Raw genomic sequence first — 57671 nt, 5'->3', positions numbered from 1 at the left:
GCCGCCGCTCTTCACGCGCATCAGGACGCTGTTCTTGTTGTCGGTCCGCGCCATGTTGATGGCGTCGCGGACTTCGCCGGCGGTGGCCACGCTCTTGCCGCCGACTTCGAGAATCACGTCGCCTTCCTTGAAACCGCGCTCGGCCGCGGCGCTCTTCGGATCGACCTCGGTGACCACGACGCCTTCCTTGCCGGCGCCGGCCACCGAATTGGCGGGGGCAACGGTCATGCCGAGCTTGGGCACGTCGGTGCCCTTGCTCGCACCCTTGCCGCTATCATTGTCGTTGTCGGCCTTGGCCTCGACCGTATTCGGCAGCTGGCCGAGCGTCATGTTCACGACCTTGTCCTGGCCCTTGTGCAGCACGTTGAGCTTCACGGTCGCGCCGGGCGCCATGCCACCGATGGTCCGGGCAAGCTCGCGGGCGTCCTTGACGGACTCGCCGTTGACCGCGGTGATCACGTCACCGGACTCGATGCCGGCCTTCGCGGCCGGACCGTTGGCCTGAGGCTCCGCCACCAGCGCGCCTTCGGCCTTCTTCATGCCGAGGCTGTCGGCGATGTCGGAGGTGACAGGCTGAATCTGCACACCGATCCAGCCGCGGCTGACCGAGCCGTTGTCCTTGAGCTGGGCGACCACGCTCTTGACGGTGCTCGCCGGAATCGAGAACGCGATGCCGACGCTGCCGCCGGAGGGCGAGTAGATCGCGGTGTTGACGCCCATCACCTCGCCGTTGGTGTCGAAAGCGGGACCGCCGGAATTGCCCTTGTTCACGGGCGCGTCGATCTGGATGAAATCGTCATACGGACCGTTGCCGATGTCGCGGCCGCTGGCCGAGACGATGCCGGCGGTCACGGTGCCGCCGAGACCGAAGGGATTGCCGACCGCGAGCACCCAGTCGCCGATGCGCGGCTTGGCGTCGGCGAGCTTGGCGAACGGGAAGTTCGAGCTGCCCTCGACCTTGATCAAAGCGAGGTCGGTGCGCTGGTCGGTGCCGATCACCTTGGCGGTGTAGGTCTTGCCGTCATCGGTGGTGACCTCGACCTTGTCGGCGCCGTCGACCACGTGGTTGTTGGTCACGGCAAAGCCGTCGGCCGAAATGAAGAAGCCGGAGCCCTGGCCCTGCACGACGCGGCCACGGCCGCCCTTCAGGCCCGGGAAACCATCCGGACCGCCGAAGCGGCGGAAGAAGCGCTCCATCGGCGAGCCCGGCTGGAACGGCGCGGAGGAATCATCGCCGTCGTCGTTGCTCGCGGTCTTCTCCTTGATGTTGACCTTCACCGAGATCACCGACGGCTTCACACGCTCGACGATGTCGGCGAAACCGACCGGGCGTTCGACCTTGCGGACCTCGTTGTTGACCTGCGCATGCGCCGGGCTCGAGAACAGGTCGGCCGGCGAGGTCGAGGGGCTGAAGCCATAGACGGCCGCGCCGAGACCGGCGACGACCGAGGCCATCAGCGCGAACTTGCGCGCGGAAAACACCGACCGGCGCGGCTGCCGGTAGGACGGAAGGTTCGAGAGGTCGGGACGGTCGGTCATGCGGAGATCTCCAGGGCCTTGAAATCCATTTGGTGCCCGATGGCGGCACCTTACGGTCCTGAAGATGGGGGCTCCCGCCTTACCGTGCGCTGGCGGCGGGGTTAAACTTTTGTAATGAAGGGCTAGCTGCGATGCGGCAGTTCAGCGCACACCGAAAATTGTGGCTTCACAGGAACTTAACCGAGTTCCCGTGATGGCGTCGCAAGCGCGTTTTTGGCGCGCTCAGCTTGCCCTGACGCTGACGATGAACTCGTCGACTTCGCGCTTCAGGGTCGCGGCCTGCTGCGACAGGTCGACCGCGGAATCCCGCGCCTCGGCGGCCATGCGGCCGGTCTGCGCGGAGGTCGAGGTGATCTGGACGATATGGTTGGAGACGTCGAGGGTTCCGTGCGCGGCGCTCTGGGCGCTGCGCGTGATCTCCTGCGTCGCGTTGCGCTGCTGGGCAGTGTCGACCTCGATGCCGGACATGATGGACGAGATCTCCGACAGCGTCTTGGAAATGCCGTCGATCGCGCCGCGCGTCTCCGCGGTGATGCCCTGAATGCTGGCGACATGAGAGGTGATCTCCTCCGTCGCCTTGCTGGTCTGATGCGCCAGATTCTTCACCTCGGAGGCGACCACCGCAAACCCCTTGCCGGCCTCCCCAGCCCGCGCCGCCTCGATGGTGGCGTTCAACGCCAGCAGATTGGTCTGCGATGCGATCGCCTGCACGAGTTGCACGACCTCGCCGATCTTGTCGGCGGCATCGGACAGCGTGTGGATGGTGTCGCGGCTCTTCTCCGCCTGGGACGCCGCGCCCTCGGCGCGCTGCGTCGCGTCGGTGACGCGACGGCTGATCGTGCCGATCGAGTTCGTCATCTCCTCGGCAGAACCGGCGACCGTCTGCACGCTGGCGCTGGCCTGGCTCGCCGCGCTCGCAACCGCATTGGCCTTGGTGCTGGTGTCGTTGGCGGTCCGCGACAGCGTCTCGGCGTTGCTCTTCAGATGCACCGCCGATGAGGCCACGCTGTCGACGACGCTGGCGACGAGGTCGTTGAAGCGCTTGATCCGGTCGTCCAGGAATTTCGATCGCTCGGCCTGGTGCTGGGCTTCGCGCAGCTGCTGCTCGGTGAGGTGGCGTCGCTCGAGCCCGCTGGTCTTGAAGACCTCCAGCGCACCGGCGAGCAGGCCGATCTCATTGGTGCGGCCGAGCCCCGGAACCGATGTCTGGAATTTCTGGTCCGCGACCTCGCGCATGGCATGCACCATCGCGGCCAGCGGACTGAGGATGCCGTTGCGCACGGCGAACCAGGTGGTGAGGCAGATCGCGACGGCGACGACGGCGATCACGCCGCAGGCCATCAGGAAATAGGAGAACGCGGTCTGCGCCTGCTGGTAGATCTGCATGGCATGGTCGCGCGCGGGGCCGCTCAGCGCGGCGAAGTCCGCCGACAGGCTGGTGATCTCGTTGTTGAGATAGAGCACCGCGATGAAGCCGGTGCCGCCGCCGATGCCCAGCAGAAACAATAATGCAGCGACGACGGCGCCGACCAGGAAGCGGATCGTCAGATTGCTGTTCGCGAACATCGGGGGACTCAAAGGCTGGAATCGAATCTTGCGACAAGCTTCCAGACAAAGGTCAACAGAGCATGAAACAAGCTGCGCCAACCGGCCTAAGTATCACTACGTAGGCTAGGACGACTTCGCATCATCGGACATCAACGCGGCGAGCCGCGCCTGTTCGTCCGCAGTGAGCGGCGGAGCAGGTACATCTGCACCACTCCGCGAGCGACGGCGGATTTGCAGCCACAGCGCCAGGCCACCGCCGATCAGAAGCAACGGCCCGAGCAGCCACAGCAGCAGGGTCTGGCGCTCGAAGCGTGGCTTCAGCAGCACGAACTCGCCGTAGCGCGCGACCAGGAAGTCGAGCACCTGCGAGTTGCTGTCGCCGGCGCCGATGCGCTCGCGCACCAGGAGCCGCAGGTCGCGCGCCAGCGGCGCATCGGAATCGTCGATCGACTGGTTCTGGCAGACCATGCAGCGCAGCTCGCGCGACAGCTCCCGCGCGCGGGCTTCCTTGGCGGGATCCGGCATGATCTCGTCGGGCTGCACGGCGTGGGCCGCAGGCAAGGCCAGCAGCATCAGCAGGACGAACGCGGCCATCATCCGGCGCATCGGATCACTCCGCCGGCTGGAGGCGCTGCTTGGCCCGCGCCGGCTTCGGCGCGCCGACCCGCAGCCGCCGGTCGGACAGCGACAGCACGCCGCCGAATGCCATCAGCACCGGCCCCCACCAGATCAGGAGCACCAGCGGCTTGTGATAGATGCGCACGGCGATGGCGCCCTCGGCATTGGCCTCGCCGAGCGAAATGTAGAGCTGGCTCGCGCCGCGCGTCAGCAGTGCGGCCTCGGTGGTCGAGGAGCCGCGGGTGGTGAAGCTGCGCTTGGAGGGCGTCATGACGCTGAGTGGCTTGCCATCGAGGCTGACGTTGAACTCGGCGATCATCTCGCGGTAGTTCGGGCCCTGACGCTGCAGCACCCCGTCGAGCTTCACGTCGAAGCCGGCGATGTGGGCGACGTCGTTCTGCTTCATGGTCGCGATGTATTCGCTGTTCCAGGTGGTCTCGCAGACGATCCCGATCAGCGCGACGCCGAGGCCGGCATGCGCGAACGTCGTGCCCCAGGCCGAGCGCGGCAGGCCGCGCGCCCGGTGCAGCACCGTTGCAAACGGCAGCCGGACGAGCCCGGTCCGCTCGACGATGTCGGTGACGGCACCGCCGATGACGAAGATGCCGAGCCCGATCGCGAGCGGCGCCAACGTGCTGCCGCCGCTGGCCCAGCCCCAGGCGATGGCGACGGCGACGAGCCCGGCGACGCCCGCCGCGAGCAGGCGCTGCGTGACGCCGAGCAGATCGCCGCGCTTCCACGCCAGCATCGGCCCGAACGGCACGGCAAGCAGCAACAGCGTAAACAGCGGCGCGAAGGTGAGGTTGTAGAAGGGCGCGCCGACCGACATCTTGAAGTCGGCGAGCATTTCCATCGCGAGCGGATAGAGCGTGCCGAACAGCACGACCGCGCAGGCCACGGTGAGCAGGAGATTGTTCAGCACCAGCGCGCCCTCGCGCGAGATCGGCGCGAACAGGCCGCCCTGCTTCAACGACGTGGCGCGGCCCGCGAACAGGGACAGGCTGCCGCCGATGAACAGGCAGAGGATCAGCAGGATGAACACGCCGCGGGTAGGATCGGTGGCGAAGGCGTGCACGGAGGTGATGACGCCCGAGCGCACCAGGAAGGTGCCGAGCAGCGACAGCGAGAAGGTCAGGATCGAGAGCAGGATGGTCCAGACCTTCAGCGCGTTGCGCTTCTCCATCACCAGGGCGGAATGGAGCAGCGCGGTGCCGGAGAGCCACGGCATCAGCGAGGCGTTCTCGACCGGATCCCAGAACCACCAGCCGCCCCAACCGAGCTCGTAATAGGCCCAGTACGAACCCATGGCGATGCCGAGCGTCAGGAAGATCCAGGCGACCAGCGTCCACGGCCGCACCCAGCGCGCCCAGGCTGCGTCGATCCGGCCCTCCATCAGCGCCGCGATCGCGAAGGAGAACGAGATCGAAAAGCCGACATAGCCGAGATAGAGCATCGGCGGATGCACGGCGAGGCCGATGTCCTGGAGCACCGGATTGAGATCGCGCCCCTCGATCGGCGGGGCGGCGATACGCAGGAACGGGTTCGACGTCACGAGGATGAACAGATAGAAGGCGCTGGCGACCCATGCCTGCACGGCAAGCACGTGCGCGCGCAGCGACAGCGGCAGATTATTGCCGAACGCCGCAACGAGCCCGCCGAACAACGCGAGGATCGACACCCACAACAGCATCGAGCCTTCATGGTTTCCCCACACGCCGGTGATCTTGTAGAGCAGCGGCTTCATCGAGTGGGAGTTCTCGTAGACGTTGGCGACGGAAAAGTCCGAGTTCACGTGCAGCATCACGAGAGCTACGAACGAGGCACCGACGAACAGGAGCTGCGCTAGCGCCGTGGATCGCGCCACATTCATGAGCGCGACATCGTTGAGGCGCGCGCCAATCAGGGGCACGATTGACTGGATCAGTGCGAGCCCAAGCGCCAGCACCAACGCGTAATGTCCGGATTCTGCGATCACCGCATTGCTCCCTGCGGATTGCCCTGTGCGGTCGTCGCCGCGGGCTTGCCCGCATCGGACGTCTTGCCGCTATCAGAGGGCTTGCCGCCGTAATCGTCCTTCCAGTGCCCCTGCTTCTTCAGGGCATCGGCAACGTCCTTGGGCATGTAGGTCTCGTCGTGCTTGGCCAGCACGGTATCAGCCTTGAACACGCCATGGGCGTCAAGCGCGCCCTCGGCGACGACGCCCTGCCCTTCGCGGAACAGGTCGGGCAGGATGCCCTTGTAGGCCACCGGCAGCTTGGCGTTGCCATCGGCAACCTCAAAGGTCACCGCGAGATTGTCGCCGCGCTGGAGCGAACCGGGCTGTACCAGCCCGCCGAGGCGAAACCGCTTGCCGGGCTCGACGTGCTTCTCGGCGACCATGGTCGGCGTCGAGAAGAACACGATGGAGTCGCGAAGTGCGTTGAGCACCAGCGCGGCCGCGAGCGCGAGCACGGCGAGCGAGCCGCCGATGATGGTCATACGTCGCTGCTTGCGCGTCATGGCGTATCCGTTCTCCGCGTCTCTTGTCCCGACATCGTCATCCGCCGAGCCCGAGAGTCCTGAGGCCTTCATCAAGTTGGCGCAGCCGCTCGGCGTCGCTGGCAACCGCCTGCCGGGCATCGGCCGATGCCCCCATGGCCTTGTCCCGCTCGCCCATCACGAGATAGGCGCGCACCAGCCGCAGCCATCCATCGACGTCGTCGCCGTTCTGCTTCAACCGGGTGGCCAGACGATCGACCATGCCGCGCACCATCGCGTTGCGATCGCCTTCGGCCATATCCTTGGACGCAGCAATCGTCTCGTCGGACAGCGCCGGCATCGTCCCGCCACCGACCCGCACCAGCGAGGACTGCACCAGGGCACGCCACGGCGCATCCGCGGGCGCTTTCGCAAGCAACGCGCGCCAGATCGTGGCTGCATCGTCCTTGCGGCCGTCCTGCTCGGCGGCAAGGCCGAGGAAGTAGTTCGCCTTGGGATCGTCCGCGTTCAGGGCGTGCGCACGCTCAAATTCCGCCTTGGCCTCGACGGTCACCACACCCCCGGCGGCAGCCGAGATCGCTTCGCCGAGATCGGACCGGCGCTCCGCGCTCTCGCCATTGTAGGTGAGCGAGTTGCGATAGGCGCGCACGGCATCGTCGAAACGGCCGAGCCGCTCCAACACCGGCGCAAGCACATTCCAGCCGCGCCCGTCGGTCGGATTCTTCTCCAGATGTTGCTGGACCTGCACGACGAGATTCTCGAGCGACTGCGCCACGCCGGACCCGGATCCACGCTCGCGCTGCGCCAGGGGAAAGTCCTGAAGCCGGGGCGAGCCGAGTGGCATGTAGACGCCGATCGCAACGAGCGGCAGGCCAGCGAGCGCCAGCACGGCCGCCGCGCGGCGCCATTTGAGATTCGATTTCGGCGCCACGACGGGCTCGCTGGCGGCCGCGGCGAGCAGCCTGCGGCTGATCTCGACGCGCGCAGCCTCGGCGTCCGGCGCAGGAATCAAGCCTGCGGCGAGATCACGCTCGATCTCGGCCAGCTGGTCCTTGTAAACCGCGACCTCGCTGCCCTGGTCTTGCGCGCGTCCATTGCGGCCAAGCGGCCAGAGCACGGCGAAAATCGCCGCGACCGTCATCAGCGCGAACACGAACCATAGCGTCATCTGGCAAGCTTCCGGCAGCGCACGAACCGCGCCCATAGGTGGCTTTACACCACGGCCGGATGATGCGGCAATTGACAATTGTCAATTTGGCGCGACCGCGCACGGTCTCGAAACGGTGAAAATCCAACGGCTTAGCCGATCTCGAAGTCCGTACTTTGCGCGGCGTCCTCACCGTGGCCGTTGAAGGCCCTCAGGAAGTATGTTCCCGGCTTGACTGCGTCCGGCAATCTGATGCGCAGCGCTCCGACGGGAACCGGGGATGCAACCCTCGTGATTGTCTCGGAGAGTTGCCGACCGCTTGCCTTCTCGACCAGCACCACTTTGGCGCCGACCATCAGTCTTTGATACTTGGCAACAATGATGCGGTTCTCAATTTCGATGGAGCTGATTACGGGTTTCATGCGCCCACAAATAGAAGTTCCCCGGACTTGCACGGGGACCGTACGGCGCACCACCGGCACCGTCAACCACAAATTGTGATCACGAAAATATGCGCTTAGGCTAGCTTGCGCGCGACGATTTCCGCTCGCCGGTCGCTGCGTTCTCCGCGGCCCGGCTCATCAGCGAGGCGTAATCATCGCCAAACAGCACCTGGCAGAAGCGAATCGCGGCCTGCACCTGCTGCTGCCGATAGGTGCGCACCTTGTGATCGGCGGCGCGCAGCGACTGCACCAATTGCTCGGTCGAGCGTTCGACATATTGCTGAAGGTCGGAATAGGTGCGCAGCGTCACCTCGTTGATCGCAAGCTCGCTCGCATAATTGCGGCAGGTCGCGACGAAATCGATCAGCGCCGCCGTTTCCTCCACCTCGGTGCTGTCGATCCGCGCCCCCGGCGGAATGTCTTTCTCGGGGCGCTGGCGCAGGATGCGGCGAACGCGGCCGGGAACGCTGTCGATCTCGGATTGCAGCGCATTGGAGATGTCGGCCCGGATCGAGGTCAATTGCTTGCCCCAGGCGGAATCGTTGCGCAGGTCGAGCTCGGTGCGCAGGCCGCGCACGCCGTCGTGCAGCGCCTTGAGGTTGCCGGCAACGTTGTCGAAATGGCCGCGCTTGATGTCCATGCGCAGGGTAGCGGCAACACAGGACAGGTCGTGCAGCGCGATCGTGACGGCAACGCCGTAAGGCGTCGCCGCGACGCGGATCTCGTCGTCGGACGCGGCAATCTTGATGGCGAGGCGGATGATCTGCCACGGGGCAGTCATCCGCTGCACCACGATCGACAGCGCGAAGGGCAGCATTTGCGGCGTCTGCAGGACCGGAATGTTGAGCGCCGACGTCACCGAGGCGATCTGCGGATCGCCGAAAGCGCGCAGAGTGCGCGGCAGCTTCTCGTTCAAGCCGGCGATGGCCTCCCGGACCTGAAGCACCGCTCCGATCGAATAGAGGTCCTCGATCACGTTGGGCGGGCCGACCCGGGCGAGCGCGCGCGACTTGTCGCCGCCGCCGGGACCGGTCAGCTCGAAAATGGCATCCGCAGCCACCCCCTGGAGCTTCTGCGCGAGGGCCTCGACCTGCCCCGCACTATCGGGGGGCATCCGCGCCAGCGCGGCCTCGAACTCGTTCACCTTGTCCGGTGCGCCGTCGCGGCCGAGCCATTGCCAGATCGGCTGCAGCGAAGTGCGGCGGATCTGGCCGACCCGCAGCGGGACGCCGGCCTCGATCAGGAACGGTTCCAGCGCCTGGAACAACAGCCGCGACAGATCGTCCGTGCGCGGCGGCGGGGCTTCATCGGCTTCCGACTTGCGGACGATCTTGCGCAACTGCTCGAGCACGAGGGTCGCGACAGCCGTATCCTGGCCGCGCTCGAGCGCGCGCTCGAACTCCCGCATCAGCAGCGCCTGCGCCTGCGGCGGGAGCTGCGCGAGATATTCCCTCAGCCGCTCGATCGATGTCTGGCTCATGCGCCCGGGTAATGCACGGTAAAATGGCGGACATGGGATGGGTCCGGCGCGATCATAGGAGGCCCCCACTTAAGAAGCCGTTTAGGACGTCGGAGCGAATCCCACAGGTTTGCTGCGGCCGGGCGTCGGTGAGGACGAATATCCCTGTCGGAACAACGGATTATACGCCCGGAAGGACCAGCTCGGCACGCAGGCCGCCGGTCGGCGCACCACCGAGCGAGAGGCTGCCGCCATAAAGCGCGGCGAGATCGACCACGATGGACAGGCCCAGCCCCGAGCCGGGCTTGGACTCGTCGAGCCGCTGGCCGCGCCGCGAGACCTGCGCCCGCTCGGCTTCCGACAAGCCGCGGCCGTCGTCATCGACGATGATCCGCAGCCGCGGGCCCACCCCGGCCTGGTGCGGCGCTTCCACGAGGACCTCGATGAAGACGCGCGAGGCCGCCCATTTGCAGGCATTGTCGACGAGATTGCCGACCATCTCCTCCAGATCCTGCCGCTCGCCGCGAAATTTTGCCGACGGATCGGCCTTGGCGTCGACCATGATGCCACGGTCGCGATGGATCTTCTCCATGGTCCGCCGCAGCGCCTCGATGGCAGGCGCCACCTCCGTCACCGTCCCAACGACCGAGACCCGCGCCGCGATGCGCGCACGCTCCAGATGATGGTCGACCTGGTCGCGCATCACATCCGCCTGCTCCATCACCTTGGCCGCGAAGGGATCGGCGATGTGGGCGCCGGCCTCGTTGACGATGACAGAGAGCGGCGTCTTGATCGCATGGGCGAGATTGCCGACATGGGTGCGTGCGCGCTCGACGATTTCGCGATTGGCATCGATCAGCGCGTTGGTCTCGCGCGCCAGTGGCGCGATCTCGACCGGGAATTCGCCCTCGAGCCGCTCAGCCCGCCCGGAGCGGATATCGGCGATCGATTCCGAGATGCGCTTGAGCGGTGCGAGGCCGAAGCGGACCTGGAACACGGTCGTCAGCAGCAGCACGATGCCGAGCGCGGTGAAGGTGCCGCCGAGATAGTAGTCGAAACTGCGCGTCTCGTCGAAAATCTCGGTATCGTCGCCGGCGACGCTGACCAGAAACTTGCCGTCGGCGCCGAGATCGACGGGACGCTCGACCATGCGCAGATTCTGCCCCTCGGGCCCGTCGACATAGGCCAGCCGGATTCCGGCGGCGGTGAGCTCGGTGCCCTGCTCTTCCAGCTTCGGCAGCTTCTTGTCCCAGAGCGAGCGCGAGGAGCGCACCTCCGGCTTTTCGGTGTCGGTCCGCGTGATCTGCCAGTACCAGCCGGACAACGGCAGCTCGAACAGCGGCTCGCCGAGCGACTGGAACTGGCGGTCCGGCGGCTCGTCGGGGGTCGCGACCTCGGCGATGAGGGTGCGGAGATAGAGATTGAGCCGGCGGTCGAAGGCGCGCTCGGTGGCGTTCTTGTAGACCGACGACAGCACCACGCCGGTGATGGCCAGAATCACCACGAGCCAGGCGGTCGCCGACAGGAACAGGCGGGTCGCAAGCGAACTAGCGGCCATCGGAATGATCCGGGAAGGCGCAGGGTGGCGGGCGTCAGAACTCATGTCCCGGACCAAGGCCCCTGTCAGGCTGCCCGTCAAGCCCCGGAACGCCTCAGGCGGCCGGCGGGGTTAGGAGATAGCCGAGGCCGCGGACAGTCTGGATGATGTCGACGTCGAGCTTCTTGCGGATGCGGCCGACGAACACCTCGATCGTATTCGAGTCGCGGTCGAAGTCCTGGTCGTAGAGGTGCTCGACCAGCTCGGTGCGCGAGACCACCCGGCCGGAATGGTGCATCAGGTAGGCCAGAAGCCGATATTCGTGTGAGGTCATCTTGACGGGATTGCCTGACACGCTGACGCGGCCGGTCCTGGTGTCGAGCGTGACGGGGCCGCAGCTGAGCTCGCTCTGGGCATGGCCGGTCGAGCGGCGCAGCAGCGCACGGATACGGGCCAGCACTTCCTCCAAATGGAACGGCTTTGCGACATAGTCGTCGGCGCCGGCATCGAAGCCCTGCACCTTGTCGCTCCAGCGGTCGCGTGCGGTGAGGATCAGGACCGGCATGGTGCGGCCGTTGCGGCGCCAGGCCTCCAGCACCGAGATGCCGTCCTTCTTCGGCAGGCCGATGTCGAGCACGACGGCATCATACGGCTCGTTATCGCCGAGATAGTGCCCCTCCTCTCCGTCGAAGGCGCGATCGACGACATAGCCGGCGTCGGTCAACGCCTTGGTGAGCTGGCGATTGAGATCGGGGTCGTCCTCAACAACGAGCAGGCGCACGCTTCTCTCCAGACATAGGCCGCATCAACACCGCCCCAGATGAGCAATTCCGGCGTGAACTGAATATGAACGCGGGGAACCGGGCGCGTTACTTTTTGGTCATATACGATGTGTCCGCAGCCCATGCGACTGCGCCCGCCATGCGACCGGACGAGCCGGCAACATGGCGGGCGCAGTGTGCCGCGTCCCGCGGCAGGTCGGAAGGTCCGCCCTTCCCGTGATTCGGCCGTCAGGTCCGGAAGAACACGAACCAGATGACGGCGAGGATCAGGATCGCAAGCCCGGTCGAGATGGCGAGCAATGCGGCAACTGACGGCCCAGGTTCGCCCTGACGCGCCTCGGTTGGTGTTTCGACGATCTGACGCTGCTCTCGCGTGGTTGCCATGATGCCCTCAATCTCTGCGTGTCGCCTCCGATGACCGCGACCTCCTCGCAGCCGTGCATGTGGAGCCAACGCCCGATCCGATGTGATGTTCCGGCTTTTCCCACCCCAATGGACCGCGACCCCACGCCCGGCGGCCGGTTAACGCAGTTGCAAGATTCAACGCCCGGCCTTGCTATGATTCGCTGTTTCCCGATGGTATCCTCATAGGTCTGTCCTTGTTGCGTTTGGAGTAGCCCATGGCCCCCCGCGCCAATTGGAAGGGTTTTCTGCGTTTGTCGCTCGTGACCTGTCCGGTCGCGCTCTATCCGGCCACTTCGGATACCGAGAAGGTCTCCTTCAACCAGATCAACCGCAAGACCGGCCACCGGATCAAGTATCTCAAGGTCGACGCCGAGACCGGCGACGAGGTGACGTCCGAGGACATCGTCAAGGGCTACAAGGTCGACACCGACACCTATATCGAAGTCACCAAGGACGAGCTCGACGACATCGCGCTCGATTCGACCCACACGATCGATATCGACGAGTTCGTGCCGAAGTCCGACATCGACAACCGCTATCTGATCCGCCCCTATTACCTCGTGCCCGACGGCAAGGTCGGCCATGACGCCTATGCGGTGATCCGCGAGACCATCCGCAGCATGGACAAGGTCGCGATCGGCCGCGTGGTGCTGACCAACCGCGAGCACATCATCGCGCTGGAGCCGCTCGAGAGCGGGCTGATGGGCACGCTGCTGCGCTACCCCTACGAGGTCCGCAGCGAGGCCGAATATTTCGACGACATCCAGGACGTGAAGCTGACCAGGGACATGCTCGACCTCGCCAAGCACATCGTCGAGAAGAAGTCCGGCGCGTTCGACCCCGAGCTGTTCGAGGACCATTACGAGACCGCGCTGATCGATCTCATCAACAAGAAGCGCAGCGGCGCCCCGATCACCGCCAAGGCCGCGCCGAAGAGCGGCGGCAACGTCATCAACTTGATGGACGCGCTGAAGAAGAGCATCGCGAGCGAGAAGGACGCCGCGCCTGCGGCGAAGGTCGCCAAGGAGACCGCGAAAGCCAGGAAGCCGAAGAAGCGCGTCGCGGGCCAGCGCGAGATGCTGCTGCCGATCGCCGGCAAGGGCGGCAAGGATGCTGCTGCGAAGACGGCGACCAGGGAAGCGGCCAGGGAAACTTCGAAGAAGGCCGACAAGCCGGTGCGCGCGCCTGCTCGGGCGAAGAAGGCCGGCTAGACGCATCCCCCCGCGATCGCGCCGTGATGCCACACCTCGCCGATCTGGCGGCCTGACATGCCCTGGTCGAGGGCGTTCGACGATCCCGTTCGCGTCAGCGACAAGCGCGAGCTGCTGACGCTTCAGGAGGCGGCCGACTACATCATGCGGCTGCCCGAGGACGTCCAGCACGAGCCGCGCTGGCAGACCGCCATCGAGACCTTGATCAATGCGGCCGAGACGGGCGGCGGCTGGATGATGTTCGCCCGCATCGCGATGTTGCGGGCGCTGAATGCGGACGACCGGCGCCGATGAGCGCCATGGTGTCCTCGCCGGCCCGTTGACAAACAGGCTCAACAATCGGTTAAGCGGCGCCGCGATGACGCACTGACGGGCGCTGTGCCCGCGCAGCCCTGGGGTGGCTTGGCGATATCGATCCAGTTGGACGGATCGATGGAACCTTAATTTAATGAATGCCGTCGTATGAGCAGTGGCGCGCTCGCCCGGGCTTAATACTTTTGGCGCGCATGAAGACTTATTCGATCTATTTGCAAGTCCGATAACGACGCGGCCATACGTTGGATCGGATGAACGGGAGTTGGCAATGCGTTTGCTTAGGTCCTTCCTTGCCGATGAGAATGGTGCAACCGCGATCGAGTACGGCCTCATTGCCGCAGGCATCGCGCTGGCGATCATAACGGCCGTGAACACCATGGGCGGCGCCCTCCTCAACAACAAGTTTGTCGCGATCAGCACGGGGATAAAGTAGCCCGCTCCCCGATTTGGCCGGCCAACATCGGCGATATCGCCACGGCATTCGACTTCCCCTGTCATTTCCAGACCGACGCGCCTGCAGCAGCGCGCCTGCGTGACGGCCCGCCGCAGCCCACCCATGTCCCGCGCGCGGGCCATGATCTGGGTCAACAGCATCAGGACGGCGACGTCTAAGCATGGAGGTTGCGTTCCCTTCCTGCCGGCCTGTCCATGCATCCAGACCTTCCGCACTCCCAACTGAAAATCCGCCGCGTCCGGCTCGATACCGGCCGCGAGAACGTTGTCGTCGTCTCCAGGCAGTCGAAGGCGCTGCGCGCGGAGATCTTCCGCGGCTTCAGCCGCGTCGAGCTGCGTCAGGGCAGCAAGGTCCTGCTGGCGACGTTGCTGATCACGGACGACGATACGCTGGTGGCCCCGGACGAGATCGGACTCTCTGAACCCGCGTTGCGGCGTTTCGGGCAAGGCGCCGGCACGCTGGTCACGGTCAGGCCCGCGGCACCGCCGGAGAGCCTGGAAGCGGTGCGCGCGAAGATCCGCGGGCGGACCCTGAGCCCGGCCGAAATCGGCGCGATCATCAACGACCTCGCGCATTATCGCTATTCGGACATGGAGATCGCTGCCTTCCTGATCGGGTCGGCAAGCTTCATCACCAGCGACGAGCTGCTCGCCCTCACGGGGGCGATGGCCCAGGCCGGCACGCAATTGGTGTGGCCAACGCCTGTCGTCGTCGACAAGCATTGCATCGGTGGCATTCCCGGCAATCGCACCTCGATGGTCGTGGTGCCGATCGTCGCCGCCCATGGCCTGCCGATCCCGAAGACTTCTTCGCGCGCCATCACTTCGCCTGCCGGCACCGCCGACACGATGGAGGTGCTGGCGCGGGTGAATGTCGGCGTCGAGGAAATGAAGGCGATCGTCTCGGCCTGCAACGGCTGCCTGATCTGGGGCGGACACGTGAACCTGTCGCCGGCCGACGACGTCCTGATCTCGGTCGAGCGCCCGCTGAGCCTCGATACCCGCGAGCAGATGGTCGCCTCCATCATGTCCAAGAAGATCGCGGCAGGCTCGACGCATCTGTTGATCGACATTCCGGTCGGGCCGACCGCGAAGGTCACCAATGGCGTCGAGGCGATGCGGCTGCGCAAGCTGTTCGAATTCGTCGGCGACCGTTTCGGCCGCACGGTCGAGGTGATCACGACCGACGGAAGCCAGCCGATCGGCAACGGCATCGGGCCGGTGCTCGAGGCCAATGACGTCATGGCCGTGCTCGGCAACGACAAGGATGCGCCGCGCGACCTGCGCGAGAAATCGCTCCGGCTCGCCGCCCATCTGCTGGAATACGATCCGAAGCTGCGCGGCGGCGCCGGCTATGCGAGGGCGCGCGAACTGCTCGACAGCGGCGCGGCGCTGAAGCAGATGCAGAAGATCATCGACGCCCAGGGTCCGTCGACATGCAGCAGCGAGCTCGGATCGCTCAGCTTCGACGTCAAGGCGGCGCATGACGGCACCGTGTCCGCGATCGACTGCCTGCGTCTTAACCGCCTCGCCCGCACCGCCGGCGCGCCGCTCGACAAGGGCGCCGGTATCCGCCTGTTCAAGAAGATCGGCGATCGCGTCGAGCAGGGCGAGCCGCTCTATCGTGTCTACACGTTCGACCGCCCCGAGCATGATCTCGCCGCCGATGCCGCCACCGAGGAGACCGGGTTCGTCGTCAACGGTCATGACGCCCTGCAAGGCAAGTCGGCGCCGTGAGCACGATCGCGCTTCAGACCCTGCCCGGCGGCAGCGATACGGCAAAGCGCCTCGCGGCGCGGCTCGGGCTTGCCTGCAGCGAGATCGCCGTGCATCGTTTTCCGGACGGCGAGCTGCGCGTCGCCGTCGCGCCGGCGGCCGACACCACAATCCTCTATGCCCCGCTCGACCAACCCAACGACAAGCTGATCGCCCTGCTGTTCGCTGCGGAGGCGCTGCGACGCAACGGCGCGAAGCGGCTGGTGCTGGTCGCGCCCTATCTCTGCTACATGCGGCAGGATGCTGCATTTCATCCGGGCGAGGCCATCAGCCAGCGGGCCATGGGCAATCTCCTTGCAATGACCGTGGACCGTATCGTCACCGTGGATGCGCATTTGCACCGCACCCCCGATATCAGATCGGTCTTTCCGGGTATCGAAGCGGAGAACCTGTCCGCCATGCCAGCGATCGCGAACGCGCTGGCGACGAGCGGCATCGATCCCGCGACAATCGTGATCGGACCCGACAGGGAGTCCGAGCCCTGGGTGAACGACATCGCGAGCCGGCTGCGACTTCAGCACACGGTGGCGCAAAAGTCGCGGCACGGCGATCGTTCCGTGGCAATCAGTTTTGCCGATCCCGGCCTGCTCGCGGGACGGCCGGCGCTGCTGGTGGATGACATCGTCTCCTCCGGGACGACGCTGATGGCCGCGGCGAAGGCCCTGACGGCGATGGGCGCCACCGCCGTCGATGCGGTCATCACGCACGCGCTGTTTCCACCCGCGATGACCGTCGCGTTCGCCAGCGCCGGCATCCGGTCAATCCGCTCGACCGACAGCGTTCCGCATCCGACCAACGCGATTTCCCTCGACGAGAGTCTCGCGGCCGCCTTGCGGTCCGAGCTGACGACGACACTTCCTCCGGAGACGAGGCCATGAGCATCACCGTTCGATTTTGCGGCGCCGCCCGCACCGTGACCGGTTCGAGCTATCTGTTCCAGACCGCGACCGGCCGCTTCCTGGTCGATTGCGGCCTGTTCCAGGGCCAGAAGACGCTGAAGGAGCTCAACTACGGCGCCTTTCCGTTCCGCCCCGCCGATATCGATGCCGTGCTGCTCACGCACGCCCATATCGACCATAGCGGTCTCTTGCCGAAGCTCGTGCGCGCGGGATTCGACGGACCGATCCTGGCGACGCGCGGCACGATCGACCTCTGCTCCTACATGTTGCCAGACGCCGGCAGCATCCAGGAATCGGAAGTCACGCAGCTCAACCGTCGCAATGCCTCGCGCGGACGAAAGCAGGTCGCGCCGATCTACACGCAGGCCGATGCCATTGCATCGCTGCAATCGTTTCGCGCGGTCGACTATGAACGCTGGACCGACGTGATCCCGGGCGTCCGCGCGCGCTACTGGAACGCCGGCCATCTGCTCGGCTCGGCCTCGATCGAGCTCGAAATCGCCGAACGGGGCGCGCCACGTCCACTGCGCGTGCTGCTGTCCGGCGATGTCGGGCCGGAGGCCAAGCTGCTGCAGCCCGATCCCGAAGCGCCGGCCGATTTCGACTACGTCATCTCGGAATCGACCTACGGCGACCGGCTGCGCGAGGCCACCACACCTGAGCTCCGCCGCAAGCACCTCGCGGCCGAGGTGCGCGATGCCGCGACGGCCGGCGGCGCGCTGTTGATGCCTGCCTTCGCGGTCGAGCGCACCCAGGAGCTGATCGTCGATCTCGTCGACCTGATGGAGCACGGCGAGATTCCGACCGCACCGATCTTCCTCGATTCTCCGCTCGCGATCCGCGCCACCGAAGTGTTTCGCCGCCATGCCGAGAGCCTCGACCCATCCGTCGATGCCGCGCGCCTGCTCAACTCGCCGCATCTCAAATTCACCGAGACCGCGGACGAGAGCAAGGCGATCATGCGCCTGTCCGGATTCCATATCATCATCGCCGCGAGCGGCATGTGCGACGCCGGCCGCATCCGCCACCATCTGAAGCGCTGGCTGTGGAACGAGCGCGCGACGGTGCTGCTCGCCGGCTTCCAGGCCAACGGCACGCTCGGCCGCTTCCTCCAGAACGGAGCCAAGGCCGTGCGGATCCAGGGCGAGGAGATCAAGGTCGCGGCTCGCATCCGCATGATCGACGAATATTCCGGCCATGCCGACGGCGCCGGCATCGCCAGCTGGATCGCGGCGCGCCGACCCATTTCCCGCGGGCTGTTCCTGGTCCATGGCGAGGAAGGCGCGATCGCGGGGCTCGCCGAACGCGTCGCCGAGCGCATCGTTCCGGCGGCCAGGGTCTACCAGCCGGTGCTCGACGATATCTACGAGCTCGCCGCGCCCGAACCGCGCGTGCTCGACGTCGATCACCGCCGGCGGCTCGCGCCGGAGGCCGTGACCCGTCTCGACTGGCACAACGAGATGTCGGAGCTCATGCTCGACATCAACGACAGGGTTGGGGCAGCCGCCGACGACCGCGCCCGCGGCGTCATCATCCGAAGGCTGCGCCGCGCGCTGGAGGAGAAGGCGTGACGGGACATGACGGCGCTGAAACGCGCCTCTCTCTTGTCCCGGACGCGCTGCAGCGTTCTTACGCTGCTGCGCAGAGCCGGGACCCAGACGGCTGCACATTCCGCCGGTGCATGGCCCCGGCTCTGCAGCGCACCACGCCGCGGAGATGCGGCGCGCTGCGCTACGTCCGGGGCACGAGAACGCCGTTTGGCGATAGACATGGCTGCTCATCCTCGCGGCGCGTTTCGCCCGAGCTTTGCTATCCTCTTCCGCCCTTATCTCAGCAAGGGCGCGGGGAAGGCCGGGCGCCGGCTGGCACCCGAGGTCCCGCGTGTGCGAAAGAAACGCGCACGGGGTGGACGACAGGTGATGCCGGTCGCCCGGCCTTCCCTGCGCGATGGTTTTCACGGTGTCCTTCGTGCTCTCCCCGGGGAGCGATGCACTATTGCCCCCGTCGCCTTGCAGATGGCTGATGCACGCGCCCGGTCGGGCCGCCACATCACCGCAAGCCTTGACGCACAGACCCCGGGCGTCAGGACCACACGACTTCTCCGTCCGCGCACATCCACATCCGCATCCCCGACGGCTGGCGTGCGCTCGCCATCGGGGCCGAACAAGGACGCTGTCAGCGCCGTGTCGTATCGCGCCTGCCGCTGCTCACGGGATCTCCGCCCTGCAACCAACATGACGCGCCGACGCCGTCGCGGCCACCGCTTCCCGGCCCGCGTCTCGTGACGATCGCGAAACGCCCCTTGTGGCGGGCGGGATGTGTCGGCTTGTACGGCAAAACAGAATTTCTGTAAACGCGAATATTTTGAGGCGTAGCCATAGACCCACCGCTGGTGTGTTTTGCCCGACAGGCAACACAAGCGATCGTAGCCCCCGATGCCGCGGAGCCGAATTCGAGCGCCGCTCCCACAGATGCATCTTCCCCGGATCCGGCTGCGGAACTTTGACCGCCATGTGAGTCCTGATAGTCTTCAGCACGGCGTGGCTCGACGAACCATGCTGTCAATCGATGGACCGGAGCTGTTGAAGATGCGGATGAGAAGCGTGACGCTCTTGGCACTCAGCCTCTTGCTTGCCGGCGTCTGGTCTCAGGACAGCGCGAGGGGACAGACCGCGCCGCCGGTCTCGCTTGCTCCGCCCAAGGCATCGCCGCCACGGGCGAATGCCAAAAATTCCCCGGCAGCGTCGGACAGGATCTCACCGACACCCCCGACTGGCGGACTTCCACAAGCGCCGAATTCTGCCGCCGACTATGACGGCTTCCGTGCCACCAGTGACGACAATGACACTCCGGATCGGACGACGCGACCGATCAGGTCGCGCGCGGCAAAGGGCTCCACGCCCAATCCGGATACGCAAGGCAACACGGCTCAGCAATTGATCGATCAGGAAGATGAGGCGTTGAAGCGCAAGCTGATGATCTGCCGAAACTGCAAGTAGGACGGAGCTTCCCGTCGGCCGGATGGAGCGAAAGCGAAATCCGGGGCCGGCGCAGCGGGTGCAGCTATCCCCGATTGCACTTCGCTCCCTCGGGGCTACGGCAGCGCGCTGCATAGCTGACCTACCGCCTCCTTCGCGTCCCGCACTTTACCCTCCCGCAATTTCCTGATCCTCTCTCTCCCCAACGCCGGACCAACCGGCCTGCCCAGGGAGAGACGCCATGAAGCTCGGCACCGCCATTGCGGAAATCATGCGGCGCGAGGGGATCGAGATCCTCTGCGGCTATCCCGTCAACCATCTGATCGAGCACGCCGCCAAGGCCGAGATCCGCCCTGTGATGGTGCGGCAGGAGCGCGTCGGCATCCACATGGCGGATGCGATCTCGCGGGTGACGTCGGGACCCAGCATCGGCGCGTTCTGCATGCAGCATGGGCCCGGCGCGGAGAACGCGATGGGCGGCGTCGCGCAATGCTTCGGCGAGTCCGTTCCCGTCCTGGTGTTGCCGATGGGCTATCAGCGCCGGCTGGCGCATATCGAGCCGAACTTCAATTCCAGCGAGGCGATGAAGCCCTTCGCGAAATCGTCCGAGCCGATCATTCTGGCGACCGAGGTCGCCAACATCTTCCGCCGCGCCTTCACCAAGCTGAAGAACGGCCGCGGCGGCCCCGTGATCGTCGAAATCCCCTCCGACATGTGGAACGAGGAGGTGCCGGAGCCGCTCGACTACACGCCGGTGCTGCGCACCCGCTACGGCGCCGACCCCGTGCATGTGAAGGAGGCGGCCGGCCTGCTCGTCAACGCCAAGCGCGCGGTGATCTATGCCGGCCAGGGCGTGCATTACGCGAAGGCCTGGCCGCAGTTGCAGCGGCTCGCGGAGCGGCTGGCAATCCCCGTCACCACCAGCTTAGGGGGCAAATCCTCGTTCCCGGAAACGCATCCGCTCTCGCTCGGCTCCGGCGGCCTCGCGGTGCCGCGCGCGGTGCCAAAATTCCTCGCCGAGGCCGACGTCATCCTCGGCATCGGCTGCTCCTTCACCGAGACCAACTTCGGCATCGCGATGCCGAAGGGCAAGACCATCATCCATTCCACGCTCGACCCCAATCATCTCAACAAGGATGTGGAGGCGAAAATCGGCCTCGTCGGCGACGCCGGCCTCGTGCTCGACGCGCTGCTGGAGGAGGTCGGCAAGTCCGTCACCGCGGACCGTGATGCCTCCGCGGTCGCGGCCGAGATCGCGGCCTCGCACAAGGAGTGGCTGGCGAAATGGATGCCGAAGCTCACCAGCAATGACGCCCCCTTGAGCCCCTATCGCGTGCTATGGGACCTGCAACACACCGTCGACATCGACAACACCATCATCACGCACGATGCCGGCAGTCCGCGCGACCAGCTCTCCCCGTTCTGGAAATCGACGAAACCCCTCACCTATCTCGGCTGGGGCAAGACGACGCAACTCGGCTACGGCCTTGGCCTTGCCATGGGCGCCAAGCTCGCAAAGCCCGACAAGCTCTGCATCAATGTCTGGGGCGATGCGGCGATCGGCTTCACCGGCATGGATTTCGAGACCGCAGTGCGCGAGCGCATCCCGATCATGTCGATCCTGCTCAATAATTTCTCGATGGCGATCGAGCTGAAGGTGATGCCGGTCTCGACCGAAAAATATCGCTCGACCGACATCTCCGGCGACTATGCCGCGATGGCGCGGGCCTTCGGGGGCTATGGCGAGCGGGTGACCAAGCCCGAAGACATCATCCCCGCGATCAAACGCGGCATCCAGAAGACGCAGGAAGGCGTTCCGGTGCTGCTGGAGTTCATCACCAGCAAGGAGACGGAGGTGTCGCGGCCGGGGACGTGAGACGGGCCTCCGCCGCAACCGCTGGCTCAGGGCGCGGAAGATGTGATAATCCGGGCAGGTGCCGCGCATGTCGCGGCATCGAGCCGGATCAGGAATGACGTCCCCTTCCAACGAAATCGAACAACTCGAGCGCCGATTGCTGTCGGCCGCAGCCGAGAACGCGCAGCTGCGCAGTGAGCTCGCGACTGCGCGGGATCGCCAAAGCGCCAGCGCCGAGATTCTGCGCACCATCGCGGCCTCGCCCTCCGATGCCCGGCCGGTGTTCGAGGCGATCGCGTCGAGTTCCAAGCGCTTGCTCGACGGCTTCTCCGCCACCGTGCTTCAATTCATCGGCGACGAGCTGCATCTCGTGGCGTTCACGCCGACCAGTCCGGAAGCGGACGAAGGGCTCAAGGCGTCATTCCCGCGCAAGATCGCGGAGTTTCCGACCTTTGCGCTGGTACGTGGCGGCGAGACGATCCAGTTTCCCGACAGCGAAGCCGCCGACGTGCCGCAGCTGAACCGCGATCTGGCACGGCTGCGCGGCTTCCGCAGCGTGCTGTTCATGCCGCTGATGAACCGGGGCACGCCGGTCGGCATGATCAGCGTCACCCGCGCCGAGCCGGGCGCGTTCACGCCCGACCTCGTGCAGCTGCTCCAGACCCTTGCCGACCAGGCCGTGATCGCGATCGAGAATGCACGGCTGTTCAACACGACGCGCGAGGCACTGGAGCGCCAGACCGCCACGGCGGACATTTTGAAGGTGATGGCGGCCTCGCCCTCGGACGTGCAGCCGGTGTTCGAGGCCATTGCGGCCAACGCCAACCGGCTGATCGGTGGCTTCTCCACGGCCGTGCTGCGCTATGTCGACGGTGCTGCGCACCTTGCCGCCTTCACGCCGACAGATCCGGCCGGCGATCGCGTGCTGCAGGCCTCGTTCCCGGTGCCGTTCGCGCAGTTCCCGCCCTACCAGCTCGTGGCCAAGGGTGCGGCGGCGCAACTGCCCGACACCGAGCTCGAGCCGGCCGCCCGCGACATCGCCCGCGCCCGCGGCTATCGCAGCATGCTGTTCGCGCCGCTGATGAGCGAGGGCCAAGCTATCGGCATCATCATCACGACGCGCCGTGCGATCGGCGCCTTCACTGAGCATCATGTGCGGCTGCTGCAGACCTTCGCCGATCAGGCGGTGATCGCGATCAAGAATGTCAGCCTGTTCAATGCGACGCGGGAGGCGTTGGAGCGTCAGACCGCGACCGCCGACATCCTCAAGGTGATCGCGGCTTCGCCTGCCGACGTCACGCCGGTGTTCCAGGCCATCTCCGACAGCGCCAAGGCGCTGATCGGCGGACATTCCTCCGCCGTCACCCGCGTCATCGACGGCCTGCTGCACCTGGCGGCCTTCACCACCGACAACGAGGCCGGCAACGCGGATCTGCTCAGCTCATTCCCGGCGCCGCTGGCGGCATCCGGCATTCACAGCCGGGTGGCGACGAGCGGAAAGTTCGCATTCCGCAGCGACATGCAGAACGAAGGCGACCTCACGGACGCCATGAAGGAGCTGGCGCGCACCAGAGGCTATCGCAGCATCCTCGTGATCCCGATGCTGCGCGACGGCGTTGCGATCGGCACCATTGGCGTGACGCGGCCCGAGGCCGGTCCTTTCCCGGACAAGGCGATCGCCCTGCTCCAGACCTTTGCCGACCAGGCCGTGATCGCCATCGAGAACACGCGCCTGTTCAACGAGGTGCAGGCGCGGACGCACGAACTTGCAGAGTCACTGGAGCAGCAGACTGCAACATCGGAGGTGCTCAGCGTCATCAGCCGATCGGCCGGGGATCTCGCGCCGGTGTTCGAGGCGATGCTCAGCAAGGCAATGCAGCTCTGCGGCGCCAGTTTCGGCGTGCTCAACACCTACGACGGCATGCAGTTCCGCACGGCCGCCACTTACGGCCTGCCGCCTGCCTACGATGAATTCCGGCGCAAGGCGCCCCTCAACTATGGTCCGGCCACTGCGCCGGCGCGTCTTTTGAAGGGCGAACCGTTCGTCGAAATCGTCGACCTGCTGGAGTCGGACGTCTATCGCAGCGGCGAGCCGAACCGTCGGGCGCTGGTCGATCTCGGCGGCGCCCGCTGCCTGCTCGCGGTGCCGCTGCTCCAGGACGAGCGCGTGGTCGGCAACGTCATGATCTTCAGGCAGGAGAACCGACCCTTCTCGGAGAAGCAGATCACCTTGCTGAAGCAGTTCGCGGCGCAAGCCGTGATCGCCATCGAGAACGCGCGGCTGCTCGGTGAATTGCGTCAGCGCACCGAAAATCTGACCGAGTCGCTGCAACAACAGACGGCGACTGCCGACGTGCTCAAGGTTATCAGCCGCTCGGCGTTCGACTTGCAGGCCGTGCTCGATACGCTGGTCGAATCGGCGACGCGACTGTGCGAGGCCGACATGGCGGCGATTACCCGCAAATCCGGCAGCACCTATTTCCGGGCGGGCTCCTACGGCTTTCCAGCCAAATTCGTCGAATATGTAAGAGATCTTCCGGTCCGGCCGGATAGGCGTACCATCACGGGCAGGACTCTGCTCGGCGACAAGGTTGTTCATGTCACCGATGTGCTCGAGGACCCCGATTACTCCTTTGAAGGCCAGGAATTGAGCGGAAATCCGCGTAGCTTCCTGGGTGTACCCCTGCTGCGCGAAGGCAGCACTGTTGGCGCTATTGTTCTCGCCCGTCGCGCGATCCGGCCGTTCAGCGAAAAGCAAATCGAACTCGTTACCAGTTTCGCCGACCAAGCCGTCATCGCGATCGAGAATGTGCGCCTCTTCGACGAAGTGCAGGACCGCACGCGGGAGCTTGCGAAGTCGCTCGACGATTTGCGCGCGGCGCAGGATCGGCTGGTCCAGACCGAGAAGCTCGCCTCCCTCGGCCAGCTCACCGCCGGCATCGCGCATGAGATCAAGAACCCGCTCAACTTCGTCAACAATTTTGCCTCGCTGTCCGCCGAGCTGACCGACGAACTGAACGAGGTGCTCGCGCCCGTGACGCTCGCCGGTGATGTCCGCAGCGAAGTCGACGAACTCACAGGGCTTCTCAAGGACAATCTCGGGAAAATCGTCCAGCATGGACGGCGCGCCGATTCCATCGTCAAGAACATGCTGCTGCATTCGCGCGAGGGCGGCGGCGAGCATCGGTTGAGCGACGTCAACGCCGTGGTCGAGGAGAGCCTCAACCTCGCCTATCACGGCGCACGGGCCGAGAAGCCGCAGTTCGACGTGACGCTGAAGCGCGAGCTCGATCCGGCGGCAGGCTCGGCCGATGTGTTCCCGCAGGAGATCACCCGGGTGCTGCTGAACCTGATCGGAAACGGATTCCATGCGGTCGCCAGGCGCAAGGCGGAGACCGCGGCGACGGGTTACGAGCCGGTCGTGACCGCCGCGACCCGCGACCGCGGCGATCACGTCGAGATCCGCATCCGCGACAACGGCACGGGCATCCCGGACGAGGTGAAGGAGAAGATGTTCAATCCATTCTTCACCACCAAGCCGGCCGGTGAAGGCACCGGCCTCGGATTGTCGATGAGCCACGATATCGTGGTGAAGCAGCATGGCGGCACGATCGACGTCGCGACCACGCCCGGCGAGTTCACCGAATTCACGATTGTGCTGCCGCGCAAGAGCAGCTTTTCGGACAAGCCCTGAGGACAACTTCGCCCGGGAGGCGTTTTGATGAATCTGGCGCGGTTCATTCGGCGACAACTCCTCTCGCTATCCGGCGTCGGCCTCATGCTCGGTGCGCTGTTCTTCGCGGCTGCACTGACGCCGACGCTGATCCCCAGGAGCTATCTCACGCAAGGTGTCCTCGCCGGCGGCTGCTTTGCGATCGGCTATTTCGCCGGCGTGCTGTGGCGGCGGCTGTGGCACTATCTCGAGCTGCCCGAGCCTTCGGCGCGCGCCAGATCGATTGCGAATGCGCTGGCGGCAGTTGGTTGCCTGCTCGTCGTCATCGTCTTCCTGTGGCGCGCAGCCGAATGGCAGAACTCGATCCGCGCCGTGATGAAGATGGCGCCGGTCGAGACCGCGCATCCGCTCAAGGTCTGCGTCATCGCCCTGGTCAGTTTCGTCGTGCTGCTGGTGCTGGGACGGCTGTTCGCACTCCTCGCCCGCTTCCTCGCCACGCATACGAGGCGCGTCATTCCGCGGAAACTCGCCAACGTCATCGGCGTACTCGCCGCAGGCCTGCTGCTCTGGTCGATCGCCAGCAATGTCCTGATCAACACGGCGTTTCGCGCACTCGATTCGTCCTTCCGCGAACTCGACGCCTTGCACGAGCCCGAGCGGCCGCAACCGACCGCCGCCGATCGGACCGGAAGCCCGGCGTCGCTGGTGAAGTGGAACGAACTCGGACGCACAGGACGCCGGTTCATTGCCTCGGGTCCGAACGCAACCGAGATCAGCGCCGTCAGCGGAAGGCCGGCGCAGGACCCGGTCCGGGTCTATGTCGGCCTCGCCGGCGGCGCCACCGCGCAGGCGCGCGCCAGGCTTGCGCTCGAGGAGCTCAAGCGCCAGCGCGGTTTTGATCGCAAGATCCTGATCGTCGTCACGCCGACCGGCACCGGCTGGATCGACCCTGCTGCGATGGACACGGTCGAATATCTCCACCATGGCGACGTCGCCAGCGTCGCGATGCAGTATTCCTATCTCAACAGCCCGATGTCGCTGTTGTTTCAGCCCGAATACGGCGCGGAGGCGGCGCGCGCGCTGTTCGCGGAGATCTACGGCTACTGGACGACGCTACCGAGGGACAGGCGGCCGAAGCTGTATCTGCACGGGCTGAGCCTCGGCGCCATGAACTCGGAGAAATCCGCGGAACTGTTCGAGATGATCGGCGATCCCATTGCCGGCGCGCTATGGAGCGGGGCGCCGTTCGAGAGCCGCCTGTGGCGCTCGATCACGGCGAACCGCAATCCGGGATCGCCGGCGTGGCTGCCGGAATTCCGCGACAACCGCTTCGTGCGCTTCATGAACCAGAACGGATCGACGGTTCCGGCAGACGCGCCGTGGGGTCCGATGCGCGTCGTCTACCTGCAATATGCCAGCGACGCGATCACGTTCTTCGCCTATCGCGATGCCTACCAGGCCCCGGCCTGGATGAGCGCGCCGCGCGGGCCGGACGTGTCACCGGAGCTGCGATGGTATCCGATCGTGACGATGCTCCAGCTCGCCCTCGACATGGCGGTTGCGACCAACACGCCGATGGGCTTTGGCCATGTCTATGCGCCCGAGCATTATGTCGATGCCTGGATCGCAGTGACCGATGTCCATGACTGGTCCGCAGAGGCGCTGGCACAGCTCAAAGAGCAGCTTGCGGCGAAAGCCCGGACGACGGGCGCGAGCAATATCGACGACGATTCCGACCGCGGCGGCTAGGCGCCTACTCCGCCATCTCCACCGGCTGCGCCGTGGCGGGACCGGCCAGCGGCCGCTCCTCCATCGCGATCAGGCACAGCGCGGCAATGGTCATCAGCGCGGTGGCGGCGCCGAACACGTAGCGGAACGCGTGGCGCATGTCCTCAGCGGGAATGGCGACGGCGCCCGCGGCGTGGTGCTCGCCGGCGAGCGGAACGTCGATGCCGAGCGCGACCAGCAGGATCGCGGCGAACGCGGCGACCGTGAACGAGGACATCAGCGAGCGGAAGAAGTTCATCGCGCCGGTGATGGTGCCGACCTGCGGGCGCGCCACCGAGTTCTGCAGCGAGACCACGCACACCGGGAAGGTGGTGCCGAGCCCGAGCGCGAACGCCGCCATCAGCGTGAGCAAGCCCCACAGCGGCAGAGTGGTGAGCGTGAGGCCGAGGCCGCACAGCGCGGCCCAGGACGTGCCGATGATGGCGACGCGCTTGTAGTGTTTTGCACGGGCCATGGTGCGACCGGCGACGGCCGCGCCGACGGTCGAGACCGCCGCGAGCGGGATCAGCGCAAGGCCGGCCTCGCTTGCGGTGAGGTGGTAGACCGACTCGTAATAAAGCGGCAGCTGCACGGTGAGGCCGGTGATCGCACCGAGCCCGCAGCCGCCGGCGGTCAGCGCGAACGGCGCCACCGATCCGGTCAGCAGCTTCAACGGCAGGAACGGCTCGTCGGCCCGCCGGGCGTGCCACACGAAGCTGACCGCGAGCGCGACCGCGCCGCCCACCATCGCCAGCACGGTCGGCGACAGCCAGGGATAGCGCGTGCCGCCCCAGGTCAGCACCAGCATGAAGACGACGGCGGAGGCCATCAGCAGCACGCCGCCGAGCCAGTCGACCTTGCGCTTGCGGTGGAACACCGGGATCTTCTTCATCTTCGGCAGCAGCATCACGATGGCGGCGGCCGCGAGCGGCAGGTTGATCCAGAAGATCATCGACCAGTGCAGATGCTCGGCGAACACGCCGCCGATGACCGGGCCCAAAATGCCGCCGACCATCCAGACGCTGGAGAAATAGGCCTGGTACTGGCCGCGCTCGCGCGGGGAGACGACGTCGGAGATCACGGTCTGCACGACAGGCATGATGCCGCCGCCGCCGAGCCCCTGAAGGCCGCGCGCCAAAATCAGCATCGGCATGTTCGGCGCGATCGCGCACAGCACCGAGCCCGCCACGAACAGGCTGAGCGAGATGATGATCATGACGCGGCGGCCGTAGATGTCGCTGAGCGTGCCGAACACCGGCGCGACCGCGGTCGAGGCGAGCAGATAGGCGGTGATGACCCAGGAGAGATTGGAGACGTCCTGGAACTGGCGCCCGATGGTCGGCAGCGCGGTCGCCACGATGGTCTGGTCGAGCGCTGCCAGGAACATCGTCAGCATCAGGCTGATGACGATGGTGCGGACCTCGTCCTGTGACAGCGGCACCGGCGGCGCGATCGACGGCGCGTCATCGACGCTGATGACTTCGCTCGGAAGCCGGGACAGCTCCTCGGCGATATCGTCAGGCAAAGTCTGGATGTCGGCAGAACTGCTCTGCCGGTCGAACTTGTTCATCTCGCTCGGATGCCGTGTGGCGGCACAACGCCGCAAAGGATTCGTTCTATGCAGCCCAATGTAGACAGCAAAGTTTGTCCCGGGCAGGCACCGCGGCGCATGGGTGCATCCCGCCCCCGGGCCATCCCGAAGACGTGATCGCCGCGCAAGACCTGACGGCGGTTCAGTCCTTCGGACGTCGCTTCAGGCGGGCTCGTTTCGGCAGCAGCGCCGGCCATTGCACGATGTGGTCCTCGAGTTCCTCGTCCGGGATCTCGTCCTCGCTGCCTTCCACCCGTCCGCGCACGGAGACGCCGGCGTCATGCACGGTGTTGGGATCACCGGAGACCAGCGGATGCCACCAATAGAGATCGCGCCCTTCGGCGACCAGCTTGTAGCCGCAGCTCGGCGGCAGCCAGTTCAGGGTGCGGACATTGGCTGGCGTCAGGCGGACGCAGTCCGGAACCTTGTCGGAGCGATTCGGATAGTCCTTGCAGGCGCAGCTCATCCCATCGAGCAGCTTGCAGCCGATATGGGTGAAATAGATCTGCCCGGTGTCCTCGTCCTCGAGCTTGTTCAGGCAGCAGCGCCCGCAGCCGTCGCACAGGCTTTCCCATTCGCCCGCCGACATCTCTTCCAACGTCTTGGTTTTCCAGAAGAATCCTTCCTGGCCTGAAGGTCGTTTGGGAACTGCGGTCATGCGCCTCAACAAAAGTTCGAAAGAGCTACGGCTCGAGCCATCTAGGGCGTGCGGCCGGGGTGGTGCAAGCAACCCACCTTTGAGGCCCGTAATGATCCGGGGTCAATTAGGCCTGTTGTTCAAAATCGCGAGCGTGACCATTGGTTTATGGGCCCCGCTCGGCTAGAAGGAACAGCAAGCCCCTCGGATGCTGGCCGGGCGCCTTGGGTTTGCCGCAACATTCCCTCAAGACGTCTCGATGCCGCCCCCGGCCGGGTGCTTGAACGCTTTCGAACCAAGCCTCAAGGGTTCTAGGTGCGCCAGATCATACCACCGCATTGGAAGCAGAAGGTCCGGAATTTCTTCCTGGACCTCGATGCGCGCATCGACTCCTCGCTGTTCTCCTCGGCCAAGGGCATCCGCGAGCTCTACGAGCGCTACTCGACCTTCATGGACCGCTTCTATGTCGGGCGCTGGAAGCGCTGGGTGTTCATCGAGCCGCTGTCGGAGGCCGCCACCCTCGGCCTCGGCGGCCTGGTCGTGATGCTCACCCTCGCCATCCCCGCCTTCCGCGAGACCGCGGACGAGGACTGGCTGAAGAAGTCCGATCTCGCCGTGAGCTTCCTCGACCGCTACGGCAACCCGATCGGCAGCCGCGGCATCAAGCACAACGACTCGATCCCGCTGGAAGATTTCCCGGACGTGCTGATCAAGGCGACGCTGGCGACCGAGGACCGTCGCTTCTACGAGCATTTCGGCATCGACATCGCCGGCACCGCGCGCGCGCTCGTGACCAACGCGCAGGCCGGCGGCGTCCGCCAGGGCGGCTCCTCGATCACCCAGCAGCTCGCCAAGAACCTGTTCCTCAGCAACGAGCGCACCATCGAGCGCAAGGTCAACGAGGCCTTCCTCGCGGTCTGGCTGGAATGGCGCCTGACCAAGAACGAGATCCTCAAGCTCTATCTGGACCGCGCCTATATGGGCGGTGGCACCTTCGGCGTCGACGGCGCGGCACATTTCTACTTCAACAAGTCCGCGCGCGACGTGACGCTGGCGGAAGCTGCGATGCTCGCCGGCCTGTTCAAGGCCCCGACCAAATACGCCCCGCACATCAACCTGCCCGCCGCCCGCGCCCGCGCCAACGTCGTGCTCGACAACCTCGTCGATGCCGGCTTCATGACCGAGGGCCAGGTGTTCGGCGCCCGTCGCAATCCGGCCTTCGCGGTCGATCGCCGCGACGAGGCTTCGCCGAACTACTATCTCGACTACGCCTTCGACGAGATGCGCAAGCTGGTCGACACTTTCCCGAAGTCCTACACCGAGCGCGTCTTCGTGGTGCGCCTCGCCATCGACACCAACGTGCAGAAGGCCGCCGAAGACGCGGTCGAGAACCAGCTACGCCAGTTCGGCCGCGATTATCACGCAACGCAAGCGGCGACCGTGGTGTCCGATCTCGACGGCGGCATCCGCGCCATGGTCGGCGGCCGCGACTATGGCGCCAGCCAGTTCAACCGCGCCACCGACGCCTACCGCCAGCCGGGCTCCTCGTTCAAGCCCTACGTCTACACCACCGCGCTGCTGAACGGTTTTACGCCGAACTCGATCGTGGTCGACGGCCCGGTCTGCATCGGCAATTGGTGCCCGCAGAACTATGGCCATTCCTATTCCGGCTCGGTGACGCTGACGCAGGCGATCACGCGCTCGATCAACGTCGTGCCGGTGAAGCTGTCGATCGCGATCGGCCAGAAGGAGCAGCCGAAGGCGCCGAACCCGGCCAAGATCGGCCGCGCCAAGATCGTCGAAGTCGCGCGCCGCTTCGGCCTCAAGGCGCCGCTGCCCGACACGCCGTCGCTGCCGATCGGCTCGGACGAAGTCACCGTGCTCGAGCACGCGGTCGCCTACGCGACCTTCCCCAACCGCGGCAAGGCGGTGACGCCGCATTCGGTGCTCGAAGTGCGCACCGGCGCCGGCGACCTCGTCTGGCGCTGGGACCGCGACGGGCCGAAGCCGCGGCAGGCGATCCCCGCCTCCGTGGCCGCCGACATGGCGGGCATGATGAGCCACGTCGTCAGCGAAGGCACCGCGCGCCGTGCCGCGCTCGACGGCATTCCGACCGCGGGCAAGACCGGCACGACCAACGCGTATCGCGACGCCTGGTTCGTCGGCTACACCGGCAATTTCACCTGCGCGGTCTGGTACGGCAACGACGACTACTCGCCGACCAACCGCATGACCGGCGGCTCGCTGCCGGCGCAGACCTGGCACGACATCATGCTCGCGGCGCATCAGGGCGTCGAGGTCCGGGAGATCCCCGGCATCGGCATGGGCCAGAAGCTGCCGCCGCAGCATGTGAGCAACGCGCAGGCCAACGCGGCGCCGAAGGTGCTGGAGACCAAGCCGGGTCCGCCGCCGGTGCTGACCAAGCGCGGCGCCGACATCCTGGTGCGCGTCGAGAAGCTGCTGGATGACGCTGCCAAGACGGCGAAGAAATCGGCCGATGCCGACACCAAGGCGGCGAGGCCGCCCTCGGCGACGAGCGCGCTCGCCTTCCCGCAGAACTATGCGGAAGAGAATGCCAACGCCTCCGCCCCGCGCAAGAACTGATCGAAACAAGTGCGGCTGATCCTGATCACATTGACGGCCCTTCTGCTCGCGACGGTGGTCGGCTTGGGCGCGACCTGGATGACGACGACGCGCGGCACCGAGATCGGCGCGCTGACCATCGGCGCCTGGACCGCGCGCCCGCGCACCGGCACCGCCGACGTCGATCCCTATTCGCGCGCCACCATCGTGCGCAACGGCGAGCTGCCGATCGGCACCGGCGACGGCGTCGCCTTCACCGCCACCACCGACGACAAGAAGAAGGCGCTCGACGGCCGCTGCGACGTGATCGTCTCCGGCGTGACGCCGCCGGCGCGATTCTGGACGCTGACGCTGTACGACCGCAAGGGCCATCTCGTCGCCAATTCGCTTGCCCGCTACGGCTTCACCAGCCAGGAGATCGTGCGGCAGTCGGACGGTTCGTTCGAGATCCGCATCGCCTCGCGCTCGCGCGCCGGCAACTGGCTGCCGACCGGCGGCATCGAGCGCTACGCCCTGATGCTGCGGCTCTACGACACCCCGGTCGGCGTTGCCACGCGCACCCAGCGCGATGCGCCGATGCCCACCATCACGACGGCGGGCTGCTCATGATCCGCCTCTTGTTCACCGTCGTTGCCGGCGTGGTGCTGGGCCTCGTGGTCCACCTCGTCAGCGTGCTGGCGCTGCCGCGGATCGCGACGCAGGATGCCTATTCGCGACTGACGCCGATGACGAAGCTCAATGGCGTCAGCCAGCTTCCCCTCGCCGATCCGCAGACGTCACCGATGCCGTTCATGGACCCGGCCTTTGCGCTGGCGATCTGCCGGTATGACCTCACAAGCGGGCCGATCAAGCTGACGGTGCCGGTGAGCCAGGCCTACACCTCGGTGTCGTTCTACACCCGCAACGAGATCGCCTATTACGCCATCAACGACCGCTCGGCGGGCCGCAAGGTGATCGAGCTCGACCTGATGACGGAAGCGCAGCACAACGAGCTGCCCGAGGACGAAGAGGTCACCGCCGCCGACCGCCTGATCATCGATTCCCCCAGCACCACCGGCCTGATCGTGATGAAGGCGCTCGCCCCCGAGCCCGGCCTGATGCCGCAGGCGCAGGCGACGCTTGCGGCCGCGAGCTGCGGCCCGCAGACCGAGCCGCCGGCCAAGGCCGAGGCGCCGCGCGGCCGGCGCTGAGCGGGGCTGTTCAGGCGTTCGCAAAACAAAAGCGCGAAAACAACCCCATGCACAGTAGCGGATGCATCTCCTCAGATGCCGGAACTCGCCGTTTCGGCTTTCATCGCGGCCTGATGCATATCGATGACCGCCACCGCGATGAACGTAATCGCGACGCAGAAGGCGATGACGGCGAAGAACATGGTCGCACCGTAGTTGAGTGCGAATGTGCCGATATACGCGCTGACAATGGCCCCCGCTCGGCCGAAGCCGGCGGCCGCACCGACACCGGTCGACCGGACGTTGGTTGGATAGATGTGGGCCGCCAGCGCATAGAGAGAGCCCTGCGCGCCGAGCAGACAGAAGCCTTCGATGCACAAGAGAGCCATGAGCAGCGGCTGGGTTTCGGTCGATAGCGGTATCGATGCCAGGATCACTGCGCCGAAGGTTGCTGCGCCGGCAACAGTCAGGATCGCAACGCGCGTTCCATACCTGCCGATCGCCCAACCGGTGACGATGCAGCCACCGACGCCCCCGAAGTTGAACAGTGCCAGACCGAAGCTCGCCGTCTGCACGTCAAAACCCTTGCCGGTCAAAAGAGTGGGAGCCCACGCGTAGAGGACGTAGACCGGCAACAAACAGAAGAAGAACGCGATCCAGAGCGCCGTCGTCGTACGACGAAATCCGCCAGTGAACAATGCGGTGAGCGAAGCACGTTCGACACCGACGTCGCGCCGGTCGATGAAGGCTTTGGAAGCGGCAGCGGCCTGGTCCAGGATCCGAACGGATTTCGCCACCCTTTCCATGTCAGCGCCACGCGCCAATAGATATTGCGGCGATTCCGGCAGTGCGAACATCAGGACCGCTGCGACGATCACCGGCAACACGCCGCTGACCACGAAGAGCATGCGCCAACCATATTCGGGCTGCAGCTGAGCGGCGATCAGGCCACCAACATGCCTCCGATGGGGATGCAGACAATGCCCAGCATCACGGAAAGACTGCGATTCCGCCTAGGCGTGAATTCTGCGGTCAACGCGGTCGCCGCCGGAAGGGCACCGCCAAGTCCAAGGCCCGCCAGGAAACGATACAAGCCGACCTCGCCGACACCATGAGCGACCGCAATCGCAAAGGTCGCCGCACCAAACAGGAAGACGGATGCGATGAGGGCAACCTTGCGTCCGAGCCAGTCGCCGACGACGCCCCCGATCGGCGTGCCGATCGTCATGCCCACGAAGCCCAACGCGAGGGCCGGAGCGAAATCGCTGCGCGTGACGCTCCACTCCTTGATCATCGATGGTATGGCGAAGCCGAGAATTTGATTGTCCAGACCGTCGAGGACGATGGCGAGAGCGCAGAGCAGGAGCACCTGCTTTCGCGAGGCGTTCCACGTCCCCTCCTCTGCGAGCGAACCGATGTCGATAACCCGCTGCTGCGGTGCGTCCAGGACCTGTGTCGTCACGTTCGTTCTCCCCCTTTTGTAAACGCTTTCGAATATCTCTGCTTGGGCGACCGCAACTCGGCCGCCCAATTCTCGCCAGGCAGTTTGGTCCGGGGCTCCAGTCAGGCAGCCGACGTCACGTCCGCCTCTTTCGCCTTCGACCGGGCGGCTTCCATTCGGGCCGCGCCCAACGTGTTGGCGAGCAGACACGCGATGGTCATCGGCCCGACGCCGCCCGGGACAGGCGTGATCGCGCCGGCGACCTCAATCGCCTCGTCGAAAGCGACATCGCCGACAAGCCTCTGGGTTCCTGAACCGGACTTGATGCGAGTGATGCCGACGTCGATGACCGTTGCGCCTGGCTTGATGAAATGACCGCGGATCAGGCCTGGAACGCCGGTTGCGACAACGAGGATGTCGGCTTCCCTGCAGCGCCGTTCCAGATCGGTGGTCCGAACGTGCGCGATGGAGACCGTGCACATCTCTTGCAACAGCAGCCGCGCCATCGGCCGGCCCACGACGTTCGATGCTCCCACAACCAGTGCTCCGAGGCCGGCGATGTTGTCGTGCACCGATTTGATCAAACGCAGGATGCCTAGAGGCGTGCACGGAACCAAGGCGCCTTCCATTCCGGCGGCCGTCCGCCCCACGTTCAACGGATTGAATCCATCGACATCCTTGTCGGGCCGGATAGCCGTCACGACGCGCGCGGCATCGATCTGAGGGGGCAACGGAAACTGAACCAATATCCCGCTCACCGCGGGATCGCGGTTCAACTGCTCGATCAAGTCGAGCAACAACCGCTCCGGCGTGTCCGCAGCGAGCACGAACCGGCGTGATCGCATGCCAACAGCTTCGGTCTGCCGCACCTTGTTCGAGACATAGACGTGGCTGGCGGGGTCGTCGCCGATCAGCACGACGGCCAACTCCGGGACCGCCGCGCCGCCGGCAACCAGGGCGGCGACGCCTTTGGCCACTTCATTCCGAACCTCGGCAGCGAGCGCCCTTCCATCGATGATGCGCGCGGACATGGGCAGGTCAGACCTTGGAGAGATCAGCGCGACGGTTGTCCTTCTTGTAGGGCGCCGGCGCCACCTTCGCGCGGATCTGCTTTTGCCGACGTCCGGGCTCGCCCCAGACCACGACGACCTCATTGCCAATCTCGGAATGATCGACGTCGATGGTGCAGAGCGACAACATTTCGCGGAAGAAGTAGCTATATCCCCGCGACGTCGTCACGCCGACGTCCTTTCCGCCACTCAGCACGCGGTCGGCGTACATGAAGCCGCGCTGGTCGCGAGGCATCTCCATGTACTGGTACGGGTCATGCTCCTTCTGAAAGAGGGAGGCGTGAACGTCGGCCACGTCGTCTCCGTTCCAGACGAGCGTGCGGATCACGCGCTTTGGATGGGCAACTTCGTCCTCGAGCGCCGCGCGTCCGATGAACTCATGATCGAACTTGATGTTCTTGGCCCAGCCCAGCTCGACCGGGCTCCGGTACCAGTCACGGACGTCGTCCGACTGGAAGCTGCCTGCGATGTTGAAGGTCGACGCGAACCCCGGCATCGCTGCGCGGAACTCATCCTGATACTCCTTCATGTCCTCGTCGAAGATCGCGGGCATGTAGTCGGTGACGATCGTCGGGAAGCAGGCCTCGAGATGGTTGATGAAGATCGCGCGGCCGCCTATCCGGCGCAGGCCGAACTCCTGGCCGGCAGCGACGATGGCATCGTAGACGGCCGCCGCCTGCCCCATAGGCCCCTGAAGCTCGAAGCCGATCTCGCCAGACATGCCCTGTCGCAGCGCGAGCATCTTGCAACCGGCAATCTCGATCTCGCCCGAATGCATGAACTTGACGTCTCGCAGCGACTGCTTCGCGACCTTTTCAAGAAGCGCGAGCGACGTCGGCCCCTGGACCTGGAAATTGAACCAGTCATCGGCTGCGGACGTCACCCTGTAGTCGCCGTGCCGGCGGATGTAGTCGACCCAGAATGTGCCGCGCCCGAACAACATGAACTCGTCTTCGGACAACCGCGTGAGGATGCCCTCGGCGATGACTTTTCCCTGCTTTGTCGTATGGACGACGTGCTTGGACTGACGGATGTCGAACTTCTGGAAGCTGTTGACGGAAGTATCCGAGAAGAGCTTCAGGGCATCGGGTCCCTTGAAGCGCCGCTCCCAGAGGAACGACCAGTCGCCGATCGCGCAGGTCTCCTTCCACGACATGCTCTCGTCGATCCAGTCCGTGTATTCGGGAAGGCCCCAACGCGAGGTGAAATAGCCTTCGGGTGTCTTGCGCATGCCCTTGGGGGTCGACATCGTCGTGCTCCGTTTCTCAATTAGAGAAGACGATCGTTCGATCGCCGTTGATGATGACGCGGTCCTCGAGGAAGAGATGGACCGCGCGCGAAAGGACACGCCGTTCGATGTCGCGCCCCTTTCGGACCAGATCGTCCGGCGTATCGCGGTGGCTGACCCGTTCGACGTCCTGTTCGATGATCGGCCCCTCGTCCAGATCGCTCGTCGCGAAATGCGCGGTCGCTCCGATGAGCTTCACGCCGCGCGCGTGCGCCTGGTGATAGGGTTTTGCGCCCTTGAACCCCGGCAGGAAGCTATGGTGGATGTTGATGCAACGGCCATGGAGATGGCGCGAGAGATCATCCGAGAGGATCTGCATGTAACGCGCGAGAACGACGAGATCGGCATTCGTCATCGCGACAAGCGCCTTGATCTGCGCTTCCTGCTTCATCTTGGTTTCCTTCGTAACCGGAAGGTGATGGAAAGGGATGTCGCCGACGAGACTGACGGCAAGGGCCGAACGCGGATGGTTGGAAACGATTCCGACGACATCCATCTGAAGTTCGCCGAGCCTGTGGCGATAGAGGAGATCGCCCAGGCAGTGATCGAATTTGGAGACGAACAGGAGCACGCGCTTGCGTTCGGCCTGGGATCGGAGCTTCCACTCCATGCCGAACCTCCGGGCAATGACCTCAAGGCCTGCTCGCGCCTTCTGCGCGCCCCCTTCCGACAGTGTGACACCGACCCTCATGAAGAAGCGTTCGCTCATGATCTCGTCGACCTGCGCCGCCTCGATGATGTTGCCGCCGTTCTCGAACAGACAGCGCGAAACGTCGGCCACAATCCCAGGCACATCGCGGCATGACAGGGTCAGGATGTATTGAGAGCTTCCAGCAAGTTCAGGCTGCATCTACGGACGATTCCTCGCGCCACGCGCGGTCGTGGTCCGACGCACCGACGCGGTGAGCGGATGTGGGAAAGGTGAGAGTCTGACTGAGGAAGGGGACTGGACCAGCCTGTACGGCCGGCGACCTACGGCTTTGATTTCACTCCCAAAGTCGCCCCTGCGGGGGCGTTGCGGAGACCATCGCGCATAAAGCCGTCATTGAAAATCCGGTATTATTCAATACAAGCTATCCATGTGATGGATATCAGACGGCTCGACCTGAACCTTCTTCTGCTGCTCGACGGGCTCTTCCGCACCCAGAACCTGTCGGCGCTCTCCCGTGAGCTCGGAATGAGCCAGCCGATGGCCAGCACCGGTCTGCGAAAGCTGCGGGATTTCTTTGGCGATCCCCTGTTTCTCTCGACCGGGCGCGGCATGCGGCCAACGCCCTTCGCGGAATCAATCGCGGAGGCCGTGCGGACAGTGCTGTCCACCGTCGATCAGCAGATACTCCGCAAGCCGCGTTTCGTGCCGGAAGAGAGCGACCGCGTGTTCACGGTCACAACCTCGGATATTGGCGTCCTGATTTTCATCCCGCCGATCCTCCAACGCATTCGCAGCATGGCTCCCGGAGCGAGCTTGCGGTGCCTGCCGACGTCGCACGAGGATCTGGAAGACGCGCTCGAAAGCGGCGAGATCGATCTGGCGATAGGCTATTTTCCGGACCTCGTCGGTCCGAACATCGTGACAGAGGACCTGTTCGATCATCCCTTCACCAGCATCGTCCGAAAGGATCATCCAACGATCGGCGACACCCTCTCGCTCGAACAGTTTCTCGCCGCGGACCATATCGTCGTAAACCAGCAGGGGCGCAGTCAGGAGATCTTCGAAAGGCGCGTTCGCGAGCTCAAGCTGCAACGCCGCGTCGTGCTGCACCTGCCGCATTTCATGAGCGTGCCGCAATTGATTGCGACGAGCGACATGATCTCCACCGTGCCGTTCTCGCTCGGGGCCTGGTACGCGAACGCCGGGCTGAAGCTGCTGCCCCCGCCGGTCTCGATACCTCTCATCGAGTTGAAGCAGCACTGGCACCGGCGGATGGACAACGAACCCGCCGTGCGATGGCTTCAAACAATCGTGGCCGAGGAGCTCCGGGACCGCGACCCCGCGCTGGCGATGTCGGCCGATTATGCCAAGTCGCGCGCCAAAGCCGCGGCACCCGTCGCCGGGCGGTCTGCGACAACGATCGCCTCACGGCTGCGGTAACACCCCGCTGCCGAGCTGGACGATCTTCAACCTTCGCACGGTGGGACAGTGATCTCGTACATCAGCGGGGAAAATGCAGTGAACGCGGTCTTGGCATTTAACGCTGCTGGAAAGATCGAGACCCTGAGCCGTGGTCCGCCAGCACCAACTCATCCGTCATGTCGTCTTTGACGCGGTGCCTTTCAATGAGGGCGCCGGCGACCATTTCATCCATATTCCGGTGCCAGACGCCAGTTCGCGGTGCGGGTGGCCGGCTCGTCGACCCAGGCTTCCCGCGCGAACCACGCGTGATCGGTGCGGCAGATCGGACACCGGGTGCGGGAGAAAAACACCGCGCGGCGTCCAAAGCTCTCGCGATCAGTCTTGATGCCGGTGGGAATCGCGTGTCCGGTTTGTGGACATTTGACCATGACCATTCCCATGTTGCCCTCCCTTGCGATTTGTCTTTGTTGTGGTTTGCAGAAAAGCACCGGCCGGTTGGAATGCGCCTCTCGTCGGTGCGAGGCCCGAGAGGCATCGCGCACCTTGTTGGTCGAGCATGGGGCAGTGGGGCGTGCTCGCTCAGTTGGGCGTGTTCCAACCAGCCGGATCTCCTCTTCAAACGAATCCGAATGTGAAATTGAACGCGCGCTTTTAGCCGCCTGGGTGGAGGACCCTGGTGAAGTGCTTCCTGATCGGCTCACCCGTTTCCGTCGCGAGCTTCTGGGCAAGCCCCCACAACTCCCTGTTCTGGTCAGAGGCGGTGGCGAAAGCCTTGCGCGCGTGCGCCGCCGACAATGTATAGGCATCGGTCGCGGACTTGCTGCCGAACAGATGGACGAAGAAATCGAGCGCAGAAGCGGCATTGGCGTTTGAGATTTCGAACACCTTGAGCCCGTAGTCGGTCGTGCATCTCGCATTGCTCGAATAGGTCTCACGCAGCGTCTGCGTCATCTCTTCCGATGCGGCCTTGATCTTCTCGCAGCCTTCCCGTGCGCGGGCGAGGCCCTGCTCGGCAAGCTCGCGCCCCACGCCAGGCAACATGACCTTCGAGAAATCCAACCATGGCATCGCGAAAACGTTCGTTCCGTTCGGCGGCAGTTTCGTTTGGCTTTCAGTCACGCAACATTTCCTTTCTCAAGCGAAAGCATTCCTCGCAACGCTCGCTTGCGTCACGAGAGCTCACGCTCCGTGTTCGATCAGATTTTGGATGAGCCTTGATCCAGCCCCGACCCGGCACGACTTTGGGCTGCGAGAAGCGGGAAGTCGGTTCGGTTTGTGACTCTCGCTCAAACTTTTTTTGGGATTGTCAACACAGACGAAGGTATGTCGGGGAGTGACTGTGCATAACAGGGAAACCGCAAGGGGCAGGAAGTTCCTTCCTCAGCGCAAGCCTTGCAAAGGAGCTTCGCGCTAGCTGCGTTGGGATGCGCTACGTTTGCGCAAGAACGGACATCACGCGACGTGCCGGCGACGGTAGCTTGCAAGCCTCGAGCCGCTACCCTTCTGCTTCACCCTGCCTATCGCTCACGGGCTACTTTCGGACCAAACGAAACCGGCGGAGTGTGCTGGCGGAGTTCCTGAACGGCCCCTTCAGTAGCTTGTGCTCATCATCGCGCCGATCGCGGTGAAGGGCATGGTTCGCGCAACTCTCTCACCGCAGCGTTTGCCGCGCCCCGGAAATTGGAACCCCTATGGTGTTACCCATACGCATTTTGCAATTGTGCCACACAGCGCTTGAATCTAAGTCCTGAATGATGGCGTAAGACAAAACGTCGCCTCGCGGCCGCGTGTGTTCGGAGTTTTATTTTTGAAACTGAGAGCTTACGCGGCTGGATTCGATTTCGGAGCGCGAGGCGTACGCGGTTTCAAACAAAGTTCGAGTTTGCCGTCCTGTGCCGCTCGAAATGCGGTTCGCGGTGGGCTACGGTGACGCATCCCAGCGGAATTGGTAACCGACTTCTCGCAGCCCTACCGGTGGCAGATTTCGGTCTGCTAGCATCCGAGCTGGAGATGGTCGCGCTCGATCGGGACGCGGTCATCTCGCGGGCGGGTGACCAGACCGAGCACGTCCTCTTCCCTCATAGTGGGGCCATTTCGGTGATGATCGACATGGCGAACGGGCAGACGGTCGCCAGCGTTGCGATAGGGCGCGAGGGAGCAGTAGGCACCCTTTCCGTTCTGGGGCCGTCCCCTGCGGCCGTTACCGCCGTCGTTCGTGCAGCCGGCACCGCCTCGCGGATCCCCGTATCGCGATTCCACGCGGCTTTTAGCCGTAGCCCCGCGATCCGCCACGCTGTCCAGCTTCACTTCAAGGCGATGCTGATACAGCTACAAATCGGCGGAGCCTGCAATGCGCTGCATCCGGTCCAAGCCCGCATGGCACGCTGGCTGCTCCATCTTCACGACCGCGTCGACCACGACGTCCTCCCGCTCACGCAGGAGACGCTTTCGCAAATACTGGGTGTGCGACGGACGACGGTGACGCTCCTGATGCGCAATCTGCGTGCTTCCGGAGCGATCAGATCTGAACGGCGAGGCGAAATCGAGATCGACCCATCGCGGCTCGCAGCGGCGGCGTGCGAATGCCGCGACACCATGCGTCTCGAAGTCGACGATATCTTTTCTATCGATCCAGCCTGAACTCGCGTTTGGTTCTGCTGAGGCACATTTGACCGTGACGATGACCGGTTTAGCCCGAAGTGCCGACGCCAAAGCGAGGATAGACATCCGGCGCCAGGGGGCAGAGGTCGACAAGGCGCGCGGGCTGTTGCCGTCGCAGCGTCTGACTATCTCTCCTCGGTCGGATGCACCCATTTGTACGGCGTGATGCTTCGCGTGGCCGTCAGCTTGATCATGTGGACGGGCGGCGCGGAACGTCCCTTTCGGCATGACCGGCACTTGAGCGAGGCTTCCAGCTTCCAGATCGGCGTATCGCGGGGACGGCGGATTGCGTCGAGCGGCAGGCTCGCACGCGCCTTGCACCTGTTGCACTCGACCTCGAGCCAGCCCATGCCGCCGTTCAGGCATTGGCCGATCGTCGGCGAGGGCTGTGAGGGACCACCGTAACCTTCCATGCGGACCGACCAGGCTTCGGCTTCGGCGCGGTCGGCCTCGCGAACGGCCTTTTTGGCCTCCTCGCGCGCGTGCTTGGCCGAAATTTCCGCACCCAGAATTCGGCCGCTCCAGATGACCTCGCGTGATTTGGTGCTCATGCCGTCATCAAAGCTGCGCCCGACCGCGCTGGCAAATTATCGATCGCTAGTAGGTTGAGCGCGCAATTCGATACTGCGGGTCGTGGGTGTGGAAAACCGAGGCTGAAGATCCCGTGGCGAAGCCGCAGCGCCGGCGATGGCGGAGCGCCACCATCGAAAGTCGTCACGCCCGCGGGGAACAATCCGGCGTAGGGCTTCTATGCCGAAGCAAGTGGGCTCACGATGGCTGCTTGCCGGCAAGGTCCCGCCGCGACCACAGCAGCGCCAGCGGCCCCAGCGCGATTCCGGCTGCCAGAACGATAAACACCAGCAGCCAGCCGCTCGCACTCTGCGGACCGCCGGCCATGTCGAGCGCGACGCCGGTTCCCCATGCGCCGGCGGCTGACAAGCCGAAGCCGGCCGTGGAATGCAGGGCCAGCGTTGCACCGCGATGCTCGGAGATTGCCGCGGCCGACATCCCTGCGGTCAACGCACCCGAATCTGCCGGCACCGTCAGGCCGTAGAGCATCAGCAGCAGCGCGAGCACCCATGCCGGTGCCGTTGCGTTGAGGCCGATCACGAGCGCGACGCTGGCCGACGCGATCATCACCACCGTGATGGCGCGATGCCGTCCGAACTTCAGGGCTGCCTCGTTGCCGAGGATGCTTGCGGGCATCGAGATCACCGCGAAGCAGAAGCTCATCAGCACGGGCGTCATCCAGGACGGCCCGCCCTGATGCGCAACGACGAAGGTCCAGAACCCGACCAGCCAGGTGCGAATGCCATAGAGCTCGAAGCAGTGCGCGCCGTAACCGAGGATGTAGCCGAGCGCCTCGCGATTGGCGAAGACAGGCGCGAAATTCAGCAGCCGCCCCGTCTTCGGGACAGGCCGGCGGCCCTCGATCAGGAGGCACGCAACCACCATCGCGATGGGGCCGACGCCGGTGACGTAGAACGCGGTCCGCCATCCCCAGCGATCGGCGAGGACTTGCGCAACCAGGAACGACAGGCCGACGCCGACCGAGAAGCTCGAGGTGTACAGCGTCACCGCCCGCGAGGTGTCGCCGGCAGGCAACCGGTCCGTCAGCGCCTTCAGCCCCGGCATGTAGGCGCCGGCGAAGCCCAATCCTGCGAGCGACCAGATCAGTGTGCCCGACCAGAACCCCTGGGCAAAAATGCCGAAGGCCATGGTCGCAAGTCCGCTAACGATGGAGCCCCACAGCAGCACGATCCGCGCGTCGATGCGATCGGTCAGCGTCGTCAGCACCGGCACCGCCAGCATGTAGCCGAACGCATAGCCGCTCGCCATCAGCCCGCCTTCGGCGGCAGACAGCCCCCACGCCGGCATCAGATGCTGCGCCAAATTCGCCGACAGCGTGACGTGCGGCAGCAGATTGCCGAGCTGGCCGATACACATCACCGCAATCAGCGCCCCCCCGCTCAAGCTCCGAATGCTCGCCTCCCCTCAGTCCCTATCTCGTCTGGTCTGCACGCAGCAACAGAAGCGCAAAAAACGCGGAGATAGAAGCCAGCGCGCTGATCCATAGCGCGCTGCTGCCAAAATGCTCCACCATCAGCCCGAGTGCGAGTGGCGCGAGCGCGCCGGTGGCCCGCGACGGCAACGAGATCATGCCGACCCGTCTGCCAAAGCCCGCCGGCCCGAACAACGCCAGGGGAAGCGTACCGCGGGCAATGGTGATGATGCCGTTGCCCGCGCCATAGAGCACCGTGAAAGTCGATGCGAGGAAGGGGCCGCCCGCGACCAATGCAACAACCCCGATCGGATTCATGAGCATGGCGAGCCGCGCCGACAACAGCGGATGAAACCGGCCGAGCCATCCTGCTTCCAGCAGGCGGGCACCGACCTGCGCGGGCCCGACCAGGGCTCCTGCGAGCAAGGCCTGCGCCGGCGTCGCGCCGAACGCGACCAGCATGGTCGGCAGAATGGCCGAGACACCCGAGCTGACGAAGCTTGCCGCCGCGAACATGTAAGCCAGCAGCACCATCGCGAACGTCTCGCTCTGCCGTCCGGATCTTTGGCTCGCGCCAGGATCCGATCGCGGCTGCTGGTCCAATGGAACGGCGCGCGGCAGCGACAGATTGAGCGGCAACGCCAGGCAGAGATGGATCGCCGCCCACACCTGGCAGGCGACGCGCCAGTCATACTCGGAGGCCAGCCACGTCGTGAGGGGCCAGCCAAGCGTGCTGGCGAAACCCGCGATCAGGGTGATGCCGGTGATGGTTCGCCGCGCGTTGCTGCCGTAGATGCGCGCAAGCGTCGCGAAGGCCGCTTCGTAAAGGCCCATGCCCATGCCGATCCCGAGCAACACCCAGGCCGCAACCAGCACCGCAATGCCATGAGCCACAGACAGGAGGAGCAAGCCTGCCACGAAGACGAGGTTCGAAACGGCAAGCAGACCGCGCCCTCCGAACGTATCGATGGCATGCCCCACGCGCGGCCCGAGCAGGCCGGAGACGACGAGCGCTCCCGACAGCGCGCCGAACACATAGGTCGGCGCAAGACCGAGATCGCGCGCAATCGGCGCGGCCAGGATGGCAGGGAGATAGTAGCTCGACGCCCACGCAATGGTCTGCGCGGTTCCGAGTGCGACGACAATGGCGAGCGGACCGGCCACCCGGTCCGCCGGGACCTGCGTCATGAGCAGCCGCACCCCGCGCGACCTGCCTTCTTGGCGGTTTCATCGTCAGCACAGCAGGCTGACGGCTCCTCCTTCGCCGGCCCGCCGCAGCATCCCGCTCCCGCCGTCTCGACACCGCCGCGCGTGCAGACGCCGGTCTCCGGCAGCACGAGCTCGACCCGTGCCGCAGCCGCCTTGTCGCCGGCGATGTCGGCGACGATCGAGCGGACCTGCTCGTATCCGGTCATCATCAGGAAGGTCGGCGCACGGCCGTAGGACTTCATGCCGGCGAGATAGAAGCCCGGCTCGTCATGCGCGAGCTCGCGCGCCCCGTGCGGCCGAACCGTGCCGCAGCTATGCTCGTTGGGATCGATCAGAGGCGCGAGCGCGGCCGGAGCCTCGATCGCCGGATCGAGCCGCAGCCGCAGCTCGGACAGGAACGAAAGATCGGGACGGAAGCCGGTAGAGACAATCAGTTCGTCCGCCACCACACTCTGCGCACCGCAGCAGCTGCCTGCCGAAATCCTGAGACGGCCTTCGGAGTCCGACAGATGCGTGACGCCGAAGCCTGTTTCGACCCTGATCTTTCCGGCAGCGACGAGCGCGGCGAAGGTGGAGCCCAGCTCGCCGCGCGCGGCAAGCTTGTCATTGCTGCCGCCCCCGAACGCCTTTGCGGGATCGGTGCCACGCAACAGCCAGATCGCTTGCGTGCCTGATACCTCGCCCGCGAGCCGCACGAGATCGATCAGAGTGCCCAAAGCGGAATGGCCGGCACCGAGCACGGCAACGGTCTTGCCGGCATATCTGGCGCGCTCAGTGCCCTGCACATCCGGCATGCCATAGGCGATGCGGCCGGCGCGTTCGCGTTCGCCGATCGCGGGCAAACCGTTGCTGCCGGCGGGGTTGGGAGAGAACCACGTGCCTGACACGTCGATGACGGCATCGGCGCGAAGCACCTCGGGACCTTTGCCATTCTGATAGCGAATTTCGAACGGCGCCTGCTCCCTGCCCTTCGTCTTCGCCTTGTCGAAGCCGGCGCGGCTGATCGCCGTGACCCGGCTCGACGTCCGGATCGCCTCACGCAGCGGCGTGCGCGTTGCGAGCGGGGTGAGATATCGGTCGATCAGCTCGCCGCCGGTCGGATAGGCGTGAGGGTCCGGTGAATTCCACCCCGTCGGCGCGAGCAGCCGCGCCGCCGCCTTGTCGACATTGTATTCCCACGGCGAGAACAGCTGGACATGCTGCCACTGACGGACCGCGTGGGCGGCTTCGGGCCCGGCCTCGAGCACGATCGGGGACATACCGCGCTCGAGCACATGCGCAGCTGCAGCGAGGCCAACAGGCCCGGCTCCGATGATGGCAACCGTCTTGGCGTTCATTCCCACTTCTCCCATCTTTCTAGAATCATCGAATAATTGGCTCCGAAAAATCAGGCCGCCGTTTGTGTATTCTTGCATCCGACTTCGTCGGCGCAGCACTCCGAGGCCAGGAAATCCACCAAGCCCCGCATCGCGTCAAAGTTTGCGTGGCAGATCAGGGTCGTCGATTCCCTGACCTGGCTGACCAGCCCGACCGCAACCAGGGTCTTGATGTGATGCGACAGCGTCGAGGCCGGAATCTTCAGCTTGTCCTGCAGGCGGCCAACGGGCATGCCCGAATGCCCGGCCCGAACCAGGGCCCGGTAGATTTGAAGCCGGGTTTGATTGCCCAGGGCCTCCAGACGTGCTGCTGCGTCGGCGATCTTCATGGTGCCAGGCTGCGCTCGTTCACGCCGGCTGTCAAACCATATTTCTAGAATATTCGAATTATGTTCTGACCGGCATGAATCAGATTCAGATTGACGGCCCCACTTGACGGCCCCACAACATTTCCATAAATCTGGATATATGGAAAACGAAGAAGCCGTCCTCGCCCTCGCCGCACTGGCCCAACCGACCCGCCTGGAGGCATTCCGGACGCTGGTCAGGCACGAGCCCGAAGGCCTTGCAGCGGGCGAGCTCGCCCGCCTGCTGGAAGTTCCCCAGAACACGCTGTCGGCGCATTTGGCGATCCTGACCCGGGCACGCCTCGTCTCCTCCGAGCGGCACAGCCGCTCGATCGTCTACCGCGCCAATCTCGGCGAATTCCGCGACGTCACGCTCTTCCTGCTGCGCGATTGCTGCGGCGGACGGCCGGAGGTCTGCGATCCCGTCGTCGAGACACTGCAAGCCTGCTGCTCGCCAAAACGGAAGGAGCGAAGCCGTGCCTGACCAAATCTACAATGTGCTGTTTCTGTGCACCGGCAATTCGGCGCGATCCATCCTGGCCGAGTCGATCCTTTGGAAAGACGGCGCCGGCCGCTTTCGGGCCTTCTCCGCCGGCAGCGCGCCAAAGGGCGCGGTGCATCCGCTTGCGCTGCGCACGCTTGAGAGCACGGACTACCCTGTCGACGGGCTACGCTCGAAAAGCTGGCTGGAATTCGCGAGCGCCGATGCGCCCGTGATGGATTTCGTCTTCACCGTTTGTGACAACGCGGCCGGAGAAGCCTGCCCGATCTGGCCGGGCCAGCCGATGACGGCGCATTGGGGCATTGAGGACCCTGCCGCGGCCGAAGGTTCCGAGCTGGAGAAGCAGGCGGCGTTCGTCACTGCGTTCCGATATCTCAAGAACCGGATCGACACCTTCGTGAACTTGCCGCTGAGGAGCATCGACAAGCTGTCGCTCGGCACCAGGCTGCGCGAGATCGGCCGCTCCGACGGCGCGACGTCAGGCAGAAGCGACGTGGCGTGACAATGAGCATCTTCGAACGATACCTCACTCTGTGGGTTGCACTGTGCATCGTCGTCGGCGTCGCACTGGGACACGTCATGCCCGGTTTCTTCGGCGCGATCGCAGCCGCCGAGGTCGCCAAGGTCAACCTGCCGGTGGCGGTGCTGATCTGGCTGATGATCGTGCCCATGCTGCTGAAGATCGACTTCGGCGCGTTGGGCGAGGTGCGGAAGCATTGGCGCGGCGTCGGCGTCACCCTTTTCATCAATTGGGCCGTAAAACCGTTCTCGATGGCGCTGCTGGGCTCTTTCTTCATCGGCCACCTCTTCGCACCGTGGCTGCCGTCCGGCCAGATCTCGTCCTACATCGCCGGCTTGATCCTGCTGGCGGCGGCGCCTTGCACCGCGATGGTGTTCGTGTGGTCCAATTTGTGCGAGGGGGAGCCTCACTACACGCTGAGCCAGGTCGCCCTGAACGACGTGATCATGGTGTTCCTGTTCGCGCCGCTGGTGGGACTGCTGCTTGGCGTGGCCTCGATCAGTGTCCCCTGGGGCACGCTGCTGCTCTCCGTTCTGCTCTATATCGTGGTTCCCGTAATCGTTGCTCAGCTGTGGCGCAAGGTGCTGCTGCGCGGAGGCGACGACGGCTTCAACCGCGCCATGCGGATGCTGCAGCCTGTGTCGCTAGTTGCGCTCCTCGCCACATTGGTGCTGCTGTTCGGCTTCCAGGGCGAGCAGATCGTCCGGCAGCCACTCGTCATTGCCATCCTTGCCGTGCCGATTCTGGTGCAGGTTTATTTCAATGCGGGCCTCGCCTATTGGCTGAGCCGGCGGTTCGGCGTGGCCTGGTGCGTTGCGGCTCCGGCCGCTCTCATCGGCGCGAGCAACTTCTTCGAGCTGGCGGTCGCCGCCGCGATCAGCTTGTTCGGCCTCGACTCCGGCGCTGCGCTGGCGACCGTGGTCGGCGTTCTCGTCGAGGTCCCGGTGATGCTGTCCGTCGTCCGCATCGTCAAGGCGACAAGGGGCTGGTACGAGGCCGGCGCTGGCAAAGTCCCGACGGCCTTGGAAGCCCACCGGTGAGGCATGGAGACCGACCATGAGCGTCACGATCTACCACAACCCCGACTGCGGCACCTCGCGCAACACGCTGGCGATGATCCGGCAGAGCGGCGCCGAGCCCGTCGTCATCGAATATCTGAAGACGCCGCCGTCCCGCGAGAAGCTGCTCGAGCTCGTCAAGGCTATGGGCATTTCCGTCCGCGCGCTGCTGCGCGAGAAGGGCACGCCGTTTCGCAATCTCGGCCTCGATGATCCCAAATGGACCGATGACGAGCTGATCGATCAGATGCTCGCGCATCCCATCCTGATCAACCGCCCGATCGTGGTGACGGCGAAGGGCACGCGATTGTGCCGGCCCTCGGAAGCGGTCATCGATCTGCTGGATCATCCGGTCGGCCGGTTCGTGAAGGAAGACGGCGAAGTGGTCGGAGCGCGCTGAGCCGGCTCCGATGGCAGCAGCTGTCAGGCGACAGTAGGACGCAACTTCAAATCGCTTGCAGCGTTGAAGCCGCACCTCTCGAGAGCTATCGATCGGCAAGATCGATCCATCGGGAGGAACGCATGAGCACCATCACCGGCGGCTGTCACTGCGGCGCAATCCGTTACGAGGTCGAGGGCGACGCGATCGTGCATGCGCTGTGCCACTGCCGCGACTGCCGGCTTCACGCCGGCGCTCCGGTCGTCGGCTGGACGATGTATCCGGAGAGCGCACTCAAGGTGACCAAGGGCGAGCCCAAGATCTACAATTCCTCGGAACACGGCCGGCGGCACTTTTGCGGCCATTGCGGCACCGGCCTGTTCTATATCAATGCCGACATGCTGCCGGGGGTCATCGACATCCAGAGTGCGACTTACGATGATCCCGAGGTCGTGCCGGCGACGATGCACATCCAGGTCGCCGAGCGGCTTCGCTGGATGGAGCATGCGCACGAACTGCCGGCGTTCGAGCGCTATCCTCCCCAGCCGTAGCGGCGAGAGGCGATGCCGGCACAGCTCCGCATCAGCTCCTCGTGCTGGCCGTCTTGTCCAGCGCGGCACGCAGGCCATTCGCCAGCTTGACCGCGTCGTCGTTGGCCCAGAAATGCATGAAGAACAGCCGCGGCTGCTCGTCCAGCATGTGGCTGTGCAGCGCCGTCACCTCGATGCCGTGCGTGCGCAGCGCCACGATGACCGGGTTCACCTCGTCGCTGGTCAGGACGAAATCGCCGATGATGGCGGCCTTGCCTCCTCCGGTCGGCTGGAAGTTGATGGCGATCGCAACGCCCATCGCACCGACGGGGGTCAGCAGCATGCCGTCCTCCGTGATCGGGTCGCGCCGCTTGACGTTGAACTGGTAGACGCCGCCGTTGGCCTGCCCCTTGACGCCGATGACCTGATCGAGCTTGGCGGTGTCGAGGTCGATGGCAGGCGGCGGGCCCGCCGGCGCCGCGACCGTCAAGGGAGTCTTGCTTTCGGCCAGCGCATCGTGGATCGCCGAGGCCAGCTTGACGGGATCGCCGTGTCCGGCGACGTGCATGTAAAACGTCGCCGGGCTCGCGCGCAGCAGATGATTGTGCACGGCGGTGATCTCCAGACCGCTCGCGATCATCTTCGCCATCACGGGATTGATCTCGGTCTCGAGGAGCACGAGATCGCCCATAACCATGGCACCGCCATGCGCGGGCTTGAACGCGAGCCAGCCGCCGAGCGCCAGCGCCGGCTTGATCGTCACCCCGTCCAGGGTCACGGTGAGATCGGTGCGGGGAAAGCCGTAGCGGTGGACATCGTCCGCAACGGCGGGCTTGCGGCCCAGCGTCTCGTCAACCTTATTCCAATCGAGATCCTGCGCATGAGCGCCCGCGATGAGGCAGGCACTGACGCCGATCAGCGCCGAGATGGTCTTTCGCATTGCTCTGCTCCTCAAGCTGGATTCAGCCGTCAGCGTCTCACTTCTGCTCCTTGATCTGGCCGGCACTGTCGACGACGAGCCGCACGTCCTTGCCGTTCTTCACGGCTTTTGCGGTCGTGCCCTCGGCGGTCGATTTGATGTCGCTGACCTGCGTGTAGCCGGCCGCCTGGATTTTGGCGACGACCTCCTCTCGTGTCAGAGCGCGTGCGCTCGACAGCCCGCTGGCGATCGCCAGAAAGAGGATTGTGTGAAAGATGACCTTTGTCCGCATGACATTCTCCTGGCGTCTCCTGCCCCAGGTGAAGTCGTTTTCGGCGCGGCGCGACGAGACGACGCCAACGCGCTTCGGCGCCGCCGCCGCGCACGAATGGAAAATTACGATTTGTCTGATGAGATTGGGAAACGATGACATGCTGCGCCCTTGGTGATCAGGACGCGATGCTTGGGCATGTCGCCTCGCGGGGAGATCGCAAATCCCCGTCACGTCGAATAGAAACCCGGGTGGCCCAGCTGTCAACACGCGCATGGCCGAGGCGCGTCACGAAGAGTTCACTCGGAACGGAACCGCACCAACCGGCATCTTGAAACGACCGGACGATCTCATTAGGGTTGGTCACGTGGGGACGAAGCAGACTCCCCGTGAGACCCCGGTCCAAGCTCTGCGCAGCACGCCATTCGTGGAGCTTGCGCATGGACACCGAACGACACCCTTCCCCCCGCCAAACACTGGCCATCCTCTCACGCGGCGATGCCGCCGCGTGCCGCGACACGACGGCGCAAAACAGCCGCTTCGTCCGCGTCTTCGAGGCCCTCGCCGCCCTCGGCATCGACGCGCACCCCGTGATCTACGACGAAAGCTTTGCCGACGCAGTCCGCGACCAATTGCTCGCGGCTGACGGCGTGCTGGTCTGGGTCGATCCGATCCACCAGGGCAAGACGCGCGCCGAGCTCGATCCCCTGCTGCGCGACGTCGCGGCGCAGGGACCGTGGGTGAGCGCCCATCCCGACGTGATCCTGAAGATGGGCGTCAAGGAGGTGCTCTACCGCACGCGTCACCTCGGCTGGGGCGCCGACACGCATCGCTATGACAGCGCCGCGGCGTTCCGCGCCGAATTTCCCTCGCGCCTTCGCGCGCACGGCCCTCGCGTGCTCAAGCAAAATCGCGGCAATGGCGGCCAGGGCGTCTGGAAGGTCGAAGCGCTTCCGCACACGAACGAGACGGTTCGTGTACTCCATGCCCAGCGCGGGAGCCGGCCCGAGGACATCAGGTTCGACGAGCTGGTGGCGCGCTGCGAGCCGTATTTCGGATGGGGCGGCTGCATCATCGACCAGGCGTTTCAACCTCGCCTGCCCGACGGGATGATCCGCTGCTACATGAGCGGCGCGAGGGTCGCGGGCTTTGGGCACCAAGTGATCAAGGCCCTGATCCCGCCGCCGCCGGAAGGCCCCGACGCGCCCGAGGCGCAACCGGGGCCGCGCATCATGCACGGGCCTGATGCTCCGCCGTTCCAGGCGCTGCGAAGGTCGATGGAGGACGAATGGACGCCGCAGATGATGGAAACGCTCGGTATCGATGAATTGTCACTGCCGGTGATCTGGGATGCGGATTTCCTGTACGGGCCGCCGGATGCGGCGGGCGCCGACACCTACGTGCTGTGCGAGATCAACGCGAGCTCCTGCTTTGCGATCCCCGAGGAAGCGCCGGCGGCGATCGCACGAACGGTGACGCACCGCCTGCTGCGGAGCCAGGAGGCACGGTCCGGCTGAGAGCCGGACGACGTCTCGCGATCCTATTCGGCGGCTTGCGGAGCGCGCATGCCGTTCTCCGTTTCAACGGCAGGCTGGTCGGCGAGCGCCGGTTGCTCGCCATCAGGCAGCCCCCGCCCCTTCACCAGCCCGAAGATCGCCGGGATCACGATCAGCGTCAGCAATGTCGACGAGATCATCCCGCCGATCATCGGCAGCGCGATGCGCTGCATGATTTCGGATCCCGCGCCGGTGCTCCACATGATCGGCAGCAGGCCCGCCATGATGGCGACCACCGTCATCATCTTGGGCCGGACGCGCTCGACCGCGCCCACCATGATGGCGTCATGGAGATCGCGCCGGGTGAAGACCCCGCCCTCGGCGTCGCGCCTCGCCTTCATCTCGGCCAGCGCGTGATCGAGGTAGATCAGCATCACGACCCCGGTCTCGGCAGCAACGCCGGCGAGCGCGATGAAGCCGACGGCGACCGCGACGGACAGGTTGAAGCCAAACCACCACATCATCCAGATGCCGCCGACCAGCGCGAAAGGCAGCGACAGCATCACGATCAGCGTCTCGGTCAGCGCCCTGAAGTTCAGGTAGAGCAGCAGGAAGATGATCGTGAGCGTGACGGGCACGACGATCTTGAGGCGCGCCGCCGCGCGCTGGAGATATTCGTACTGGCCGCTCCAGACGACATAGGTGCCGGCGGGAAACTGGATGCTCTCCGTCACCGCGCGTTGCGCGTCCGCGACGTAGCTGCCGATGTCGCGATCGCGGATGTCGACATAGATGTAGGTCGCCAGCTGGCCGTTCTCGGTCCGGATCGAGGTCGGCCCCCGCGCCGGCTCGACCTTGGCGACCTCGCCGAGCGGCACGGCGCCGCCCGCCGGCATCGGCACCAGGATATCGCTCGCGATCGCCTTGGGATTGTCGCGCAGGTCACGCGGATAGCGCATGTTCACCGTGAAGCGCTGGCGGCCTTCCACGGTCGTCGTGACCGTCTGGCCGCCGAGCGCGGCCGCGATGGTGTCCTGAACGTCCTGGATCAGGATGCCGTAGCGCGCGAGCGCCTCGCGGTCCGGGACGATCTCGAGATAGTAGCCGCCGATACCGCGCTCGGCGTAGGCCGACGACGTGCCCGGGACAGTCTTGATCACCCGCTCGACCTGCCGCGCCAGCCGGTCGATCTCGACGAGGTCGGTGCCCATGACCTTGACGCCGACAGGCGTGCGGATGCCCGTCGACAACATGTCGATGCGGGCCTTGATCGGCATGGTCCAGGCGTTCGAGACGCCGGGGAACTGCAGCGCCTTGTCCATCTCCGCGATCAGGCTGTCGAGGGTGACACCGGGACGCCACTGCTCTTTCGGCTTCAGATTGACCACCGTCTCGAACATTTCGGTCGGTGCCGGATCGGTCGCGGTCGCCGCCCGTCCCGCCTTGCCGTAGACGGAGGCGACCTCGGGGAACGACTTGATGATGCGATCCTGCGTCTGCATCAACTCGGCCGCCTTGGTCACGGAGATGCCGGGCAGCGTCGTCGGCATGTAGAGCAACGTGCCCTCGTTCAGCGCCGGCATGAACTCGGTGCCGAGCTGCCGCGCCGGCCATGTCGTGACGGCGAGGATTGCGAGGCAGGCCAGGATCACCAGCGTCCTGGCGCGAAGCACGCCCTTGATCACGGGCCGGTAGATCCAGATCAGGAAACGATTGATGACATTCCGGCTCTCCGGGACGATCCGGCCGCGGACGAAGATCACCATCAGCGCCGGCACCAGCGTGACGGACAAGAGGGCAGCGGCGGCCATCGAGAAGGTCTTGGTGAACGCCAGCGGGCTGAACAGCCGCCCCTCCTGCGATTCCAGCGTGAAGATCGGCATGAACGACACGGTGATGATCAGCAGGCTGAAGAACAGCGCAGGCCCCACTTCGGAGGCGGCATCGATCAGGATCTGCACGCGCGATTGGCCGGGCTCGGCGCGTTCGAGGTGCTTGTGGGCATTCTCGATCATGACGATCGCGGCATCGACCATGGCGCCGATCGCAATCGCGATGCCACCTAAGCTCATGATGTTGGAGCCGAGGCCGAGCAGCTTCATGGCGCCGAATGCCATCAGCACGCCGACCGGCAGCATCAGGATCGCGACCAGCGCGCTGCGGACGTGCAGCAGGAACACGATGCAGACCAGCGCGACGACGATGCTCTCCTCGAACAGCGTGTGCTTGAGCGTGTCGATGGCCGCGTAGATCAGGTTCGAGCGATCGTAGACCGGGACGATCTCGACCGATGCCGGCAGGCTGCTCGCGATCTCCTTGAAGCGCTTCTTGACGTTCTCGATGACGTCGAGCGCGTTGACGCCGAAGCGCTGCAGCACGATGCCGCTGGCGACTTCGCCCTCGCCGTTCAGCTCGGTGATGCCCCTGCGCTCGTCCGGTCCGAGCTCGACATTGGCGACGTCGCGGAGCAGCACCGGCGTTCCGCCGGAGGTCTTCAGCACGATGTTGCCGAGATCGTTGATGCTCTTGATATAGCCCTTGCCGCGGATGACGTATTCGAACTCGGCGAGCTCGACGGTGCGCCCGCCGACATCGGCGTTGCTGGCGCGGATCGCCTCACGAATTTTTTGCATGCTGATGCCGCGATCGCGCATCCGCTGCGGGTCGAGCACCACGTTGTACTGCTTGACGAAGCCGCCGATGCTGGCGACCTCGGCGACGCCTTCGGCCTTGGCCAGCGCGAACTTCAGATTCCAGTCCTGGATCGTGCGGGTGTCCGCCAGGTTCAATTCCTTCGACAGGACCGCATACTGGTAGACCCAGCCGACGCCGGTGGCGTCGGGACCGATGGTCGGGGTGACGCCGGCAGGAAGCCGCGAAGCCGCGCCGTTCAAAAATTCCAGGACGCGCGAGCGCGCCCAATAGATGTCGGTGCCGTCCTCGAAGATCACGTAGACGAACGAGGCGCCGAAGAAGGAGAAGCCGCGCACGACTTTCGATTTCGGCACGGTCAGCATCGCCGTCGTCAAGGGATAGGTGACCTGGTCCTCGATCACCTGCGGCGCCTGGCCGGGATATTCGGTGTAGACGATGACCTGGGTGTCGGAGAGATCAGGGATCGCATCCAGCGGCAGGTGGATCAGCGCATAGAGACCGGCGGCGGCCGCAAAACCGGTGCCGAACAGCACCAGCAGCAGATTGCGCGCCGACCAGGCGATGATGCGGGCGATCATTTGCGCTCTCCCGCCGCATGGCCCGCATCGGACGCCTGAGGCGCTCCTTCCGCAAAACCCTTGAGCGCGGCCTTCAGATTGCTTTCCGCATCGATCAGGAAGGTGGCGGATGTGACCACCGCCTCGCCGTCGGCAAGCCCGTCCCGCACCTCGATGTAGCCGCCGCCACGCCGGCCGAGCTTCACCTCGCGCGGCTCGAAGCGCCCTTTCCCCTTGTCCACGAGGACGGCCTGCCGCGTGCCGGTGTCGAGCACCGCGCTATCCTGGATCGCCAGCACGGGCGCGGCGTCGGCCGTGTCGATCTCGGCATCGACATACATGTCCGGCAGCAGCGCCGCATCGGGATTGGCAAGCTCGATCCGGACGCGAACCGTCCTCGTGTCGCGGTTCACCTGCGGATAGACGATTGCGATCTTGCCGCTGAAGATGCGGCCGGCAAAGCTCCGCGCGCGCACCGCCACGGACTGCCCCACCGCGATATGACCGAGATCGCGTTCGGCGATATCGACGAGGGCCCAGACGACCGAGGTATCCGCAATCCGGAACAGCACGTCGCCGGGATTGGCGCGCATGCCTTCGATCGCGTTGCGCTCGAGCACGATGCCGTCGCGCGGCGCCGACCAATGGATGGTGACGGGCGCGCGGCGCGTCTTCTCCATCTCGGCGATGACCTGCTCGGGCACGTCGAGATTGACCAGCCGTTGCCGCGAGCCGCGGCCATACATCTCGACGCCGCCCACCGTCTTGGAGGTGATCGTCGCAAGATATTCCGCCGCGGCGGACGCAACCGCCGAACTGTAGATCTCCATCAGCGGCTGGCCCGCCTTCACACGCGTGCCGGTGGTGACGTCGGCGACCTTCTGCACGAAGCTTTCGGCGCGCATCGCGATGACAGAGACGCGGCGCTCGTCGAGCTGGATCGTGCCGGGTGCCTTGACCGTGACGCGGATCGTCCGTCGTTCGACCGGCTCGGACTTCACGCCGGTGCGCTGGATCTTGCCCGGCGAGAGCTTGACCGTGCCGTCGTCGGCCTCGTCGCCTTCGTAGACGGGGACGTAGTTCATCCCCATCGGGTCCTTCTTCGGCACCGGCGAGGTGTCGGGCAGGCCCATGGGGTTGCGGTAGTACAGGATTTTTCGCGAGGAAGTCGCCTGCGGTGGCTTTGGTGCCGTCGCAGGCGCCTGACCGTCTTCATAGACCGGCAGATAATCCCGGCCACGGTCGTCCTGCTTCGGACTAGCGGACCAGAGTGGCGCGCCGCTGGGGTCACGATAGTAGAGCGGAGTTCGGTCCGCTTGAGCTGCAGCCGGGGTCGCCTCGGCATGAGCGGACCAGCGTCCGTGCGAGGACCAGTATGCGCCCACGGCCAGGCCACCGGCCAGCGCGAGAAGTGTCAGGAGACGCAGCGTCTTCATGGTGTGTCTTCGCGCGCTTGGCACGCGTCCATGTGAGGGGAAGGAGAAAATTCGGACGCCGCAAGCAGCGTCCGCACGCTCACTTGGTCGCCGTGACGATCACCTTGCCGGTGACGGTCTCGGACTCGCCCTGCACTTTCGCCGACAGCGTCACCTGATAGCGGCCGGCCATCGGCAGGTCCGTCCGGAAGGCGTAGACGCCCGGCTCCTGCGACGGAAGCGGCGCGACCGCCGATTCCATCTCGGCCATCCCGTCCGGGGCCATGTCGACGCGGGTCTTGAAGATGACGGCGTCCGCCACCGGCTTGCCGGTTTGCTTGTTGGTCAGGCGAATCGAGAGCGTGACGTCGTCGCCCTTCTTCATTTGCGCAGTGACGGGCTCGAAGGCGTAGTCACTGGGGCCCGCCATCGCGGCGGAGGCGGCAAGCGAAAGGGTGGCGGCGAGCGCCGCGGTGCTGAATTTGGAAAGCATTGTCCTGTCCTCATGATCTGATTTTTCGCCGTGGCGCATGAAGCGCGCACGTCAGTTGTCGTCGCGCGCAAACGTGCTGCGCGCGTTCGGCTGTTGCGAGATCAGATTCGAGGAGGTCGGAAGGGAGGACTGCTGCCGCGGACGGAGACGACCTGATCCTCGGGGATGGCGATCGTGCTCACCGCTACGGCGAAATGCCCGAAGACGACGGGCCTGATGGCATCGAGCGCGATGGTGCCGCCGACGCAGCAGAAACCCATCCCGCATTTGTAGCCGATAGTCTGGGAGGGCGTCCCCTTCATGTCGGGGCAGCAATCGTCCATCGCCATCCCGGCGTCGCTGCCCATCTGCATGGTCGCCGGCATATCGTCCGACGACATGGCAAGCCCGGATGCGGACGCGCCAACGGGCAGCATCGCCAGGGATATGGCGATTGCGAATGCCAGGATGGTACGGACGAGGCGCATCTTTATCGAGTTACCTTATCAAGGTCGCAGCGTAACTCTCGTAGCATATCCCAGTGCCGGTGGCGCTTGTTGATCCGG

Annotated in this window: 50 protein-coding genes and 2 pseudogenes (1 of these 52 cut by a window edge); 22 read left to right on the top strand and 30 right to left on the bottom strand. The window is 65.2% G+C overall.

Annotated features, from left to right (window positions below; genetic code table 11):
- The 11 genes from XH81_RS25220 to XH81_RS25170 form a co-directional block, all read right to left on the bottom strand.
- Positions 1 to 1539, bottom strand: partial view of a Do family serine endopeptidase gene (locus XH81_RS25220; RefSeq protein ID WP_271596402.1) — the 5' portion only. The gene continues 39 nt to the left of window position 1, outside the view; the window shows 1539 of its 1578 coding nt (coding positions 1-1539); the start codon lies at positions 1537 to 1539; its stop codon lies off the left edge, out of view.
- A gap of 222 nt (positions 1540 to 1761) precedes the next feature.
- Positions 1762 to 3105, bottom strand: coding sequence for a methyl-accepting chemotaxis protein (locus XH81_RS25215; RefSeq protein ID WP_028143011.1), 1344 nt, complete (start codon positions 3103 to 3105; stop codon positions 1762 to 1764).
- 105 nt (positions 3106 to 3210) lie between these two features.
- The gene (locus tag XH81_RS25210; protein WP_028143010.1) at positions 3211 to 3693 is read right to left on the bottom strand and encodes a cytochrome c-type biogenesis protein; all 483 of its coding nucleotides are present in this window, start codon (positions 3691 to 3693) and stop codon (positions 3211 to 3213) included.
- 4 nt (positions 3694 to 3697) lie between these two features.
- Positions 3698 to 5680: a heme lyase CcmF/NrfE family subunit gene (locus XH81_RS25205; RefSeq protein ID WP_028143009.1), complete on the bottom strand. Its 1983-nt coding sequence runs from the start codon at positions 5678 to 5680 to the stop codon at positions 3698 to 3700.
- Positions 5677 to 6204: a cytochrome c maturation protein CcmE gene (gene ccmE / locus XH81_RS25200; RefSeq protein ID WP_028143008.1), complete on the bottom strand. Its 528-nt coding sequence runs from the start codon at positions 6202 to 6204 to the stop codon at positions 5677 to 5679. Before ccmE ends, XH81_RS25205 begins: the two co-directional genes overlap by 4 nt.
- Positions 6205 to 6241: 37 nt before the next feature.
- Positions 6242 to 7351, bottom strand: coding sequence for a c-type cytochrome biogenesis protein CcmI (gene ccmI, locus XH81_RS25195; protein ID WP_028143007.1), 1110 nt, complete (start codon positions 7349 to 7351; stop codon positions 6242 to 6244).
- A gap of 131 nt (positions 7352 to 7482) precedes the next feature.
- Positions 7483 to 7752 (bottom strand): hypothetical protein, encoded by a 270-nt coding sequence (locus XH81_RS25190; RefSeq protein ID WP_028143006.1) that lies wholly within the window; start codon positions 7750 to 7752, stop codon positions 7483 to 7485.
- Positions 7753 to 7852: 100 nt separating this feature from the next.
- The gene (locus XH81_RS25185) at positions 7853 to 9253 is read right to left on the bottom strand and encodes a hypothetical protein (RefSeq protein WP_028143005.1); all 1401 of its coding nucleotides are present in this window, start codon (positions 9251 to 9253) and stop codon (positions 7853 to 7855) included.
- Positions 9254 to 9413: 160 nt separating this feature from the next.
- Entirely contained in the window at positions 9414 to 10790 is a 1377-nt protein-coding gene (locus XH81_RS25180; protein WP_028143004.1) for a sensor histidine kinase, read from the bottom strand.
- 94 nt (positions 10791 to 10884) lie between these two features.
- On the bottom strand, positions 10885 to 11550 hold the full coding sequence (locus XH81_RS25175; protein ID WP_018315821.1) for a response regulator transcription factor: 666 nt from the start codon (positions 11548 to 11550) through the stop codon (positions 10885 to 10887).
- A 229-nt stretch (positions 11551 to 11779) separates the two neighbouring features.
- On the bottom strand, positions 11780 to 11935 hold the full coding sequence (locus XH81_RS25170) for a hypothetical protein (RefSeq protein ID WP_018315820.1): 156 nt from the start codon (positions 11933 to 11935) through the stop codon (positions 11780 to 11782).
- A gap of 236 nt (positions 11936 to 12171) precedes the next feature.
- Here XH81_RS25170 and ku point away from each other — a divergent pair, with 236 nt between their 5' ends.
- The 10 genes and pseudogenes from ku (at position 12172) to XH81_RS25120 (ending at position 26865) form a co-directional block, all read left to right on the top strand.
- Positions 12172 to 13167, top strand: coding sequence for a non-homologous end joining protein Ku (gene ku, locus XH81_RS25165; RefSeq protein ID WP_028143003.1), 996 nt, complete (start codon positions 12172 to 12174; stop codon positions 13165 to 13167).
- Positions 13168 to 13224: 57 nt separating this feature from the next.
- Positions 13225 to 13461 carry a hypothetical protein gene (locus tag XH81_RS25160; RefSeq protein ID WP_028143002.1) on the top strand — a complete coding sequence of 79 codons (237 nt, stop codon included), beginning with the start codon at positions 13225 to 13227 and terminating at the stop codon, positions 13459 to 13461.
- A gap of 289 nt (positions 13462 to 13750) precedes the next feature.
- On the top strand, positions 13751 to 13915 hold the full coding sequence (locus XH81_RS25155) for a Flp family type IVb pilin (RefSeq protein WP_018315817.1): 165 nt from the start codon (positions 13751 to 13753) through the stop codon (positions 13913 to 13915).
- Positions 13916 to 14130: 215 nt separating this feature from the next.
- Positions 14131 to 15672, top strand: a complete 1542-nt coding sequence (locus tag XH81_RS25150) for a thymidine phosphorylase family protein (RefSeq protein ID WP_028143001.1) — start codon at positions 14131 to 14133, stop codon at positions 15670 to 15672.
- Positions 15669 to 16589, top strand: coding sequence for a ribose-phosphate pyrophosphokinase (locus XH81_RS25145; RefSeq protein ID WP_028143000.1), 921 nt, complete (start codon positions 15669 to 15671; stop codon positions 16587 to 16589). Before XH81_RS25150 ends, XH81_RS25145 begins: the two co-directional genes overlap by 4 nt.
- Positions 16586 to 18181 (top strand): MBL fold metallo-hydrolase, encoded by a 1596-nt coding sequence (locus XH81_RS25140; RefSeq protein ID WP_097668817.1) that lies wholly within the window; start codon positions 16586 to 16588, stop codon positions 18179 to 18181. Before XH81_RS25145 ends, XH81_RS25140 begins: the two co-directional genes overlap by 4 nt.
- 900 nt (positions 18182 to 19081) lie before the next feature.
- Positions 19082 to 19609: a hypothetical protein gene (locus XH81_RS25135; RefSeq protein ID WP_312015357.1), complete on the top strand. Its 528-nt coding sequence runs from the start codon at positions 19082 to 19084 to the stop codon at positions 19607 to 19609.
- Positions 19610 to 19826: 217 nt separating this feature from the next.
- Positions 19827 to 21464 (top strand): annotated as a pseudogene (locus XH81_RS25130) (thiamine pyrophosphate-requiring protein); the annotation flags it as partial.
- Between the two features lie 94 nt (positions 21465 to 21558).
- Complete coding sequence (locus XH81_RS25125) at positions 21559 to 25137, top strand: GAF domain-containing sensor histidine kinase (RefSeq protein WP_097668816.1); 3579 nt, start codon at positions 21559 to 21561, stop codon at positions 25135 to 25137.
- A gap of 27 nt (positions 25138 to 25164) precedes the next feature.
- Positions 25165 to 26865 (top strand): alpha/beta hydrolase, encoded by a 1701-nt coding sequence (locus XH81_RS25120; RefSeq protein WP_038974265.1) that lies wholly within the window; start codon positions 25165 to 25167, stop codon positions 26863 to 26865.
- Between the two features lie 4 nt (positions 26866 to 26869).
- Here the strand turns inward: XH81_RS25120 and XH81_RS25115 are convergent, their stop codons facing one another.
- Complete coding sequence (locus tag XH81_RS25115; protein WP_028142995.1) at positions 26870 to 28453, bottom strand: MDR family MFS transporter; 1584 nt, start codon at positions 28451 to 28453, stop codon at positions 26870 to 26872.
- 163 nt (positions 28454 to 28616) lie between these two features.
- Positions 28617 to 29132, bottom strand: a complete 516-nt coding sequence (locus XH81_RS25110) for a YcgN family cysteine cluster protein (RefSeq protein ID WP_018315810.1) — start codon at positions 29130 to 29132, stop codon at positions 28617 to 28619.
- 294 nt (positions 29133 to 29426) lie between these two features.
- Between XH81_RS25110 and XH81_RS25105 the strand changes: the two genes are divergently transcribed.
- From XH81_RS25105 to XH81_RS25095, 3 genes are read left to right on the top strand one after another with little or no spacing between them, the layout of a single operon-like run.
- Positions 29427 to 31715, top strand: a complete 2289-nt coding sequence (locus XH81_RS25105) for a transglycosylase domain-containing protein (RefSeq protein ID WP_018315809.1) — start codon at positions 29427 to 29429, stop codon at positions 31713 to 31715.
- Positions 31716 to 31724: 9 nt separating this feature from the next.
- Positions 31725 to 32303, top strand: a complete 579-nt coding sequence (locus XH81_RS25100) for a DUF1214 domain-containing protein (RefSeq protein ID WP_028142994.1) — start codon at positions 31725 to 31727, stop codon at positions 32301 to 32303.
- Complete coding sequence (locus tag XH81_RS25095; RefSeq protein ID WP_028142993.1) at positions 32300 to 32884, top strand: DUF1254 domain-containing protein; 585 nt, start codon at positions 32300 to 32302, stop codon at positions 32882 to 32884. Before XH81_RS25100 ends, XH81_RS25095 begins: the two co-directional genes overlap by 4 nt.
- A gap of 71 nt (positions 32885 to 32955) precedes the next feature.
- Here XH81_RS25095 and XH81_RS25090 read toward each other — a convergent pair.
- The 4 genes and pseudogenes from XH81_RS25090 to purU all read right to left on the bottom strand — a co-directional run bounded on the left by XH81_RS25090 (position 32956) and on the right by purU (position 37512).
- A pseudogene (locus XH81_RS25090) lies at positions 32956 to 34157 on the bottom strand (MFS transporter).
- Positions 34158 to 34426: 269 nt separating this feature from the next.
- On the bottom strand, positions 34427 to 35335 hold the full coding sequence (locus XH81_RS25085) for a bifunctional 5,10-methylenetetrahydrofolate dehydrogenase/5,10-methenyltetrahydrofolate cyclohydrolase (RefSeq protein WP_028142992.1): 909 nt from the start codon (positions 35333 to 35335) through the stop codon (positions 34427 to 34429).
- Positions 35336 to 35342: 7 nt separating this feature from the next.
- The gene (locus XH81_RS25080; protein WP_028142991.1) at positions 35343 to 36623 is read right to left on the bottom strand and encodes an aminomethyltransferase family protein; all 1281 of its coding nucleotides are present in this window, start codon (positions 36621 to 36623) and stop codon (positions 35343 to 35345) included.
- A gap of 16 nt (positions 36624 to 36639) precedes the next feature.
- Complete coding sequence (gene purU / locus XH81_RS25075) at positions 36640 to 37512, bottom strand: formyltetrahydrofolate deformylase (protein ID WP_038974267.1); 873 nt, start codon at positions 37510 to 37512, stop codon at positions 36640 to 36642.
- Positions 37513 to 37746: 234 nt separating this feature from the next.
- Between purU and XH81_RS25070 the strand changes: the two genes are divergently transcribed.
- Positions 37747 to 38754 (top strand): LysR family transcriptional regulator, encoded by a 1008-nt coding sequence (locus XH81_RS25070; protein ID WP_028142989.1) that lies wholly within the window; start codon positions 37747 to 37749, stop codon positions 38752 to 38754.
- 206 nt (positions 38755 to 38960) lie between these two features.
- On the opposite strand, the gene XH81_RS25065 is transcribed toward XH81_RS25070, so the two are convergent.
- Both XH81_RS25065 and XH81_RS25060 read right to left on the bottom strand, forming a co-directional pair.
- Positions 38961 to 39176: a hypothetical protein gene (locus XH81_RS25065; protein WP_028142988.1), complete on the bottom strand. Its 216-nt coding sequence runs from the start codon at positions 39174 to 39176 to the stop codon at positions 38961 to 38963.
- A gap of 211 nt (positions 39177 to 39387) precedes the next feature.
- Positions 39388 to 39855 carry a phasin family protein gene (locus XH81_RS25060; protein WP_244439129.1) on the bottom strand — a complete coding sequence of 156 codons (468 nt, stop codon included), beginning with the start codon at positions 39853 to 39855 and terminating at the stop codon, positions 39388 to 39390.
- Positions 39856 to 40662: 807 nt separating this feature from the next.
- Between XH81_RS25060 and XH81_RS25055 the strand changes: the two genes are divergently transcribed.
- Positions 40663 to 41376 (top strand): Crp/Fnr family transcriptional regulator, encoded by a 714-nt coding sequence (locus XH81_RS25055; protein ID WP_028142986.1) that lies wholly within the window; start codon positions 40663 to 40665, stop codon positions 41374 to 41376.
- A gap of 146 nt (positions 41377 to 41522) precedes the next feature.
- On the opposite strand, the gene XH81_RS25050 is transcribed toward XH81_RS25055, so the two are convergent.
- The 5 genes from XH81_RS25050 to XH81_RS25030 all read right to left on the bottom strand — a co-directional run bounded on the left by XH81_RS25050 (position 41523) and on the right by XH81_RS25030 (position 46313).
- Positions 41523 to 41948 carry a hypothetical protein gene (locus XH81_RS25050; protein ID WP_028142985.1) on the bottom strand — a complete coding sequence of 142 codons (426 nt, stop codon included), beginning with the start codon at positions 41946 to 41948 and terminating at the stop codon, positions 41523 to 41525.
- Between the two features lie 217 nt (positions 41949 to 42165).
- A complete protein-coding gene (locus XH81_RS25045) occupies positions 42166 to 43344 on the bottom strand; it encodes an MFS transporter (protein ID WP_038974270.1) in 1179 nt (392 codons plus the stop codon).
- A 55-nt stretch (positions 43345 to 43399) separates the two neighbouring features.
- A complete protein-coding gene (locus XH81_RS25040) occupies positions 43400 to 44587 on the bottom strand; it encodes an MFS transporter (RefSeq protein ID WP_049801713.1) in 1188 nt (395 codons plus the stop codon).
- Positions 44584 to 45945 carry an NAD(P)-binding domain-containing protein gene (locus XH81_RS25035; protein ID WP_028142982.1) on the bottom strand — a complete coding sequence of 454 codons (1362 nt, stop codon included), beginning with the start codon at positions 45943 to 45945 and terminating at the stop codon, positions 44584 to 44586. Before XH81_RS25035 ends, XH81_RS25040 begins: the two co-directional genes overlap by 4 nt.
- Before the next feature lie 50 nt (positions 45946 to 45995).
- Positions 45996 to 46313, bottom strand: coding sequence for an ArsR/SmtB family transcription factor (locus XH81_RS25030; RefSeq protein WP_028142981.1), 318 nt, complete (start codon positions 46311 to 46313; stop codon positions 45996 to 45998).
- Positions 46314 to 46452: 139 nt separating this feature from the next.
- Between XH81_RS25030 and XH81_RS25025 the strand changes: the two genes are divergently transcribed.
- The 5 genes from XH81_RS25025 to XH81_RS25005 all read left to right on the top strand — a co-directional run bounded on the left by XH81_RS25025 (position 46453) and on the right by XH81_RS25005 (position 49341).
- Positions 46453 to 46815 carry an ArsR/SmtB family transcription factor gene (locus tag XH81_RS25025; RefSeq protein WP_028142980.1) on the top strand — a complete coding sequence of 121 codons (363 nt, stop codon included), beginning with the start codon at positions 46453 to 46455 and terminating at the stop codon, positions 46813 to 46815.
- Positions 46808 to 47335, top strand: coding sequence for an arsenate reductase ArsC (locus tag XH81_RS25020; protein ID WP_028142979.1), 528 nt, complete (start codon positions 46808 to 46810; stop codon positions 47333 to 47335). Before XH81_RS25025 ends, XH81_RS25020 begins: the two co-directional genes overlap by 8 nt.
- Before the next feature lie 2 nt (positions 47336 to 47337).
- Positions 47338 to 48393, top strand: coding sequence for an ACR3 family arsenite efflux transporter (gene arsB / locus XH81_RS25015; RefSeq protein WP_028142978.1), 1056 nt, complete (start codon positions 47338 to 47340; stop codon positions 48391 to 48393).
- A gap of 16 nt (positions 48394 to 48409) precedes the next feature.
- Complete coding sequence (gene arsC / locus XH81_RS25010; protein WP_028142977.1) at positions 48410 to 48811, top strand: arsenate reductase (glutaredoxin); 402 nt, start codon at positions 48410 to 48412, stop codon at positions 48809 to 48811.
- Positions 48812 to 48933: 122 nt separating this feature from the next.
- Entirely contained in the window at positions 48934 to 49341 is a 408-nt protein-coding gene (locus XH81_RS25005) for a GFA family protein (RefSeq protein WP_028142976.1), read from the top strand.
- Between the two features lie 31 nt (positions 49342 to 49372).
- On the opposite strand, the gene XH81_RS25000 is transcribed toward XH81_RS25005, so the two are convergent.
- Both XH81_RS25000 and XH81_RS24995 read right to left on the bottom strand, forming a co-directional pair.
- Positions 49373 to 50260: a DUF1259 domain-containing protein gene (locus XH81_RS25000; protein WP_028142975.1), complete on the bottom strand. Its 888-nt coding sequence runs from the start codon at positions 50258 to 50260 to the stop codon at positions 49373 to 49375.
- 37 nt (positions 50261 to 50297) lie between these two features.
- Positions 50298 to 50531 (bottom strand): hypothetical protein, encoded by a 234-nt coding sequence (locus XH81_RS24995; RefSeq protein ID WP_028142974.1) that lies wholly within the window; start codon positions 50529 to 50531, stop codon positions 50298 to 50300.
- On the opposite strand from XH81_RS24995, the gene XH81_RS24990 reads away from it, so the two are divergent.
- Positions 50515 to 50688 (top strand): hypothetical protein, encoded by a 174-nt coding sequence (locus XH81_RS24990; RefSeq protein WP_157158374.1) that lies wholly within the window; start codon positions 50515 to 50517, stop codon positions 50686 to 50688. The genes XH81_RS24995 and XH81_RS24990 overlap by 17 nt on opposite strands.
- 262 nt (positions 50689 to 50950) lie before the next feature.
- Positions 50951 to 52027 carry a Cj0069 family protein gene (locus XH81_RS24985; protein WP_028142973.1) on the top strand — a complete coding sequence of 359 codons (1077 nt, stop codon included), beginning with the start codon at positions 50951 to 50953 and terminating at the stop codon, positions 52025 to 52027.
- Positions 52028 to 52050: 23 nt separating this feature from the next.
- Here XH81_RS24985 and XH81_RS24980 read toward each other — a convergent pair whose 3' ends face one another.
- From XH81_RS24980 to XH81_RS24965, 4 genes are all read right to left on the bottom strand, one after another.
- The gene (locus tag XH81_RS24980; RefSeq protein WP_028142972.1) at positions 52051 to 55239 is read right to left on the bottom strand and encodes an efflux RND transporter permease subunit; all 3189 of its coding nucleotides are present in this window, start codon (positions 55237 to 55239) and stop codon (positions 52051 to 52053) included.
- Positions 55236 to 56654 (bottom strand): efflux RND transporter periplasmic adaptor subunit, encoded by a 1419-nt coding sequence (locus XH81_RS24975; RefSeq protein ID WP_028142971.1) that lies wholly within the window; start codon positions 56652 to 56654, stop codon positions 55236 to 55238. The genes XH81_RS24980 and XH81_RS24975 overlap by 4 nt, the downstream gene beginning before the upstream one ends.
- Positions 56655 to 56733: 79 nt before the next feature.
- Positions 56734 to 57126, bottom strand: coding sequence for a FixH family protein (locus XH81_RS24970; protein WP_028142970.1), 393 nt, complete (start codon positions 57124 to 57126; stop codon positions 56734 to 56736).
- A gap of 101 nt (positions 57127 to 57227) precedes the next feature.
- Positions 57228 to 57593: a hypothetical protein gene (locus XH81_RS24965; protein ID WP_028142969.1), complete on the bottom strand. Its 366-nt coding sequence runs from the start codon at positions 57591 to 57593 to the stop codon at positions 57228 to 57230.
- Positions 57594 to 57671: the final 78 nt, after the last annotated feature.

The sequence above is a fragment of the Bradyrhizobium sp. CCBAU 25360 genome (assembly GCF_028128695.1).
In the GTDB taxonomy this organism is placed as follows: Bacteria; Pseudomonadota; Alphaproteobacteria; order Rhizobiales; family Xanthobacteraceae; genus Bradyrhizobium; species Bradyrhizobium ottawaense.
This window is presented reverse-complemented; position numbering and strand designations above follow the sequence as displayed.

Coding starts and splice junctions, on each gene's coding strand:
- XH81_RS25215 (WP_028143011.1), bottom strand. CDS start 3,105: ATGTTCGCGAACAGCAATCTGACGATCCGCTTCCTGGTCGGCGCCGTC.
- XH81_RS25210 (WP_028143010.1), bottom strand. CDS start 3,693: ATGCGCCGGATGATGGCCGCGTTCGTCCTGCTGATGCTGCTGGCCTTG.
- ccmE (WP_028143008.1), bottom strand. CDS start 6,204: ATGACGCGCAAGCAGCGACGTATGACCATCATCGGCGGCTCGCTCGCC.
- ccmI (WP_028143007.1), bottom strand. CDS start 7,351: ATGACGCTATGGTTCGTGTTCGCGCTGATGACGGTCGCGGCGATTTTC.
- XH81_RS25190 (WP_028143006.1), bottom strand. CDS start 7,752: ATGAAACCCGTAATCAGCTCCATCGAAATTGAGAACCGCATCATTGTT.
- XH81_RS25185 (WP_028143005.1), bottom strand. CDS start 9,253: ATGAGCCAGACATCGATCGAGCGGCTGAGGGAATATCTCGCGCAGCTC.
- XH81_RS25180 (WP_028143004.1), bottom strand. CDS start 10,790: ATGGCCGCTAGTTCGCTTGCGACCCGCCTGTTCCTGTCGGCGACCGCC.
- XH81_RS25170 (WP_018315820.1), bottom strand. CDS start 11,935: ATGGCAACCACGCGAGAGCAGCGTCAGATCGTCGAAACACCAACCGAG.
- ku (WP_028143003.1), top strand. CDS start 12,172: ATGGCCCCCCGCGCCAATTGGAAGGGTTTTCTGCGTTTGTCGCTCGTG.
- XH81_RS25160 (WP_028143002.1), top strand. CDS start 13,225: ATGCCCTGGTCGAGGGCGTTCGACGATCCCGTTCGCGTCAGCGACAAG.
- XH81_RS25155 (WP_018315817.1), top strand. CDS start 13,751: ATGCGTTTGCTTAGGTCCTTCCTTGCCGATGAGAATGGTGCAACCGCG.
- XH81_RS25150 (WP_028143001.1), top strand. CDS start 14,131: ATGCATCCAGACCTTCCGCACTCCCAACTGAAAATCCGCCGCGTCCGG.
- XH81_RS25140 (WP_097668817.1), top strand. CDS start 16,586: ATGAGCATCACCGTTCGATTTTGCGGCGCCGCCCGCACCGTGACCGGT.
- XH81_RS25135 (WP_312015357.1), top strand. CDS start 19,082: ATGCATCTTCCCCGGATCCGGCTGCGGAACTTTGACCGCCATGTGAGT.
- XH81_RS25125 (WP_097668816.1), top strand. CDS start 21,559: ATGACGTCCCCTTCCAACGAAATCGAACAACTCGAGCGCCGATTGCTG.
- XH81_RS25120 (WP_038974265.1), top strand. CDS start 25,165: ATGAATCTGGCGCGGTTCATTCGGCGACAACTCCTCTCGCTATCCGGC.
- XH81_RS25115 (WP_028142995.1), bottom strand. CDS start 28,453: ATGAACAAGTTCGACCGGCAGAGCAGTTCTGCCGACATCCAGACTTTG.
- XH81_RS25110 (WP_018315810.1), bottom strand. CDS start 29,132: ATGACCGCAGTTCCCAAACGACCTTCAGGCCAGGAAGGATTCTTCTGG.
- XH81_RS25095 (WP_028142993.1), top strand. CDS start 32,300: ATGATCCGCCTCTTGTTCACCGTCGTTGCCGGCGTGGTGCTGGGCCTC.
- XH81_RS25085 (WP_028142992.1), bottom strand. CDS start 35,335: ATGTCCGCGCGCATCATCGATGGAAGGGCGCTCGCTGCCGAGGTTCGG.
- XH81_RS25080 (WP_028142991.1), bottom strand. CDS start 36,623: ATGTCGACCCCCAAGGGCATGCGCAAGACACCCGAAGGCTATTTCACC.
- purU (WP_038974267.1), bottom strand. CDS start 37,512: ATGCAGCCTGAACTTGCTGGAAGCTCTCAATACATCCTGACCCTGTCA.
- XH81_RS25070 (WP_028142989.1), top strand. CDS start 37,747: ATGGATATCAGACGGCTCGACCTGAACCTTCTTCTGCTGCTCGACGGG.
- XH81_RS25065 (WP_028142988.1), bottom strand. CDS start 39,176: ATGGGAATGGTCATGGTCAAATGTCCACAAACCGGACACGCGATTCCC.
- XH81_RS25050 (WP_028142985.1), bottom strand. CDS start 41,948: ATGAGCACCAAATCACGCGAGGTCATCTGGAGCGGCCGAATTCTGGGT.
- XH81_RS25045 (WP_038974270.1), bottom strand. CDS start 43,344: ATGTGTATCGGCCAGCTCGGCAATCTGCTGCCGCACGTCACGCTGTCG.
- XH81_RS25040 (WP_049801713.1), bottom strand. CDS start 44,587: ATGACGCAGGTCCCGGCGGACCGGGTGGCCGGTCCGCTCGCCATTGTC.
- XH81_RS25035 (WP_028142982.1), bottom strand. CDS start 45,945: ATGAACGCCAAGACGGTTGCCATCATCGGAGCCGGGCCTGTTGGCCTC.
- XH81_RS25030 (WP_028142981.1), bottom strand. CDS start 46,313: ATGAAGATCGCCGACGCAGCAGCACGTCTGGAGGCCCTGGGCAATCAA.
- XH81_RS25025 (WP_028142980.1), top strand. CDS start 46,453: ATGGAAAACGAAGAAGCCGTCCTCGCCCTCGCCGCACTGGCCCAACCG.
- arsB (WP_028142978.1), top strand. CDS start 47,338: ATGAGCATCTTCGAACGATACCTCACTCTGTGGGTTGCACTGTGCATC.
- arsC (WP_028142977.1), top strand. CDS start 48,410: ATGAGCGTCACGATCTACCACAACCCCGACTGCGGCACCTCGCGCAAC.
- XH81_RS25005 (WP_028142976.1), top strand. CDS start 48,934: ATGAGCACCATCACCGGCGGCTGTCACTGCGGCGCAATCCGTTACGAG.
- XH81_RS25000 (WP_028142975.1), bottom strand. CDS start 50,260: ATGCGAAAGACCATCTCGGCGCTGATCGGCGTCAGTGCCTGCCTCATC.
- XH81_RS24990 (WP_157158374.1), top strand. CDS start 50,515: ATGACCTTTGTCCGCATGACATTCTCCTGGCGTCTCCTGCCCCAGGTG.
- XH81_RS24995 (WP_028142974.1), bottom strand. CDS start 50,531: ATGCGGACAAAGGTCATCTTTCACACAATCCTCTTTCTGGCGATCGCC.
- XH81_RS24985 (WP_028142973.1), top strand. CDS start 50,951: ATGGACACCGAACGACACCCTTCCCCCCGCCAAACACTGGCCATCCTC.
- XH81_RS24980 (WP_028142972.1), bottom strand. CDS start 55,239: ATGATCGCCCGCATCATCGCCTGGTCGGCGCGCAATCTGCTGCTGGTG.
- XH81_RS24975 (WP_028142971.1), bottom strand. CDS start 56,654: ATGAAGACGCTGCGTCTCCTGACACTTCTCGCGCTGGCCGGTGGCCTG.
- XH81_RS24970 (WP_028142970.1), bottom strand. CDS start 57,126: ATGCTTTCCAAATTCAGCACCGCGGCGCTCGCCGCCACCCTTTCGCTT.
- XH81_RS24965 (WP_028142969.1), bottom strand. CDS start 57,593: ATGCGCCTCGTCCGTACCATCCTGGCATTCGCAATCGCCATATCCCTG.